The sequence below is a fragment of the Nocardiopsis sp. FR4 genome, assembly GCF_009830945.1.
GTDB lineage: Bacteria > Actinomycetota > Actinomycetes > Streptosporangiales > Streptosporangiaceae > Nocardiopsis.
The window spans coordinates 1-56814 of record NZ_ML776455.1; the positions used below are offsets into that span (position 1 = coordinate 1).

General features: G+C 69.1%; 55 protein-coding genes and 1 pseudogene (1 of these 56 only partly in view). 33 read left to right on the forward strand and 23 right to left on the reverse strand.

The genetic code is table 11. The annotated features are described in order from the left end of the window. Positions 1 to 220 precede the first annotated feature (220 nt). Complete coding sequence (locus FYW95_RS02230; RefSeq protein ID WP_159941351.1) at positions 221 to 796, forward strand: CGNR zinc finger domain-containing protein; 576 nt, start codon at positions 221 to 223, stop codon at positions 794 to 796. Positions 797 to 1052: 256 nt separating this feature from the next. Here FYW95_RS02230 and FYW95_RS02235 read toward each other — a convergent pair whose 3' ends face one another. After that, positions 1053 to 2477, reverse strand: a complete 1425-nt coding sequence (locus FYW95_RS02235; protein ID WP_159941547.1) for a non-reducing end alpha-L-arabinofuranosidase family hydrolase — start codon at positions 2475 to 2477, stop codon at positions 1053 to 1055. 678 nt (positions 2478 to 3155) lie between these two features. Here FYW95_RS02235 and FYW95_RS02240 point away from each other — a divergent pair. Beyond that, positions 3156 to 3566: a VOC family protein gene (locus FYW95_RS02240; protein ID WP_159941352.1), complete on the forward strand. Its 411-nt coding sequence runs from the start codon at positions 3156 to 3158 to the stop codon at positions 3564 to 3566. A gap of 363 nt (positions 3567 to 3929) precedes the next feature. Here FYW95_RS02240 and FYW95_RS02245 read toward each other — a convergent pair whose 3' ends face one another. The 3 genes from FYW95_RS02245 to FYW95_RS02255 all read right to left on the reverse strand — a co-directional run bounded on the left by FYW95_RS02245 (position 3930) and on the right by FYW95_RS02255 (position 6877). After that, positions 3930 to 5168 carry a flavin-dependent oxidoreductase gene (locus tag FYW95_RS02245; protein WP_160049916.1) on the reverse strand — a complete coding sequence of 413 codons (1239 nt, stop codon included), beginning with the start codon at positions 5166 to 5168 and terminating at the stop codon, positions 3930 to 3932. A 256-nt stretch (positions 5169 to 5424) separates the two neighbouring features. After that, positions 5425 to 5751 carry an antibiotic biosynthesis monooxygenase family protein gene (locus FYW95_RS02250; protein ID WP_159941354.1) on the reverse strand — a complete coding sequence of 109 codons (327 nt, stop codon included), beginning with the start codon at positions 5749 to 5751 and terminating at the stop codon, positions 5425 to 5427. A 730-nt stretch (positions 5752 to 6481) separates the two neighbouring features. After that, on the reverse strand, positions 6482 to 6877 hold the full coding sequence (locus FYW95_RS02255; RefSeq protein WP_159941355.1) for a VOC family protein: 396 nt from the start codon (positions 6875 to 6877) through the stop codon (positions 6482 to 6484). A gap of 710 nt (positions 6878 to 7587) precedes the next feature. On the opposite strand from FYW95_RS02255, the gene FYW95_RS02260 reads away from it, so the two are divergent. From FYW95_RS02260 to FYW95_RS02295, 8 genes are all read left to right on the forward strand, one after another. After that, entirely contained in the window at positions 7588 to 8700 is a 1113-nt protein-coding gene (locus FYW95_RS02260) for a ParB/RepB/Spo0J family partition protein (RefSeq protein ID WP_159941356.1), read from the forward strand. Between the two features lie 74 nt (positions 8701 to 8774). Continuing rightward, complete coding sequence (locus FYW95_RS02265) at positions 8775 to 9263, forward strand: PhzA/PhzB family protein (protein ID WP_159941357.1); 489 nt, start codon at positions 8775 to 8777, stop codon at positions 9261 to 9263. A 79-nt stretch (positions 9264 to 9342) separates the two neighbouring features. Further along, positions 9343 to 10509: a 3-deoxy-7-phosphoheptulonate synthase gene (locus tag FYW95_RS02270; RefSeq protein WP_159941358.1), complete on the forward strand. Its 1167-nt coding sequence runs from the start codon at positions 9343 to 9345 to the stop codon at positions 10507 to 10509. A 29-nt stretch (positions 10510 to 10538) separates the two neighbouring features. Further along, a complete protein-coding gene (locus FYW95_RS02275) occupies positions 10539 to 11162 on the forward strand; it encodes an isochorismatase family protein (RefSeq protein ID WP_159941359.1) in 624 nt (207 codons plus the stop codon). Continuing rightward, entirely contained in the window at positions 11159 to 13084 is a 1926-nt protein-coding gene (locus tag FYW95_RS02280; RefSeq protein WP_159941360.1) for an anthranilate synthase family protein, read from the forward strand. Before FYW95_RS02275 ends, FYW95_RS02280 begins: the two co-directional genes overlap by 4 nt. Next, on the forward strand, positions 13081 to 13947 hold the full coding sequence (locus tag FYW95_RS02285) for a PhzF family phenazine biosynthesis protein (RefSeq protein WP_159941361.1): 867 nt from the start codon (positions 13081 to 13083) through the stop codon (positions 13945 to 13947). Before FYW95_RS02280 ends, FYW95_RS02285 begins: the two co-directional genes overlap by 4 nt. 18 nt (positions 13948 to 13965) lie before the next feature. Continuing rightward, positions 13966 to 14601, forward strand: coding sequence for a phenazine biosynthesis FMN-dependent oxidase PhzG (gene phzG / locus FYW95_RS02290; RefSeq protein WP_159941362.1), 636 nt, complete (start codon positions 13966 to 13968; stop codon positions 14599 to 14601). A gap of 123 nt (positions 14602 to 14724) precedes the next feature. After that, positions 14725 to 16341, forward strand: coding sequence for a flavin-containing monooxygenase (locus FYW95_RS02295; RefSeq protein WP_236567665.1), 1617 nt, complete (start codon positions 14725 to 14727; stop codon positions 16339 to 16341). 66 nt (positions 16342 to 16407) lie between these two features. Here FYW95_RS02295 and FYW95_RS02300 read toward each other — a convergent pair whose 3' ends face one another. Together FYW95_RS02300 and FYW95_RS02305 are read right to left on the reverse strand one after the other, a co-directional pair. Continuing rightward, complete coding sequence (locus FYW95_RS02300) at positions 16408 to 17157, reverse strand: FMN-dependent NADH-azoreductase (RefSeq protein ID WP_159941364.1); 750 nt, start codon at positions 17155 to 17157, stop codon at positions 16408 to 16410. A 193-nt stretch (positions 17158 to 17350) separates the two neighbouring features. After that, positions 17351 to 18244 (reverse strand): sigma-70 family RNA polymerase sigma factor, encoded by an 894-nt coding sequence (locus FYW95_RS02305; protein WP_159941365.1) that lies wholly within the window; start codon positions 18242 to 18244, stop codon positions 17351 to 17353. A 644-nt stretch (positions 18245 to 18888) separates the two neighbouring features. Between FYW95_RS02305 and FYW95_RS02310 the strand changes: the two genes are divergently transcribed. Continuing rightward, positions 18889 to 19299, forward strand: a complete 411-nt coding sequence (locus tag FYW95_RS02310) for a VOC family protein (protein ID WP_159941352.1) — start codon at positions 18889 to 18891, stop codon at positions 19297 to 19299. A gap of 91 nt (positions 19300 to 19390) precedes the next feature. Beyond that, positions 19391 to 19855 (forward strand): helix-turn-helix transcriptional regulator, encoded by a 465-nt coding sequence (locus FYW95_RS02315; protein WP_160049917.1) that lies wholly within the window; start codon positions 19391 to 19393, stop codon positions 19853 to 19855. 64 nt (positions 19856 to 19919) lie between these two features. Here the strand turns inward: FYW95_RS02315 and FYW95_RS28800 are convergent, their stop codons facing one another. Next, positions 19920 to 20186, reverse strand: coding sequence for a hypothetical protein (locus FYW95_RS28800; RefSeq protein ID WP_201294659.1), 267 nt, complete (start codon positions 20184 to 20186; stop codon positions 19920 to 19922). Positions 20187 to 20713: 527 nt separating this feature from the next. Between FYW95_RS28800 and FYW95_RS02320 the strand changes: the two genes are divergently transcribed. Together FYW95_RS02320 and FYW95_RS02325 are read left to right on the forward strand one after the other, a co-directional pair. Next, entirely contained in the window at positions 20714 to 21037 is a 324-nt protein-coding gene (locus FYW95_RS02320; RefSeq protein WP_370462361.1) for a pyridoxamine 5'-phosphate oxidase family protein, read from the forward strand. A 141-nt stretch (positions 21038 to 21178) separates the two neighbouring features. After that, complete coding sequence (locus tag FYW95_RS02325) at positions 21179 to 21541, forward strand: DUF1330 domain-containing protein (protein ID WP_159941368.1); 363 nt, start codon at positions 21179 to 21181, stop codon at positions 21539 to 21541. Between the two features lie 47 nt (positions 21542 to 21588). Here the strand turns inward: FYW95_RS02325 and FYW95_RS02330 are convergent. From FYW95_RS02330 to FYW95_RS02345, 4 genes and pseudogenes are all read right to left on the reverse strand, one after another. Beyond that, positions 21589 to 22065, reverse strand: a pseudogene (locus tag FYW95_RS02330) (ATP-binding protein). 66 nt (positions 22066 to 22131) lie between these two features. Further along, a complete protein-coding gene (locus FYW95_RS02335; RefSeq protein ID WP_236567651.1) occupies positions 22132 to 22626 on the reverse strand; it encodes a hypothetical protein in 495 nt (164 codons plus the stop codon). 209 nt (positions 22627 to 22835) lie between these two features. Continuing rightward, positions 22836 to 23021, reverse strand: a complete 186-nt coding sequence (locus FYW95_RS02340; protein WP_159941370.1) for a DUF397 domain-containing protein — start codon at positions 23019 to 23021, stop codon at positions 22836 to 22838. Beyond that, on the reverse strand, positions 23008 to 23469 hold the full coding sequence (locus FYW95_RS02345) for a Scr1 family TA system antitoxin-like transcriptional regulator (RefSeq protein ID WP_159941371.1): 462 nt from the start codon (positions 23467 to 23469) through the stop codon (positions 23008 to 23010). Before FYW95_RS02345 ends, FYW95_RS02340 begins: the two co-directional genes overlap by 14 nt. 263 nt (positions 23470 to 23732) lie before the next feature. On the opposite strand from FYW95_RS02345, the gene FYW95_RS02350 reads away from it, so the two are divergent. Next, the gene (locus FYW95_RS02350) at positions 23733 to 24248 is read left to right on the forward strand and encodes an ATP-binding protein (RefSeq protein ID WP_160049919.1); all 516 of its coding nucleotides are present in this window, start codon (positions 23733 to 23735) and stop codon (positions 24246 to 24248) included. Between the two features lie 125 nt (positions 24249 to 24373). Here FYW95_RS02350 and FYW95_RS02355 read toward each other — a convergent pair whose 3' ends face one another. Beyond that, positions 24374 to 24556, reverse strand: coding sequence for a hypothetical protein (locus tag FYW95_RS02355; protein WP_159941372.1), 183 nt, complete (start codon positions 24554 to 24556; stop codon positions 24374 to 24376). A gap of 328 nt (positions 24557 to 24884) precedes the next feature. Between FYW95_RS02355 and FYW95_RS02360 the strand changes: the two genes are divergently transcribed. Next, entirely contained in the window at positions 24885 to 26048 is a 1164-nt protein-coding gene (locus FYW95_RS02360; RefSeq protein ID WP_160049920.1) for a S1 family peptidase, read from the forward strand. A 105-nt stretch (positions 26049 to 26153) separates the two neighbouring features. On the opposite strand, the gene FYW95_RS02365 is transcribed toward FYW95_RS02360, so the two are convergent. The 5 genes from FYW95_RS02365 to FYW95_RS02385 all read right to left on the reverse strand — a co-directional run bounded on the left by FYW95_RS02365 (position 26154) and on the right by FYW95_RS02385 (position 31670). After that, entirely contained in the window at positions 26154 to 26627 is a 474-nt protein-coding gene (locus FYW95_RS02365; RefSeq protein WP_159941374.1) for a hypothetical protein, read from the reverse strand. A 200-nt stretch (positions 26628 to 26827) separates the two neighbouring features. After that, on the reverse strand, positions 26828 to 27712 hold the full coding sequence (locus FYW95_RS02370) for an immunity 49 family protein (protein ID WP_160049921.1): 885 nt from the start codon (positions 27710 to 27712) through the stop codon (positions 26828 to 26830). Continuing rightward, the gene (locus tag FYW95_RS02375) at positions 27709 to 30897 is read right to left on the reverse strand and encodes a hypothetical protein (RefSeq protein ID WP_236572042.1); all 3189 of its coding nucleotides are present in this window, start codon (positions 30895 to 30897) and stop codon (positions 27709 to 27711) included. The genes FYW95_RS02370 and FYW95_RS02375 overlap by 4 nt, the downstream gene beginning before the upstream one ends. 92 nt (positions 30898 to 30989) lie before the next feature. Continuing rightward, positions 30990 to 31358, reverse strand: a complete 369-nt coding sequence (locus FYW95_RS02380; protein WP_159941377.1) for a DUF6507 family protein — start codon at positions 31356 to 31358, stop codon at positions 30990 to 30992. A gap of 21 nt (positions 31359 to 31379) precedes the next feature. Next, positions 31380 to 31670 carry a hypothetical protein gene (locus tag FYW95_RS02385; protein WP_159941378.1) on the reverse strand — a complete coding sequence of 97 codons (291 nt, stop codon included), beginning with the start codon at positions 31668 to 31670 and terminating at the stop codon, positions 31380 to 31382. A gap of 180 nt (positions 31671 to 31850) precedes the next feature. Here FYW95_RS02385 and FYW95_RS02390 point away from each other — a divergent pair, with 180 nt between their 5' ends. From FYW95_RS02390 to FYW95_RS02470, 17 genes are all read left to right on the forward strand, one after another. Beyond that, positions 31851 to 32561, forward strand: a complete 711-nt coding sequence (locus FYW95_RS02390; protein ID WP_159941379.1) for a demethylmenaquinone methyltransferase — start codon at positions 31851 to 31853, stop codon at positions 32559 to 32561. A 396-nt stretch (positions 32562 to 32957) separates the two neighbouring features. Further along, positions 32958 to 34262, forward strand: coding sequence for a geranylgeranyl reductase family protein (locus FYW95_RS02395; RefSeq protein WP_159941380.1), 1305 nt, complete (start codon positions 32958 to 32960; stop codon positions 34260 to 34262). A 178-nt stretch (positions 34263 to 34440) separates the two neighbouring features. Continuing rightward, entirely contained in the window at positions 34441 to 34800 is a 360-nt protein-coding gene (locus FYW95_RS02400; RefSeq protein ID WP_159941381.1) for an NADH-quinone oxidoreductase subunit A, read from the forward strand. A gap of 52 nt (positions 34801 to 34852) precedes the next feature. Then, the gene (locus FYW95_RS02405; protein WP_159941382.1) at positions 34853 to 35398 is read left to right on the forward strand and encodes a NuoB/complex I 20 kDa subunit family protein; all 546 of its coding nucleotides are present in this window, start codon (positions 34853 to 34855) and stop codon (positions 35396 to 35398) included. A gap of 1 nt (position 35399) precedes the next feature. Then, a complete protein-coding gene (locus FYW95_RS02410) occupies positions 35400 to 36140 on the forward strand; it encodes an NADH-quinone oxidoreductase subunit C (protein ID WP_159941383.1) in 741 nt (246 codons plus the stop codon). Between the two features lie 46 nt (positions 36141 to 36186). Then, positions 36187 to 37482: an NADH-quinone oxidoreductase subunit D gene (locus FYW95_RS02415; protein ID WP_159941384.1), complete on the forward strand. Its 1296-nt coding sequence runs from the start codon at positions 36187 to 36189 to the stop codon at positions 37480 to 37482. Beyond that, positions 37479 to 38231 (forward strand): NADH-quinone oxidoreductase subunit NuoE, encoded by a 753-nt coding sequence (gene nuoE, locus FYW95_RS02420; protein WP_159941385.1) that lies wholly within the window; start codon positions 37479 to 37481, stop codon positions 38229 to 38231. The genes FYW95_RS02415 and nuoE overlap by 4 nt, the downstream gene beginning before the upstream one ends. Beyond that, positions 38228 to 39547 (forward strand): NADH-quinone oxidoreductase subunit NuoF, encoded by a 1320-nt coding sequence (nuoF, locus tag FYW95_RS02425; RefSeq protein WP_159941386.1) that lies wholly within the window; start codon positions 38228 to 38230, stop codon positions 39545 to 39547. Before nuoE ends, nuoF begins: the two co-directional genes overlap by 4 nt. Further along, on the forward strand, positions 39544 to 42123 hold the full coding sequence (locus FYW95_RS02430; protein ID WP_159941387.1) for an NADH-quinone oxidoreductase subunit G: 2580 nt from the start codon (positions 39544 to 39546) through the stop codon (positions 42121 to 42123). Before nuoF ends, FYW95_RS02430 begins: the two co-directional genes overlap by 4 nt. Beyond that, a complete protein-coding gene (gene nuoH / locus FYW95_RS02435) occupies positions 42120 to 43493 on the forward strand; it encodes an NADH-quinone oxidoreductase subunit NuoH (protein ID WP_159941388.1) in 1374 nt (457 codons plus the stop codon). The genes FYW95_RS02430 and nuoH overlap by 4 nt, the downstream gene beginning before the upstream one ends. Beyond that, positions 43486 to 44043: an NADH-quinone oxidoreductase subunit NuoI gene (gene nuoI / locus FYW95_RS02440; RefSeq protein WP_159941389.1), complete on the forward strand. Its 558-nt coding sequence runs from the start codon at positions 43486 to 43488 to the stop codon at positions 44041 to 44043. Before nuoH ends, nuoI begins: the two co-directional genes overlap by 8 nt. Continuing rightward, positions 44040 to 45053, forward strand: coding sequence for an NADH-quinone oxidoreductase subunit J (locus FYW95_RS02445; protein WP_159941390.1), 1014 nt, complete (start codon positions 44040 to 44042; stop codon positions 45051 to 45053). Before nuoI ends, FYW95_RS02445 begins: the two co-directional genes overlap by 4 nt. Then, positions 45041 to 45340 (forward strand): NADH-quinone oxidoreductase subunit NuoK, encoded by a 300-nt coding sequence (gene nuoK, locus FYW95_RS02450; RefSeq protein ID WP_159941391.1) that lies wholly within the window; start codon positions 45041 to 45043, stop codon positions 45338 to 45340. Before FYW95_RS02445 ends, nuoK begins: the two co-directional genes overlap by 13 nt. Positions 45341 to 45354: 14 nt before the next feature. Beyond that, positions 45355 to 47298, forward strand: coding sequence for an NADH-quinone oxidoreductase subunit L (gene nuoL / locus FYW95_RS02455; RefSeq protein ID WP_159941549.1), 1944 nt, complete (start codon positions 45355 to 45357; stop codon positions 47296 to 47298). Between the two features lie 4 nt (positions 47299 to 47302). Then, positions 47303 to 48964 (forward strand): NADH-quinone oxidoreductase subunit M, encoded by a 1662-nt coding sequence (locus tag FYW95_RS02460; RefSeq protein ID WP_159941392.1) that lies wholly within the window; start codon positions 47303 to 47305, stop codon positions 48962 to 48964. Between the two features lie 8 nt (positions 48965 to 48972). Further along, complete coding sequence (gene nuoN / locus FYW95_RS02465; protein WP_159941550.1) at positions 48973 to 50622, forward strand: NADH-quinone oxidoreductase subunit NuoN; 1650 nt, start codon at positions 48973 to 48975, stop codon at positions 50620 to 50622. Between the two features lie 178 nt (positions 50623 to 50800). After that, on the forward strand, positions 50801 to 51805 hold the full coding sequence (locus FYW95_RS02470) for a polyprenyl synthetase family protein (protein WP_159941393.1): 1005 nt from the start codon (positions 50801 to 50803) through the stop codon (positions 51803 to 51805). Positions 51806 to 51996: 191 nt separating this feature from the next. On the opposite strand, the gene FYW95_RS02475 is transcribed toward FYW95_RS02470, so the two are convergent. The 6 genes from FYW95_RS02475 to FYW95_RS02500 all read right to left on the reverse strand — a co-directional run. Beyond that, on the reverse strand, positions 51997 to 52431 hold the full coding sequence (locus FYW95_RS02475; RefSeq protein ID WP_159941394.1) for a pentapeptide repeat-containing protein: 435 nt from the start codon (positions 52429 to 52431) through the stop codon (positions 51997 to 51999). Positions 52432 to 52569: 138 nt separating this feature from the next. Continuing rightward, entirely contained in the window at positions 52570 to 53412 is an 843-nt protein-coding gene (locus tag FYW95_RS02480; RefSeq protein ID WP_159941395.1) for a hypothetical protein, read from the reverse strand. Further along, complete coding sequence (locus tag FYW95_RS28690; protein WP_160049923.1) at positions 53412 to 55829, reverse strand: hypothetical protein; 2418 nt, start codon at positions 55827 to 55829, stop codon at positions 53412 to 53414. Before FYW95_RS28690 ends, FYW95_RS02480 begins: the two co-directional genes overlap by 1 nt. Beyond that, positions 55826 to 56200 carry a DUF6507 family protein gene (locus FYW95_RS02490; RefSeq protein WP_159941398.1) on the reverse strand — a complete coding sequence of 125 codons (375 nt, stop codon included), beginning with the start codon at positions 56198 to 56200 and terminating at the stop codon, positions 55826 to 55828. Before FYW95_RS02490 ends, FYW95_RS28690 begins: the two co-directional genes overlap by 4 nt. Next, on the reverse strand, positions 56197 to 56508 hold the full coding sequence (locus tag FYW95_RS02495) for a hypothetical protein (RefSeq protein ID WP_159941399.1): 312 nt from the start codon (positions 56506 to 56508) through the stop codon (positions 56197 to 56199). Before FYW95_RS02495 ends, FYW95_RS02490 begins: the two co-directional genes overlap by 4 nt. 205 nt (positions 56509 to 56713) lie before the next feature. Continuing rightward, positions 56714 to 56814: the 3' end of a DUF6177 family protein gene (locus tag FYW95_RS02500; protein ID WP_160049924.1), read on the reverse strand. Its footprint extends 1333 nt past the window's final position; 101 of the gene's 1434 nt are visible here — the last part of the coding sequence; the start codon falls outside the window, past its right edge; it ends in the stop codon at positions 56714 to 56716.

Here is a 56814-nt window from a genome sequence, read left to right on the forward strand (position 1 = left end):
GTGGGGGCCGGGGGCGGCGAGGTGGACCGTCTCGGCCTCCGGCAGCCGCGCCGCGGCCAGCCGCGCGCGCAGGTCGTCGAGGTCGGTGTCACTCGCGTGGGCGTCGAATGCCAGCACGTCGCCGGTCGGACGGGGCATGGGACCTCCTGGTCATAGCGGAACCGTCTAAGACGGTTCTAGCAAGCCTTCATGCCTGTGCGCAACCCGCTAAGGTGGTTCCATGCGTGCTGAGTTCCCTGACTTCCGCCTCGGCAACGTGCTGGCGACCAGCTTCACGGCGACTCTGACGGAGCGTCGGGGCGACGCCGTGGAGCGCATTCCGACGCCGCAGCGGCTTCTCGACTGGCTGGCTGTGAACGGCCTCGCCGTGGACTCCTGTACTCCTGCCCAGCTCGGCCTCGCCCGGGAGCTGAGGGAGTCGATTCACGCCGCCGCGACGGCGGCCGCACTCCAGGACGCTCTCCCCGCGTCCGCTGTCCACGTCATCAATGAGCGCAGCATCCAGGGGCGGGCCGCGGCTGTCCTGACGCCCGGGGGGGAGCGGCGGTGGCGGCTCAGCTCGGCCTCCCGCGTGGAGGACGCCCTCAGCGTGATCGCCGCCGACGCGGTCAGCATCATCGCGGGCGAACGCGACGGAAAACTGGCCCTGTGCGCGTCACCGACCTGCCAGGCCGCCTTCTTCGACACCAGCCAGAGCCGCACCCGCAGATGGTGCGACATGAACACGTGCGGAAATCGTCAGAAGAAAGCGCGCTTCAACGCCAAACGGCGCAAGAACCCCGGGTCTGCGGAGTGAGCCCTCTCCCGCCTCGGCGGTCCCGGGGCCGCCTTTCCCACCGGCCCCGTGAGGCCGGGATCCGCCGGACCGGGAGTTTCGGACCGATGGGTTTCGGTCCGCGCGCGGGGGCGCGCTCCCGGTCCGGCGGGCAGGCTGAACGGATCCGTCACCTGGCGCCGCGCGGGGGCGACGACGGCGCCGCCCCCTCTCGCGCGGACAGGCGCCCTGCGTCACCGCCGGCCGTGAGCTGGGCACCGCGATCCGGGACCCCCTGTCAGCGCCGCAGCGTCAGCAGACCGGGCCGGTAGGGCAGGAGGCCGTAGTCGCCGCCGGAGTCGGGGGAGCGCCCCTGGTAGAGGAACCGCAGATCGCAGGCGTTGACGGTCATGGTCTGATCGGGATTGGTGCGGATCAGCTCGCCGTGGCTGATGTCGTTGGTCCAGGTGGCGCCGCTGTTGACCCGGCCGGCGAAGGGGTTGCCCTCGGTGGCGGCCTGCGGTGTCCACGTGCCGTCCAGGCTGGTGGCCGTGAACGAGCGGAAGTAGCGGTGCCCCTGCGCGCCGATCGCCTCGACGAGCATGAGGTACCGGTTCTCGCCCTGGAGCCTGTAGACCTGAACCGCTTCGAACAGGTTGCTCGTGGAGTCGCTCATGATGATCGTCGACGAGGATCCGAAGCTGCCCGGGAAGTCGCCGATGGGCATACGGGCCCGGTAGATCCGGCCGTTGTCCCCGGCGAAGAACAGGTACATGTGCGTGCTGTCGCCGATGAGCGCCTGGTCGATGGGCCCCGTGCCGGAGTCGGCGATGCTTCCGGAGAAGAGCGTCCGCGCCGGCGACCAGCTGTTCACGTCGGCGGGGTTGGTCGATGTCCGGTAGGAGAAGGCGGGTCCGGCCCACTGGTAGGCGAGTACCCAGACGTCCCGGGGTGCGAAGTAGAAGAGCGTCGGTGCGACGGCGGAGAAGGGCATCGGGTTCTGGCTGGCCGAGCCCATACCGGACCAGTCCGAGAAGAGGCCGAAGTTCATCGACCCCCATGACGTTCCGGTGTCATGGGTCGTCGCGTAGACGAGGTGCTGGCCGTTGTAGGGGGCGTGGGTGAAGTCCTTGAGCGAGACCCATCCCGGCCTCGGCTGCGCCAGCGGCCCGGTCGACGTCCAGGCGTACGTCGACGGAAGGGCGCACGTGTCGCCCGGCCCCGTGCCGTCGACGCGGACGAGTCGCCACTGCTGGTTGTCACCGCCCCAGTCGTCGTACTGCACGACGTCGGCACCGTCGGCGGTCGAGGCGCCCTGCACCTCCACGGCCTTGCCGCTGTGCCGGTTGACCAGTCGGACGTGGCCGCCGGGCGAGTCCGCCAACCGGAACTGCTGGTTGGCCTGGTTGTGGTCGGTCCACTGGACGATGCTGGCGCCGTTGGCGGTCGACCAGTTGTAGACGTCCAGCACCTTGCCCGAGATCCGTGACCGCAGCCGGTAGTAACCGTTGCCGGAGTCGACGAACTGCCACTGCTGCTGGTACTGGTCGTTCCGGGTCCACTGGGTGATCCGCGCCCCGTCGTTGGTGGCGTGGTTGTACACGTCCAGCGCCTTGCCGCTGCCGCGGTTCACCAGCACGTACCACGCGTCGGTGTCGACCGTCGCCGCCGCGGCGGGAGCCGGTGCCGTCACGGCACCGGTACCGCCGACCACCACGGCCATCAGACCGGCGATGACGATCCTCAGTAACCACCCTCGCGGCCTCGGGGGCGGCGCGATCGGAGACCTGTTCGACATGGACATGGTCCTTCCTCAGGGGCCTGGGGCCGCACGGTCCTCCCGGGAGGGGATACATCGCGGGTCCTGGGCCTGCGCTCGGAAATGTTAGCGTTAACATTTTTCCGGATGATCTGGCGCATGCCTGAAATGGGATCCGATGCGGCAGACCTGCCCGAAAACCGGGGGCGTCGTTGCCCTTGCCGTTGAATGTGAGTGATGACACTCCGGAAGTCAAGCAGCAATTTTCAGAAATACTCTGGAATGGCCGAAGTTCGCCAGCTGTTGGCGGAACGAATTGCCTGGTCGGGCCGCTGGCACGGGAAATCCGTGCATGGGCCCGCAGGACTCCGCGCGCCCAGTCGACCCGCTGGACCTCACCGTCGGCCCCGCCCCGGCGAGCCGGCTACGCGGGCTCAGGGCACCTCCCCAGGGGCCCGGAGAACGTTCGGGACCGGGCCGCGCGAGGAGCTCCGTGAGGCCGGACAGGGCGGGGGCAGGCCCCACGGAGACGGTTGGGAGGTGTCCCGCGCGGCGATGGCGGTGGTCAAGGCGTTGACAGATGGCCGGGGGTGGTCAGGAATCGAGAAGCGCGGTTTGGCGGTCCGGTTCTAGATTGACGCTATGGACATCACCATTCACACCAGTTACCTGCCTCACCAGGACCCGGAGGCCTCCCTGGCCTTCTACCGGGACATCCTCGGCTTCGAGGTGCGCAACGACGTCGGCCAGGGCAAGATGCGCTGGATCACGGTCGGCCCGGCCGGCCAGCCCGGCACGTCCATCCTGCTCGCGCCCCCGGACGCCGACCCCGGGATCACCGAGGAGGAGCGCCGCGCCATCGCCGAGATGATGGCCAAGGGCACCTACGGCTGGATCCTGCTGGCCACCCCGGACCTGGACGGCACCTTCGACAAGGTCCAGGCCACGGGCGCCGAGGTCGTCCAGGAGCCGACCCAGCAGCCCTACGGCATCCGCGACTGCGCCTTCCGCGATCCGGCGGGGAACATGGTCCGCATCCAGGAGGTGCGCTGAGCCGCCCGGACCCTTCCCTTCCCACCAGTGAGCACCCTGCGGCCGGCATGCCCCGGGTGCTCGCCCGCATCCGAGAGCAGGGAGTCTCCCCATGTGCCACGACCGTCCCGTCCAGGGCGTGTGGGGTCGGGGGCGCGGGCTTCTCGCTCACCACGCGCGTGTGGTCGGCGGGCGGCGCGGCCGGTGCCGCCCGCCGCTGCCCCGGCGGGCATCAGGAGGAACGCGCCCACGAGGGCGAGGAACGGACGGGTGGAATTCACAGAGGACTCTCCTTGGTCGTACGGCCGGGGCCGGGGCCTGGGTCGGTCGACTGCTTTATCTCAGAGAGTGGAACTGTGAATTCAAATAGTGGTTATGTGCTGTTCAGGAGGCGGTTCCCGAGGGCTCCGGTTCCTCCGTGGAGGAGTCCGACTCGACTGTGGCGCGATAGCTGGCGGTCACTCTTCGCAGGAGGGACGACTTGGCCTCCCTGGTCCGTCCGGACATCGTGCGCTCGGAGTGGTCCATCTCCCGGTTGGCGTGGATGATTGCGCTGGTGGCCGGACGCCGGATGTCCTCGTACCTTCGCAACGCGGCCTCCATGCTGTTCCCCCGCTTGCTGACCTCGGAGGCGAGGGTCACGGCATCGATGATCGCCTGCGAGGCGCCGTTGGCGCCGATGGGGTACATGAGGTGCGCGGCGTCCCCCAGCAGGGTCACCCGGCCTTCTCCCCAGTGGTCCAGGGGGTCGCGGTCGACCATCGGGTACTGGAGGATGCGCTCACTCCGGGAGAGGAAGTCGGTGACCCTGATCCAGCCGAAGTCCCAGTGCTCGTAGTAGGGCCGCAGGTCCTCGAGACGCCCCACGCTGTTCCAGCCCGCGTCGACCGGCAAGCCAGGGGAGGGCACCAGGCACACCCAGTTGAGGAGGGCCCTGCCCTGTGCCGCGTGGCGGTTGGAGACGGGATAGGCCACGAGGCGGCTGGAGTGCTCGTCGTTGGCGACGATCATGGTGCGGCCGTCGAGGAATCCGTCGAGTTCGGTCAGGCCTCGCCACATCTGGACCCCCCCACCGGACAGTTCCATCCGGTCGGGGTGGAGTTGGGTGCGAACCTGTGAGTGCAGCCCGTCCGCGCCGACCAGTGCCGCCCCGGTAACGGACACGCTGTGGCCCGAGGAGTCGTTCCGGGCCAGGACGCGGACGCCGGAGGAGTCGTGCTCGAAGGACTCCAGGCGTATCCCCGGGCGGACCGAGTCCGGACCGAGGCGATCCCGGACGGCCTGCAGAAGCAGCATCTGGAGCTCACCCCGGTGGATAGAGTACTGGGGGTACGCGTGACCCGCGGCCCTGCCCCGGGGCTCCGTCCAGAGGGTGTTTCCGGTGTGGTCGAGGTAGAGGTGCTCACGGGTGGCGATACCCGTGGCGGCGAGGGCGTCACCGAGTCCGAGAGAGGTCAGTTCGGCGATCGCGGCGGGCTGGACGTTGATCCCCACCCCGAGCGGCCGGATCTCCTCGGCCGCCTCCAGGACTGTGGCGCCCAGTCCCCGGGCGTGCAAGGCCAGGGCCGCTGTCAGCCCTCCGATCCCCGCACCTGCGATTACGATGTCAGCGTCACTGGTCATGGCGATCCTTCGGACTCCCTCTGTAACTGGACTTCGTTCCCCTCCCGGGCGCGAACACCATGGAGGGGCGTCGTCGGTGGAACCGGATACAGCACGCCGGAGGCGGTGCCGGGGGGACGGGCCGGGTGCCGGGAAATTGCGTGGCACACGCATGGGAGCGGGTCCGACCCTGAGGAAGACCACCAGTCGTATCCGACTGTTCACTGATCGCCCCGGAAGGTCAGCCCGCTCCCAGCGGAACCTTGGACGCTGCCGGTCAGGCGTGGTGCACGGACACCACGGAGTACATGCTCGGCGCTGCGGTGGCCAGCGCGGCAGCCTTCTTGGCGTAGGCCTGGGCCTCGGGATCTGCCATCGTGGCCTGGACGTCCTCGGGGCTGTTCCACTGCGCGTAATTGATGACCCGGGTTCCGTCCTTGCTGGCAAGGATGTTGACCGACACGAAGCCGGGGCGGTTCCGGATGATCTTTTCGGTGCCCTCGTTCAGGACGTCGACAAGCTGCTGCTGCTTCTCCTTGTCAACCTCGAAGACGTTGACAAGGGTGGTGAGCCCGTCGTTTGCCCGAATAATGGTTTCGCTCATGTCCCGGATGTTAGCAGAATCCTCTGGTGTGAACCAGGGATTCAGGATCCCGGACTGCTCCGCATAGAAGGAAGTCTTATCTTGCTTTTGGGCATGTGGGCATGGAAAAGGAACAGAAGGCGATTCCTGTAGTTTTCGGAGTTCTCCCGCCTCGCGTGTGAGGCAGGCGCCCTCTGGTGTTGGCTGAAGTGTGGTCCACATCTCTCAGTGCGAAGCCACGTCACTATCTTCCTATGTGTGTGCTCCCCCTCTGCTCGGTCGGGGTGCGTAAGCGGAGTGTGTTGTCGTTCTGACCTCTCTGATGCTTTCCGATGATGTTTTCTCCGCATCACCAGCGAAGGCGATGCCGACTGTCGGGGACAGCTCTGGTCCACTGGGCGCTGTCGGTGGCTCTGGCACCTTCAAGCAAGGGAAAATCCCTGGTGGAAGCAGCATCGCCCATGCTGGACCGGGCGGGGGCGATGAGTGCTCCCACCCTGGGGCGAAGGGCTTGTCCAGGGTTCGCGGAAAGCCTGCGCGTCCTGTCACAAGGTTTTTGTCAAAGCTGAAGAGCAGTCCTGTGAAAGACCTGGTAAGGCTGCGGGTGTGCAACTGTGGAAAATGCTCAGTTAAACTGATCCGGCCCGGTGGGCGAGGCCCGGTGCGGCTTGCTACAAGGTATGTCCATCGACGTCACCGAGTTGGCCTGTTGCTTCCGAGGGCGGTCGGTCGGCGCCGGCGCCCCATGTTCTTACCGGCCACCTTCCACCAAGCCGTAGGTGTTGCCGTCGTCGCCAGCGATCTGTGCCCATCGGTTTCCCTGTCGCCAGCTTGTCTCCTGGGGCTCCACCAGGATTCGAACGCCTTTCCTGCGAAGATCCTCGCAAGTGGCGTCGAGATCGTCGCAGTTAAACCATCCGTGAGTCATCCTCCCAGTCGTCGAACGCAGTTTCTCCAGAGTCTCTGAGTCGACCAGGGCGAGTGCGACGCTGGTTTGTGATCCTCGCAGGTGGACCTCTATCCAGCGCTGACCTTCTCCGTAGGGGACATCGATATCCAGTTCGAAACCGAGCTTTTTCACCAGGAATTCCAGCGTTTTCTGCTGGTCACTCGTGCAGAGTACGGAGAGCCGTGGATGAGTGAGCATCGGTGTCCTCTCGTCAAGCGCTCGGGGACCGGATCCGCGGATGAGGCGGAGCTACGGGAGCCCCAGCCGGGAGCACGGGCTGGTTCCCCTGGGTCCGTGGCGTCCGCGTGTCCAGTGAGATGGAACGGTCCCGGTTCTCCCGCCGCGAAGTCGGGCATCTCCTCCCCCTTGGGTGCGGTCGCTCGGTCGCCTCACTACTGATGACGTATGGCGCGGGCGGAAGGTGACCGGTGCGCCAGAGGAACCCTGAGAGCGCCCGGCGCTCCATGGTTCTCCGGAGGCGGCGGCGCCCGCGGGCCGTGAACACCGACGCCGTGTCCGCCGGGTCCGGCGGGGAGTCAAGGACGGTGGGCGGACGGGCCCGGGCGGAGAAGGGATCCGGGTACCGCAATCCAGTTGCTCAGAGAATGTGGTCACTCACGGATAGTGTTTTTTCGTGCGTTAACCAAGTCCTTGCACCGTCACATGCACCTGCTCGTGCGAGGTGGGCCGGCCCAGGTCAGGACGAGTTTGCGGGTTTCCTTCGCAGGCGGGGCGAGTGGAGTCTCACCAGGCTTCGCTGACCTCCAATAGATGCCTTTTCCATCTGTCACCTGCATGATCACGGCAAAGGACAGGGCGAGGTGATGGCTTCCGCTCTGGCCGCAAGTGGACAGCTTTGTGCTGGCGCGGATGCGAGTCACAACCTAGGCTGAGCCCCGGTTGTGATCATGAGGAGTCCAGCCCGCTCGAAGCCCTTCACGAAGGGAAATTTCACTGTGCCTACCCAAACCGTGGCGGCCCTCCCTGTCCTGGGGAAGGGCCAGCGAAAGACTGGGGATCTCCTTCCCGATGCGTCGAAGATAATCCGGGGTCTACCCGATGAAATGATTCCCATCAAGGATCTGGCGCCTTCGATCACACCCCGAGAGCGAGCTGAGAATTCAGCCCATGTCCACTTGCTGGCCGAACTGGACGGGGAGGTCGACCCCATCCTGGTGCACCGTCCCACTATGCGTGTGATCGACGGTGCGCACCGGGTCCGCGCGGCCATGCTGAGGGGGCGGACGGAGATCGCGGCCCGTTTCTTCGAAGGCAGCGACGAGGATGCGTTCGTCTTAGCGGTACAGCTCAACGTGGGACACGGGCTCCCGCTGACGCTCAACGAACGCAGGGCCGCCGCACGGCGCATCGTCCTGTCCCATCCGCACTGGTCGGACCGGGCCATCGCGAAGCGTACAGGGCTCAACCCCAAGACGGTGGGCAGGATCCGCGACCAGAGCGACGTGGAGACCGTGGCCGAGGGCAGGCGAGTCGGAAGCGACGGTAAGAGTAGACCCGTCAGCAGCGTCGAGGCGCGCCGCAGCGCTGCGGCGCTGCTCTTGGCCAACCCGAAGATCTCACTGCGTGAGGTTTCCAGGAAGAGCGGTCTGTCAGTGGGCACGGTCCGGGACGTCCGTAAGCGCGTTGACCAGGGGCAGGATCCTGTACCGGAAAGGCTGCGCCGTCAGGGCGGCAAGGGCGCGGTCATCCCGGCTGCCGCGGTGTCGGCCCTGCGGAGTACGGGGAGGGTCTCGCAGGTCAGCGAGCGCACGGACGCGGGCAACGCCGGCGAGCTGGTACGCAAGCTCGCGCGGGATCCCTCGCTGCGGGCCACGGAGGCCGGTCGAGTCCTGCTTCGCATGCTGATGGTCACGGAGGTCGATCGAGATCAGTGGGAGGAGATCCTCAGAACGATTCCAGGGCACTGCGCTCCCCTGGTGCGCTCGGTCGTCCTCCAGCGCGCGCAGCACATGCGGGAGCTGGCGTACATGGTCGAGGCGGAGGCGGACGGCCGCGACTGAGGACGGTGCGGCCGGGTCGCGGACCCGGTGACGCACTCAGATCATCACCGAAAAAGGAAGAAAGATATCTCGTCATGCCCAAAAACACGCCCCTTTCTCCCGACGCCAGTGAAAGTGAAGTCCGTGAGTACAACCGCCGGATCGTGAAACAGTATATGGAGACCAGGGGGCAGGACCGTCTGAAGCGCCACCTGCTCTTCGCGGAGGACGGTGTGGGAGGTCTCTGGACCAATGACACCGGAAAGCCTATCGCCATTCGTGGACGCAATCGGCTGGGCGAGCACGCCGTGTGGTCGCTCAAGTGTTTCCCCGACTGGGTCTGGACTAATGTCAAGATCTTTGACACGCAGGATCCCAATTTTTTCTGGGTGGAATGCGACGGGGAGGGGTTGATTCGATTCGAGGGTTATCCCGAGGGTCGCTATGAGAACCATTTCATCCATTCTTTCCTCTTTGAGGGAGGGGAAATCATCCAGCAGCGCGAGTTCATGAACCCGTTTGAGCAGTTGCGGGCGCTCGGTATTCCTGTGCCCACCATCAGGCGTGCGGGAATCCCGACATGACATTGTTTGTTGGTCTTTCCGGGAATGTGGTTCCGGCTCGCCGAACGCACGTAACAGATGGAGATCCGTGGATAATGTGATGACCGGTATAAAGGTCAGAACAGCGTTGCAACAGCCTGAGTGGAGTGACCCCTCCCAGGTCGAACGCGTCGGCGAGGTCCTGGCCTCCCGACCCGCACTGGTCAGGGCGGAGGACGTACTCTCCCTGCGATCGCTTCTCGCCGAGGTCGCCTTGGGTAAGTACCTCGTCCTTCAGGGGGGAGACTGCGCGGAGGACCCCGAAGAGTCCACGTACATGCACGTCAGCACCAAGGCCGCCATGCTGGACGTGTTGGCCGGCGCCTTCAAGATGATCACGCACAAGCCGGTGCTGCGTGTGGGGCGTATCGGCGGCCAGTACGCCAAGCCCCGTTCCAGCCCCACCGAGGAGGTCGACGGCGTCACGCTCCCTGCGTTCCGCGGGCACCTAGTGAACGGGCCCGAGCCGACGCCGGTGAGCAGGAGGCCCGACCCTCTGCGTATCCTCACCGCCTACATGGCGGCTGGAGACGTGATGGAGCACCTTGGCTGGCGGGGCTCGTTCAGCCGGCCCTTGAGCGAACCTCCGGTATGGACCAGCCACGAGGCCCTGCTCCTGGACTACGAGCTGCCCATGCTGCGGTATGACGGGGGCGAGGGCGGTAAGCCGATCCTCGGCTCCACGCACTGGCCTTGGATCGGGGAGAGGACACGTCAGGTCGACGGGGCCCATGTCGCCCTGCTCGCCGAGGTCGCCAACCCCGTGGCCTGCAAAGTGGGGCCGAAGATGACGGAGAGTGAACTTCTCGCCCTCTGTGAGCGCCTCGACCCCCGGCGAGAGCCGGGACGGCTGACCCTGATCGCCCGTATGGGAGCCGAGTTCGCTGCGGAGCGGCTACCCCGCCTGGTGGAGGTCGTCCGTGCCGCGGAACACCCCGTGGTCTGGCTGTGCGATCCCATGCACGGGAACACGATCCGCACCCCTGACGGCCACAAGACCCGTGTCGTGGAGACGCTTAAGCAGGAGGTCCGTGAGTTCGTGTGGGCCGTCGAGTCCGAGGGCGGGGTCGCCGGGGGCCTGCACCTGGAAACGACCCCGGACGACGTCACGGAGTGCGCGGAGGACAGGAGCGAACTCGCCCAGGTGGGAGAGCGGTACACGACCCTGTGCGATCCCAGGCTCACCATATGGCAGGCGGTCTCGGTGATCTCGGCCTGGAGTGAGTGACCCGCAGAAACCGATCAGAAAGGACTGCTGTGACCGGTATCCCCGTCATCGAGCCGTACTCATTCCCCTCCGCCGGCGACCTTCCCCGCAACACCGCCCCGTGGGTGCCGGACCCGTCCCGCGCGGTCCTGCTTATCCATGACATGCAGCGCTTCTTCCTCAAGCCCTTTCCGGAGGAGGTGCGAGGACCGTTGGTGGCCAATGTCGCGCTCTTACGCGAGCGCAGCGACGAACTCGGTGTTCCCGTGGGTTACACGGCTCAGCCGGGCAGCATGGACGAGACGCAGAGAGGGCTGCTCAAGGACTTCTGGGGCCCTGGTATGCGCAGGGCGCCCGCCGATCGGCTTGTGGTCGACGAACTGGAACCCGCCCCGGACGACTGGATGTTCACCAAGCTGAGATACAGCGCGTTCCACAAGTCCAACCTCCTCGACAGGATACGGGAGGCCGGGCGCGACCAGCTCATCGTCTGCGGGGTGTACGCGCACGTCGGCGTGCTGATGACGGCGGTCGACGCGTTCTCCCACGACATCCAGACCTTCCTAGTCTGTGACGCCATCGCCGACTTCGACGCCGGCTACCACCGGATGGCCGTCGAGTACGCCGCCGAGCGTTGCGCAGTGGTCCTCCCAACCAAGGAGGTGTTCTCGTGACCGTGCCGGAGGCAGAAGGGACGATCGCCGGAGGAGCACCAGACCTTCTCGAAGCGGTGTTGGGGCCGGATCAGCCCCCCTTCGCCCTGCTCCTGCGTTCGGGCCGGGGCGGCCCCAGAAAACTGGACGTGCTGGTCGGTGAGGTCTTCGAGGTGGCGGAGACGGCGGACATCCCTCTGCCCGAACCGGCTTCGCCGGAGCCGGGGGCCTCGGGAAGGGTGCACCACGACGTGCTGGCGCTCATCCCGTACCAGCAGATCCGGGAGCGGGGATTCGCGTCCACCGAGGATGGGACGCCGCTCACAGTGATGCGTGTGACCGCACAGGAAGAGATACCGGCCGCACCAGCCTTGGAGCGCATCCCCGATACGCCGGTCACCCTGAGCGGGGGACACTTCGACACCAGTGACGAGGACTACGCGGAGACGGTCCGCAGGGTCGTCAAGGAGGTCATCGGGGAGGGCGAGGGCGCGAACTTCGTGATTAAACGCTCCTTCGTCGCCGACATCGGGGACTACACTCCATGGGCCGCCCTGTCGATCTTCCGCCGGTTGACCGAGGTCGAGGTGGGCGCCTACTGGACCTTCGTCGTCCACACCGGATCCAGGACCCTCGTAGGAGCCACGCCAGAGCGGCACGTCACCCTGGACGAGGGTCGGACGACGATGAACCCGATCAGCGGGACCTACCGCTATCCGTCCTCGGGGCCCTCACTGACGGAGATCATGGATTTCCTCGCCAATGAGAAGGAGTCCGACGAGCTCTACATGGTCCTGGACGAAGAGCTCAAGATGATGACGCGGATCTGTGAGCCCGGAGTGCGCGTGGCGGGGCCGTACCTCAAGCAGATGGCACGCCTGGCCCACACCGAATACATCATCGAGGGCGACACCGTCCAGGACGTCCGGCACATCCTCCGTGAGACGATGTTCGCCCCGACGGTCACTGGCAGCCCGCTAGAGAACGCCTGTCGTGTGATCCAGACATACGAGCCGAGGGGCCGGGGCTACTACAGCGGGGTGGCCGCCCTCATCGGACGTGACGCCTCGGGCCACAGGACGCTCGACTCCTCCATACTCATCCGTACCGCGGAGATCGACCGCGGCGGCAGGATGTCCATCGGTGTCGGCTCCACGCTCGTACGCCACTCCGACCCGTACTCGGAGGTCGAGGAGACCCGGGTCAAGGCCGCAGGACTGCTCGCAGCCCTGGGAAGCGAAGCCACCGGTCGACTCGACACGCATCCGGACGTACGCGACGCCCTGCGCGACCGCAACACCACCATCGCGGACTTCTGGCTGGCCGGGAGGCGGGACAAGCAGAAGCCCGCCGTGCCGGGCCTGTCCGGGTGCAGGACACTGGTCATCGACGCCGAGGACACCTTCACCTCGATGCTCGACCACCAGTTACGCGACATGGGCATGTCGGTCGAGGTCAGGCGCCACGACGAACTCCCCGGCCTCGACGACTACGACTTCGTGGTGCTCGGCCCCGGCCCCGGGGACCCGCGCAGCACGAGCCACCCCAAGATGATCCGTATCCGGGACGCGGTGGAGGCCCTGCTGTCTGAGCGCCGCCCCTTCCTCGCGGTGTGCCTGAGCCACCAGATCCTGAGTTCGCGGCTCGGTCTGGAACTCCGTCGGCGCGACCTGCCCAACCAGGGAGTACAGAAGGAGATCGACCTCTTCGGCGACCGGCAGCGCGTGGGTTTCTACAACACTTTCGAGGCCTGGTCGGACACGGACACAGTCGAGGTCGTCGGCGTCGGCACGGTGCGGGTCTGCAAGGACCCGGTCTCGGACGAGGTCCACGCCCTGCACGGCCCCCACTTCTCGTCGCTGCAGTTCCACGCCGAATCCGTTCTCACACAGAACGGTCAGAGCATCATCAACTCGTTCATAAGAAGGGCGTTGCGCGCATGACGGCCCGTTCGAGTACAGCCGCGGAAGAGCATCCCTACGTCGTGGTCGACGCGTTCACCGAAACACCGTTGAGGGGAAACCCCGTCGCGGTCTTCTTCGAGGCCGGTGACCTGTCCTCCGCACGCATGCAGAGCATAGCCAAGGAGATGAACCTCTCGGAGGTGACGTTCGTGCTCCCGCCGAGACAGGGCGGGGACGCGCACATCCGCATCTTCACCCCGGTCAACGAACTGCCCTTCGCCGGACATCCGATCCTGGGAACGGCGATCGCCCTCGGCGACTCCTTCAAGGGCGACCGGCTTCGTCTGGAGACGAAGATGGGAACGGTCTCCCTGGAGTTGGAGCGGGTCGGGGGCAGGGTGGTCTCCGTGGAGATGGGACAGCCCATCCCGACCTGGGAGAAGTTCGACCGCTCCGGCGAACTGATCACGGCCCTGGGAATTCCCGAACCGGACCTGCCCGTGGAGATCTACGCCAACGGTCCCCGGCACGTCTTCGTCCACGTGAGCAGTATCCCGGCCCTGTCCGAGGTCACGCCCGACCACCGTGCCCTGGCCGCGTTCTCCGACATGGCGACCAACTGTTTCGCCGGTTCCGGCGCGCACTGGCGTAGCCGCATGTTCTCCCCGGCCTACGGCGTGGTCGAGGACGCGGCCACGGGGTCCGCGGCGGGACCGCTCGCCATCCACCTCGCGCGTCACGGGCTGGCCGAGTTCGGCCAGTGGATCGACATCCACCAGGGGGTGGAGATGGGACGACACTCCCTGATGCGGGCCCGGGCCAGAAGCGTCCACGGCGAGGTGACGGAAGTCAAGGTCAAGGGGGCGGGCGTCACCGTCGCCAGCGGAACCATCTACGTCTAGAGAGGCACGGGAACAGGAGTGAGCAGCAGATTCGAGACATTGACCGGTACCACCGACCACGAGTTCCCGGAATACGAGACCCCGCCGGACGAGCCTATGGGGCTGGTGCGGCAGTGGATCGCCTCAGCGAAGGAGGAGGGGGTCCGGGAACCGCTCTCGCTCGCGCTCGCCACGGCGGACGCCAAGGGGCGGGCCTCGAACCGGATGGTCGCCGTGGTCGACGTCTCCGACCGGGGATTGGTGTTCACCACTCACAGCAGCAGCCAGAAAGGCAGGGAGATCGACGAGACCCGCTGGGCCTCCGGGCTGTTGTACTGGAGGGAAACCGCCCAGCAGCTCATTCTGTCGGGCCCGGTATCCCTTCTGCCCGAGACCGAGTCGGACGGGCTGTGGGCCGCGCGGCCACCCCAACTGCATCCCATGACCACCGTCTCCAGGCAGAGCGATCCTCTGGACGACGCCGAATCGCTCCTAGCCCAGGCTCAGCGGCTGTCGGAGTCCGGCACTCCGCTCCCCAGGCCGACGCGCTTCGTCGGCTACCGCCTGGAACCGGACACGGTCGAGTTCTGGTCAGCGGCCCCCACCAGGATGCACCGGCGGCTGCGCTACGACCGCGTCTCCGACGGGTGGACCGCCGTGAGGCTCCAGCCCTGAGCCGGACTCCAGCCCCCGGCCCCTCAACACTCCTGACAGTGCCGTGCCCCCGTGCACCCCGGCGGTTTTCCGCAGCCGACCACCCCTTATCCCCATAGCACAAGGAATCGTTCAGTGAACAACATGAAGAACGCCGACCTCGACGCGATCATCATCGGAGCCGGGTTCGCTGGTATCTACGCACTGCACAAGCTCCGGGACGAGCTCGGCCTCTCCGTACGAGCCTTCGACAAGGCTGGCGGCATCGGAGGCACGTGGTACTGGAACCGCTATCCGGGAGCTATGTCGGACAGTGAGGGCTTCATCTACCAGTACTCGTTTGACCGGGAACTGCTCCGGGAGTGGACGTGGAAGAAGCGCTACCTCTCCCAGGCGGAAATCCTCGGCTACCTCGGTGCGGTCGTCGAGAAGTACGATCTGGCGAAGGACATCCAGCTCAACACCGCGGTGGAGGCGCTGGCCTACGACGAGGACAGCGGCCTGTGGGACGTTACCACCGGTGACGGCCAGTTCCTGACCGCCCGTTACGTCGTCACGGCACTCGGCCCCCTGTCCACATCGCACTTCCCGGACTTCAAGGGCCGCGACAGCTTCGAGGGCCGTATGGTCCACACCGGTTCCTGGCCCGAGGACCTGCGGATCGAGGGCAAGCGTGTGGGGGTCATCGGCACCGGCTCCACCGGAACCCAGTTCATCTGTGCGGCCTCCAAGGTCACGGAGCAGCTCACCGTGTTCCAGAGGACCGCGCAGTACAACGTCCCCTCCGGGAACAAGGCGCTGGACGAGGAGTACTTCACCCAGCTGCGAAGCGACTACGACCGGATCTGGGAGCAGGCCAAGGCGTCGCGCGTGGCCTGCGGGTTCGAGGAGAGCGGGACACCCGCGATGAGCGTCTCGGAGGAGGAGCGCCAGCGTGTGTTCCAGGAGAACTGGGACCGGGGTAACGGGTTCCGCTTCATGTTCGGCACCTTCTCCGACATCATCTTCGACCCGAGGGCGAACGAGGCCGCGGCGGAGTTCATCAAGTCGAAGATCCGCGAGATCGTGAAGGACCCCGAGACCGCCCGCAAGCTCCAGCCCACGGACTACTACGCCAAGCGTCCCATCTGCAACGAGGACTACTACGAGAGTTACAACCGGGACAACGTCACCCTGGTGAGCCTGAAAGAGAACCCCATCCGGGAGATCACCCCCAGGGGCGTGGTCACTGAGGACGGGGTCGAGCACGAACTGGACGTCCTGGTCTTCGCGACAGGCTTCGAAGCCGTCGAGGGTAGTTACCGGCAGATGGACATCCGGGGCCGCGGCGGCGTCTCCCTGGACGAGCACTGGGGCGAGGCACCTTCGAGCTACCTTGGCATGAGTGTCTCCGGATTCCCCAACCTCTTCATGGTCTACGGGCCCAACAGCGTCTTCAGCAACCTGCCCACGGCCATCGAGACCCAGGTCGAATGGATCTCCGACACGGTCGGGATGGCGGAGGAGCGCGGGCTGGCCTCCGTCGAGGCCACTCGGGAGGCAGAGGAGGACTGGACCACCCTGTGTGCGGAGATCGCGGGCCGCTCCCTCTTCCCGAAGGTCAAGTCCTGGATCTTCGGAGCCAACATTCCGGGGAGGAAACAGAGGGTGCTCTTCTACTTCGCGGGCTTGGGAAACTACCGACAGAAGCTGAGCGACGTGGTCGAGGCCGACTACGAGGGCTTCAAGCTGGAGGGCAGGACGTCGGCGGTGTCCGTCTGACCGCCGCAGGAGCATGGTGCGGTGCGCCCCGGCCGGGGAAAGACCCGGGCGGGGCGCACCCCCCACTCAGTGCGAGACGGTCTCATACCCTGCCAGCCGCAGGGGCAGGGCGGTCAGCGCCGTTTCGGCCTCGGTGAGGGAGCGGGCGGCTAGGTCCTGAAAACGTGCCAGTTCCGGAACGTCCGCGGCCCTGGTCATCTCGGCGTGTACGAAATGCAAGTCGCGGTCGGCGATGCCCAGGCCCTCGAAGTACGACCGCAGGTAGGGCGTCTGGAAATCATATGCCTCCTTGGGCGTACCCGGCCCGTAGGCGCCGCCCCGGGCTGTGACCACCACCACCTTCGTCCCCTGTAGCAGGGAGGATCCACTGTCGGGATCCTTGAACACCCCCGGGAAGGTGATGCGGTCGATCCACGCCTTGAGTGAGGCGGGAACCGTGAAATTGTACATCGGGACACCGATCAGGACGGTGCTGGCGTGCAGGACCTCGTCGGCCAGCGGGAAGGTCAGCTCCCACTCCCATTCCTCGGACGGGTCCTCGGCGAGGGAGGCCACGGCGGCCGGAGGCAGCGCACCGTAGCGCTCCACGCGCTGGGCGAAGGAGCAGTACTTGGAGGTGATCATCGGCACGGGCTCAGTGGCCAGGTTCCGGTACCTGTACCCCCCGTCAGGGTGCAGCCGACGCCACTCCCGTGCGAACAGCCCGGTCAGATGCCTGCTCACAGAGTCCCGGGAGTGGCTGGAGTCCAGGTGCAGCAGGGACGTCACCGGTTCCGCGCCCCTCTCCGGACGCTCCCGCCGCGGTCCGTCGATCATGGTTCCCCCCAGAAAACGATCGCTGAACGTTCCTAACTCCTATGACGGAGAGCGACGGGACAAGGTGACCGACGCGCGGACCGGGACCCGGCGGACCGCTCGGGCCGGCCGCTTCGCACAGCGCCGTGCGGTCGGGGCGCGCGGTCGGGGACCTGGGAACCCGTCCCGGTAGCCTGCGGTCCTGTGGCTCGTGTCACACCGGGATGGCGTCGAGTACGGAGAGTTGGAGTTCGTGCAGGCGTTCCGGGTCCGCGGTGATGTCGATCTCGCTGACGCGGCCGTCCCGGACCGTGATCTCCAGTACGTACAGGAGGCGTCCCGCAGGTGCGACGACGGCGCCTGGCGAGCCGTTGATCAGCACGGGCCGGGCGAAACGCGCACGCCGGATGTTGCCAGTCGTCTCCTCCGCGACGTGCTGTGCTCCGCGCAGCACCTTCGGCTCTCCCGCTCGCAGCGCGTACGTGTCCGCCCGCCGTACGACGTCGGGTGCGAGTACCTCCAGGAGGCCTTCGAGGTCGCCCGCGCGGGACGCGCCGAGGAAGGCGTCCACGACCTCGCGCTGTCGGGCGAAGTCCGGCCTGGTAACGGTGGTCGATCCCTGTACCCGGTGGCGTGCGCGGCTTGCCATCTTCTTCGCCGCGGCCGGGGTGCGCTCGACGATCTGCGCGATCTCGGAGAAGGGCACCGCGAACAGGTCGTGCAGCACGAAGGCGACGCGCTCGGCGGGGCTGAGCCTGTCTAGGACGACGAGCAGGGCCAGGCCGACGGAGTCCGCGAGTACCGCTTCCCCTTCCGGGTCCGGGCCGCCGGCCTGCGGAGCGAACTGCTCGATCTCGCTGATGTCAGCGGTTTCCTCACGATTGGCCTTGCGACGGCGCAGCATGTCGAGGCAGACCCGGCCAGTGATCGTCGTCAGCCATCCCGTCGGATTGCTCAACTCTCTGAAGTCGCTGCGGCATGCCCGCAACCAGGTCTCCTGCAACGCGTCGTCCGCCTCGGACGCGGATCCGAGCATCCGGAAGGCAACACCGCGCAGGTGCTTGCGAGAACGTTCGAAATGCTCCGCCAGTTCAATCTGGCTATCCATTGGCCGCCTTTCTTGTTTCCATGTCCGTCATGCGTTTGGGCTGGAGATGTTTTCTTATTTGTGGAGGCCTCGTGGATTTGAATAACAACTGGATTTGTGTGCAAAAATTACTTTTGCGGGTTTGGGGTATGTTTCGGCGGCATTGTCCTGAGACGAACCAGACTGGAGCCGTGGGGGAGCGGAAGCGGTGGTCAGTAGCTATGTCTGTGGCCTGGCGAACTGCGAAAACCGGGGTCATGGCGACTCGCGTTCCAATGCTTCCCTGGGGTTGACCTCATCATCATAAAGGGGTGAGATGCGGCCCCCCATAGGGGGCGACACTATCCGTGTCCATGCACTACAGGCAGTTTGCCGGGCGCCGTGCGCCGGGTTTCTTCCCATGGTGTTGAGTCCGCACCCCGACTGGCCACCAGGTGCGCTCTCGTGAGGCGGCCGCCTCCGCTGTACCGGGCCGGGACGCCTTTTCAGCGGCGGCCCGGACGGACCCCGCTCCGGGATCGGGGTGTCCGCACCGGAGAGCCGTGTCCGAGTGGGACCCCGTCACGGGCGGAAACGACGGCGGGGTGTGACCGCTGGCCGTCGGTGGCCGGGGGTGGTCAGGAATCGAGAAGCGCGGTTTGGCGGTCCGGTTCTAGATTGACGCTATGGACATCACCATTCACACCAGTTACCTGCCTCACCAGGACCCGGAGGCCTCCCTGGCCTTCTACCGGGACATCCTCGGCTTCGAGGTGCGCAACGACGTCGGCCAGGGCAAGATGCGCTGGATCACGGTCGGCCCGGCCGGCCAGCCCGGCACGTCCATCCTGCTCGCGCCCCCGGACGCCGACCCCGGGATCACCGAGGAGGAGCGCCGCGCCATCGCCGAGATGATGGCCAAGGGCACCTACGGCTGGATCCTGCTGGCCACCCCGGACCTGGACGGCACCTTCGACAAGGTCCAGGCCACGGGCGCCGAGGTCGTCCAGGAGCCGACCCAGCAGCCCTACGGCATCCGCGACTGCGCCTTCCGCGATCCGGCGGGGAACATGGTCCGCATCCAGGAGGTGCGCTGAGCCGCCCGGACCCTTCCCTTCCCACCAGTGAGCACCCTGCGGCCGGCATGCCCCGGGTGCTCGCCCGCATCCGAGAGCAGGGAGTCTCCCCATGTGCCATCCCTCCTGGGGACGTGCTCGCGCCGAGGCGCAGCACCTGGAGGACCTCGCCCGGCTGCGCCGCGTCCGGGACAGGATCGACCGCGAGTACGCGCAACCGCTGAACGTCGAGGCGCTCGCACTCGGCGTGCACATGTCCGCCGGGCACCTGAGCCGCCAGTTCCGCAAGGCCTACGGCGAGTCGCCCTACTCGTACCTGATGACGCGGCGCATCGAGCGCGCCGCGGCCCTGCTGCGTCGCGGCGACCTCAGCGTCACCGAGGTCTGCTTCGCGGTCGGCTGCTCGTCCCTGGGCACCTTCAGCACCCGCTTCAGCGAGCTGTTCGGCATGTCGCCCAGCGCCTACCGGGACCAGGAGGCGAATGTCGCTGAGGGCCTGCCGCAGTGCGTGGCCAAACAGGTCACGCGACCGGTCAGGAATCGAGAAGCGCCGGTCAGGGGGCCGGAACTAGCGTGACGGACATGGCATTCATCGAATCCGTCACCCTCGGGGTGGACGACCCCACGGCCGCTGACCGCTTCTACACCGCCGCCTTCGGCCCGGACACTCGGGTGGGGCTGCGGGCCTCGCAGGAGCCGACGACCGGCTTCCGCGGGTTCACGCTGTCGCTCATCGTGTCCCAGCCCTCCACCGTCAGGAGTCTCATCGACTCCGCCGTCGAGGCCGGTGCCACGCTGTTGAAGCCCGCCACGAAGTCCTTCTGGGGCCACGGCGGTGTCGTGCGGGCCCCGGACGGCACGATCTGGAAGGTCACGACCTCGGCGAAGAAGGACACCGGCCCCGACACCCGGCGGATCGACGACGTCGTGCTCCTGCTCGGGGTCGGGGACGTGGCCGCGAGCAAGCGGTTCTACGCCGACCGGGGCCTGGCCGCGGCCAAGAGCGTCGGCCGCATGTACGTCGAGTTCGACACGGGGGACAGCCCCGTCAAGCTGGGGCTGTACCGGCGCCGGGCCCTCGCCAAGGACGCCGGGGTCTCCCCCGAGGGCACCGGGTCGCACCGGCTCGTGTTCGGCGGCGCCGCCGGGCCCTTCACCGACCCGGACGGCTTCGCCTGGGAGGCCGCGCCGGTGGCCGGTCAGCGACACCGCGGTGCGTGCTGCCCGGCCCGGCGAACCGGGAAACCGCCGCGAACACGCCCTCCCCGGAGGAGGGCCCGCCACGAACGGACCGGAGAGAGCATGACGGACGCACCCCCGCGCGGGCTCGCGGAGAGGCTGCGGGACACCCGCGCGAGGCTGGAGGGCGACATCGACCTCTGGCTGGCGTCGTCGGACTCCCCGGGCGGGGCCCCACCTGGTCCCGCTCTCCTACCTGTGGGACGGGACCGCGTTCCTCGTCTCCACGGCCCGCGCCTCGGTCACCGGCCGCAACCTGCTTGCGGACGGCCGGGTGCGGCTCAGCCTCGGGCCGACCCTCGACGTGGTCATGGTCGACGGCACCGCCGAACCGGTGGACGCCGCCGACCTGGGGCAGGAGACGGGCGACGCGTTCGCGGCCAGGACCGGCTTCGACCCGCGCGAGATCGACGAGCCCTACCAGTACTTCCTGATCAGGCCGCAGCGCGTCCAGGCCTGGCGGGAGGTCAACGAGATGCGGGAGCGCGACCTCATGCGCGACGGCCGTTGGCTCGGCTGACCGGCGCGCTCGCGGCGGCGACACCCGTGGCGAGGAACGGCACACGGAAGGTCGCGCAAAAGATACCGACCGGGCGGTATGCAAGACGGGGGTGTCCTCCCTAGACTGCTGTCCCCGGAAGACCGACGGCAAGGAGCACCGATGGCAGTCGAACCCTCAGGCGCCTATCTCGAACGACTGATGGACGAGGACCGGGGCGGTCCCGTCGTCATGCTCAACCTGCTGCGGTTCGCCCCGGGCGGCCGGGCCTCGTACGCCGAGTACTCGCGGCAGGCCAGGCACTTCCTCAAGAAGTACGGCGCCGAGCTCGTCTACGCCGGGGACGGGTCGACCCCGCTCGTCGCCGAGCAGGGGCAGGACTGGGACGCCGTGCTCCTCGTGCGCTATCCGAGCAGGGAGGTGTTCAGCCGGATGGTCACCGACCCCGAGTACCGGGCGATCACCCACCTGCGCACCGAGGCCCTGAGCGAGGCCGTACTCCAGCCCACGACCCCCTGGGAGTAGTCCCGTGGCCCGGGGTGGACGGGTGCTTCCCGTCCACCCCGGGACGGTCAGCCGGCGAAGGCGTGGGCCCGCAGGGCGGGCGGAACGGCGGCGGGGTCGACGCTGAGTTCGGCCCACACGTGGGTGCCCAGGTCCGCCCAGGGCGCGCAGCGGTGGTGGCCCCAGCGCGGACGGGTTCTCCACCATGAGCAGGCCGCGCTGGCCCCCTCCGCCCAGTCCCACTCGTCGGTGGTGCGCTGGTGGGGGATCCGCGGGACGCCGCCCCCGCCGCCGGAGTCGGTCAGCCCCGCGCGCAGGGTGGCGGGGCCGGGCAGGGACAGTGCCCGCAGCACCTCGCCTCCCGGCTTTCCGAAGTCGGTGTACTTGACGCAGTTCGCGAACAGCTCGCTGGCGACCAGGGTGAGCGTGTCGACCAGGTCGGGGTCGGAGCCGCGCAGGTTGCGGGCGAGGTCGGCGCGGACCCGGGCGAGCTGGGACAGGCGGCCGGGGTAGAGGCGGTGCTCCCAGCGGACGAGGGCGCTCATGCCGGAACCCCCCGCCGCTGGCGCTGCCCGAGCCAGGCGCGGGTGAGCGAGGCCAATTCGTCGCACTCACCGGGAGCGGAGGGCGCGGGGCGCGGGGCCCCGGACCGCGCCGAAGCGGGGCGCGGGGCCGGACGGGGTGTTCCCCTGGGGGTCCTCCCTCCACTGGAGGACGATGGCGGCGGCGCGTTCCTGGACCTGGGCGAAGGCGCGGCGTACCTCGTCGGGTTCGGCTTCGTGGCTGATCCGGGGCCGGGGCGGGCGGGGCGGCCGGGCTTCGGCGGCGCGCAGGTGTTCGTGGGCGGCGAGGTGGGGGCGCACCAGGGCGATCTCGTCCGCGTGGATCTGCTCGCCCGGGAATGCGAGGCGTGGTGCCGGAGCGGCGGGGCTCGCGGGAATCCGGTCGGTCTGCTCGGGAGGGGGAGGCGGGGGAGCGTAGCGGCGCACGCGCGAGGAGCGTCGACGGCGACCGCTGGTGGTGGAGTGGCGACCGTCGGGGGACGTGAGCAGAGCGGTGAAGGGGTTCAGGACACGCCTGAGAGGGGCAGCGCTAAACTGGCGCATGCTGGCAATTCCTTTGGTTCAAGGGTTGACGTTGCTGGCCAAGGCCCCGGGCGGTTTCAGCCGTCGCGGGGTCATTCGTTGGGTTGTGTGTTCGGAACAGAGAGTAGGGGATGGCGGAGATGGGGTGGAGCCATACTGGAAAGTAATGTGGGTTCGGGAAAGAAAAACGGCCACCTGGAATACCAGGTGGCCGTTGTTTTGTCCCGTTTTCAGAGGGTGGGGAGGATGACGCAGTTCAGGAACGAGGTCCAGGCTCCTGGTGTGTAGTCGATGTGTCCGAGTGCGCGGTTCTGGGTGTCGCGGACGAGTACGGCCTCGCCCTCGGCTACCTCGACGCAGCGGCCTTCGGCACCGCTGTAGCTGCTTGTATGCCGGTGAGGTTCACGCTTGCTCATCGAGTTCTTCCTTGACCTTCCTGCTCAGCTCCCGGCTCGCACGGGGCGACAGCGCTTCCGCCTGGAGAACGCCGAAAAGCATCGCGCGGTGTTGTATCTGCATCATGTCATCCATGAGCGCTTCGCCCTTCATGTGCTCGGCTGAGGCGACCATGGGCTTGTCGGGGAAGGTGTAGGCACAGAACGGACCGGAGCCCCCGGGATGGCATTCGGCGTCGGCGGGGACCACCGTGGCCTCCCGCTCCAACTGCCCCACCTCGGTGTACCAGGGCGGTAGTGAATCGGGAGTGTTCGCCGAGTTCCACGCCTGCTTCATCGCACCGGAGGAGCCGAACAACTCGTCCAGTTCCGAAGCCCGGTCCGAGGGCAGCCTGCGGCTCCCCCGCTCCCAGGCCGACACCGTGGACTGCACCACCCGCATCTCCTGTGCCACCTGAGCCTGCGCCATCCCGCTGTTCCTGCGACAGCTGCTGACTTCTGCCCCAGACGCCGCGGCCTGGGGCGGACCCTACGACTCATTACGACTCCCATTTCCGGGTTATCGCCAGCACGACCCATGCAAGTCCAGGGCACGACGCGATAGGGCGGGAAACGACGAAACGTGACCCTTCGGTGATAACCCTGGCGAGCTCGAATGGCTGACCCCATGGTGGTGCCACGGGCCACCCGTGCCGTGGCTTTCCGGGAAGGGATCACAAGGTGGGGTCATTGATGCGCATAAACCTCAATAAAATTCACAATAACGGCGTACCTGAGCCGCTTCCCGGACGGGTCGCCGATCCCGACACCCGGGCGCCGATCGTGCTGGGCCGGGCGCCGCACCAATGCCTCAACCACGCGCTGAAGCTCCCCGGGCGGCCCGAACAGGCGGCGGTGCTGCGCAGGAGCCTGGCGGCCGTACTCCCGGGCTACGCGACCGATCCCGGCCTGGCCCTGGCCAGCGAGCTGTTCAACAACGCCGTCGCGCACACGCGCAGCGGGGAGGAGGGCGGCGAGGTCATCGTCGCCGTGAACCGGCTGCCCGGCCGGGTGCGGGTCAAGGTCGTCGACCAGGGACCGCGCGCCCCGGAGGGCACCTCACCGCACCTGCACCCGCTCGAACCCGGGCGGGAGGGCGGGCTGGGCCTGCGCCTGGTGGCCGCCGAGGCGAGCCGCTGGGGCACCCACCACGACGGGGGCCGGACCACGGTGTGGTTCGAGGTGGAGCGCTCGGCGACGCGGGTGTGAGGGGGCGGTGGGCTGGACCTACTCGGACGACCTGGCGCACTACGAGGCCGCGCGGGAGCTCGGCAGGCGGTGCGGGCGTCTGTGGCTGGTGATGTGGAGTCCCCGATGCGCGCCTACGCGGCCTTCTACCTGGGGCCCGAGGCCGTGCCCTGGCAGGGCGCTCCGACACCGGAGCGGCTGGTGGACCGGCTGGGGGAGGTGGAGCGGGAGGTGGCCGGTGCCGGTGGCGGGTTCTGGAGCTGCCCGGTGGCCGGGTGCGGGTGGTCCTCGCGCAACCCGATGGGCCACCCGTGTCCGCATTCGGTCATGCCGCCCCCTTGCCCCTCCCCTCCGGGAGTGCTCCCATGTCATCACTCACAGTGATGAATCCAGGTCACATGGTGATCCGGTTCGGCCGCCACCGCCGCGGGGCGGGTACGCGACCACGAACGCCCACAGGCCGCTGGACGCCGGAGAGCGCTCACCCCCCTTACACCGAACGTTTCGCGCGCCTAATGTGGCGTGCGCTTGGCGGAAGTTTGACAGCGATGGACGCCGCGCCCACGAAGCACGGCGTCGCCAGCCCGGTCGCCCACAGCAGCGGGTGCCGGTCCTTTCTCCCTCTCCCCCCCCGACCGACCAGGAGACCAGGGAAACATGCGAACCTCCCCCGTCCTGTCCGCTCTCGGCGCGGGCACCCTCGCCTTCGGGCTCGCCATCGCGGCCGCTCCAGGAGCCCTCGCCGCCGACCCAGAGCGCACCACTCCAGCCGTCGACACCCCCGCGACCGCGGACAGCCTCCTGGCCGCCATGGAGCGCGATCTCGGCCTGTCCCCGCACGGGGCCGGGGAACTCCTGAAGGCACAGGAGGAGGCATTCGGCCTCGGCCGGGCCGCAGCCCGGGCCGCGGGCGACGCCTACGGCGGTTCCGTGTTCGACACCGACACCCAAGAGCTGACAGTGCTCGTCACCGACCCCGCCGCCGCGGCGGCCGTCGAGGCGGTCGGCGCCGTCCCCCGTGTCGTCGACCACGGCGCGGAGGGCCTCGACGCCGTCGTGGCGGAACTGAACGAGGCCGCGGAGGCCGCACCGTCCGACGCCACCGGCTGGTACACCGACGCCGAGTCCGACACCGTCGTCATCGAGGTCATGGAGGGAGGCGACGCCGACGCCCTCATCGACGCCGCCGGGATCGACGCCTCGGCGGTCACCGTCACCGAGGTCTCCGAAAGGCCCGAACTCCTCAACGAGATCGCCGGAGGCCTGCCCTACTACGCGTCGTCAGGCCGGCGCTGCTCGATGGGCTTCACCGCCTTCGACAGCTTCGACCGCGTCGGTTTCGTGACCGCGGGCCACTGCGGCACGGTGGGGACCACGGTGACGTTCGGCTCCGGTGGGACCGGCCGCTTCGACTACTCCTCCTCCGGTTCCGACGGCGCATTCGTGCGCGCCACGAGCATCGTGCGCGCCTACCCCGGTATCTACCGCCACTCCGAGGGCGACTACGTGGCCGTGCGCGGTTCGTCCGAGGCTCCGATCGGGGCGTCGGTGTGCCGCTCCGGCTTCACCACCGGCTGGCGCTGCGGCACGATCCAGGCCAAGAACCAGACGGTGCTCTATCCGCAGGGCATGGTCCGCGGGCTGACCCGGACCAACGTCTGCTCCGAGCCCGGCGACTCCGGCGGACCCTTCATCACCTCGGACCAGGCTCAGGGCGTCACCTCAGGCGGCTCCGGCAACTGTGCCTCCGGCGGGACGACCTTCTTCCAGCCCCTCAACCCGCTGCTGAGAGCCTGGAACCTGCGTCTGGCGACGGTCTGACGCCCTCCGGAGCGACCTCAACCAGGCGGCCCCGGTCCCAGGCCCGGGCCGCCGCGCAAGCCCCTCCCCGCGGGACCCCCGTGGTCCGTCACCCGCCTCAGCGGCTTACTCCATGGCCCGGCCCTCGGCCTCCTCCCGGAGCTTCTCGCGCAGCCAGTCGGGGACGTACTCCTCGTCGCGGGGGAAGTACGTGAGGTCGTTGGTGAAGCCGAAGGCGGTGGGGAAGGTGATACCGGGGTCCTCGTCGTAGTTGTAGGTGACATTGAACTGCCCGGGCGGGGTGATGACGTACTCGAAGGAGAACCAGGTGCCCTTGCCCTCCTGGTACATCCCCGCCCTCAGGTCGTCCTCGATGAGGCCGGTCCCTGACGGCGGGGACTCCCTCCGTGTGGTGCCGTCCTCGAACTCCGCGATGAGCTCGCTGGTTCCGTGCTCGATGACGGTCCGCACCCTGTAGGTCAGCCGCCTCCACCCCTCAGGAGCCTCGTCGAGGATCTGGGTGCCGATCCGGACGAGGATCCGCTGTTGCTCCTCGGGGCTCATCTTGCCTTTCTCGGCGTAGGCATGGGGGCTGAGCATGGCACTCCAGATTCCGTGGTCCTTGCTTGCGCGCGAGAGTGGCAGCGAGGTCCGTCAGAAGGCCTGTCCTTCCACGGGTGGTCCGGCCGCACGCCTGTCGGATACGGCCCGCGTCCGGAGCACGAAGGGAACGGCAGCGGCCGGTGGTTCCGACCGCTGCCGTTCGCCGTGTGGTGAGTCCTCGGGAGGTCCTACGGGTTTCAGACGGGGAACTCGCCGTACCAGGACCTCTTCACGAGGTGCTTGGGCAGGTACTCCGACTCCACGTCCAGGGAGAAGCCCGGAGTGCGTTCGGCCTTGTCGTAGGCCAGGCAGGCGAAGGCCAGCAGAGCCAGCGGAACGATGCCGCTCACCCTGTTCTGGTCCTCCTGGCTGGTGTGGTAGCGCTTGTAGCACTCCAGGGCGTAGACGAGGGCCTCGTTGAACTTGGCCGAGTCCCCCAACAGGAGCTGGCGGAAGACCTCCATCTTCGGGAACACCAGCAGGTCCAGGGCCCCTCCTCCGAAGGCGCCCCCGCGGGGATCGGACAGCTCCATGGCCCGGCGCAGCTCGGAGGCAAGGTCGTCGGTGCCGTTGACGAAGGCCTGGAGGGCGGCGACCCAGTGGTACAGGTAGTCGTTGTACTCCACCTGGGCGTTCCGGGCCGCCTCACGCATACGCTCCACGGGTACCCGGCACAGGGCCTGGGCCCGTTCGTTGTCCCGGCAGACGGCGGCGAGGAAGAACGCTTTTTCCCAGGTAGCGGGGTCAGCGCAGTTCAGCATGCCTGGCGAGGTGAGCTTGCGGAACTCATGGCCGATCCGGTACTCGACCTCGGTGCCCTGCTCGACCTCGGAGAGGGCGAAGACCGCGTTGTGGAACTGCATGGCGATCGTCCATGCCTCCCAGGTCTCCACCTTCGCGGCCTCAGGGTCCAGCAGTAGAGCCATCTCCGCGGCCCCGTAGACGGGTGAGAGGTCCAGGTCCATGTTCGAGCAGTCCTGCTCCAGTCCTTGGACCAGTTCGTCGCGGTACTGGTTCTCGGAATCGAGGAAATCCTGGTCGACCCCGTGGTCTATCGCGGCTCGGGAGACATGGATGGTCATGAAGCTGCCTTTTCTGACAGGTCGAAGATGCGGTGGTCGTAGCCGTTGGCGGTGGACTCCCCGGTCCACTCCCTGCTGCCGTCCTCGTGTTTCTTGTAGTTGTCGACGGGGTTGCCTTTGAAGACCGAGTAGACCACCCGGCCCTGCTTGAGCTTTGCCCGGATCTTTCGGGCGAGAGCGCGTTCCTCGGTGTTCCCGGGCTTCCTGCCACGCTCCTCCATCGCCTTGAGGATGTCCTCCAGGTAGGCGCGCGTCCCCTGGCTGACCCTGCGGGGTTCACCGCCGTCCGGCTTGACGGTGCGCTCACCGAGCTCGGTCTTGGTGCTGCTCTTGGCCTCGACGATGACGATATCGCCATCCTCGGTCCGGTAGATCTGGTCGAACTGGTCGTTGCCGTTCTTCGGAGCGAACGGTGAGGGCTTGATCTCGGTGGCGCCCTCCAGGTTCGGTGCCAGCTCCTCCAACCTGGGCTTGCCGTCCTCGTAGACCGTCTTGCCGTTCTCGTCGACCACGTGCTTCATGACCGGGTTGCCGTCATTGTCCCGGATGACGCTGCCGTCGAACTCGAACCGGGCGGCGATCCTGGCCGTGTCCTCGCCGAAGTCCTCGCTGATCCCGGTGGAGTAGGTCTGGGCCGCCTTGTAGGTCTTCCTGGCCTCCTCGACCTCGGGGTGGTTGTCCCCGTTCTCCTTGTACTCGCCGTACTTCCTCTCCATCTCCTTGAAGTCGTCCCAGGCGGACCGGGCGGCGTCGATGGCCACACGCCGGTCGTGCGCCAAATTGTCCAGCCCGCCCAGCTCCTCCCGGAGCCTCTCGCGCCGCTCGATCTCCAGCCGCTGCTCCGGCGTGAGGTCGCCCCTCCGCTCCGGCATGAAGCCGGGGTCGTCCAGCCGCAGCTCGGTCTTCTCCCCCAGGTACCGGGGCTGCTCGGCGGGCTCCAACGGGACCCAGTCGCCGTTGTCGGCACGGCTGATCTGCGGCAGCTCCCACTCGTCGGGGCCGATCACCGTGTCAGCGCGCTTCCGGTGGCCGTTGTTCTCCTTGTAGTACTCCTTGTAGAAGTCGTTGTACTCTCGGCCGTCCTGGTCCTCGTTGATCAGCCGCCGCACGTCGTCGCGGAACGCCTGCTGGTTGGCGGGGTTGTCCTTGTCCCCCCAGGTGTGGTTCTTGAACTCCTCCAGGTTGGTCGGGCTCGCCGGACGCCCGCCCCCGGTGCCGCCCGCGCTGCCCCGATCGCCGCTCCGGCCGTCGGCCCCCGCGCCGGCGTCGCCGTCGAACAGGGGGGAGCCCGGCCCGCCCGGTCGGCCGCCGCCCTCGCCACCCGAGCCGGTGGTTCCGCCGTCGCCGGAGGAGGACTCGCTCGGGACGTGCCCGTCGCCGCGCGAGTCGCCGGTGCCGTCCAGGGGGCCGCTCCCGCTGCCGCCGTCGCTGTTCATGACGGGGGAGCCGCGGTCCTCCATCCGCACGTCGCGGGAGTCGAACTGGTCGCCCACGACGTCCTCGAACCGGCTGTCCAGGTCGCTGTCGAGAACGCCGCGGTCCCCGACGACCTGGTCGGTGCGGCCGCGCGGGGCCTCGGCCTCTGCGGTGAGCGTGTCGCCGTCCCCGGTGGGGACCCGGGCGTACTCGGGCTCCAGGCCGTCGGGCCGGTCGGCCTCGATGCCGTTGCCCTCCCAGGAGCCCTGCGCGCCGTTCGGGTCGGTCTTGGCCCGGCGGTCGGTCTCCTCGATCTCGTCCTGGTGCCGCTGGGTGACCTCGCGGTCGAAGGCGGCGTTGTCCGGGTTCTCGACGATCTCCAGGAACCGGTCGGCGTCGGACAGGTTCTGGGCGGTGGGGTCCACCCGCGGGCGGTCGTCGGAGTCCCCGCCGGTGACCCGGCGGGCGTCGGTCGCGGCGGGGGAGCCGTTGGTGTCGGCGGCGTTCTGCTCGTTCATCCGTTCCAGCAGCGTCCGCATCTCGTCGAGCTGCGCGGGACTGTAGGAGCCGTCCGTGAGACGGTTCAGGTCGATGCCCAGGTCCGCGAGCGAGCCGCCGCCGAAGCGCGGCAGGTTGGGCAGGTTGATCTGGCTCAGGTCCGGCAGGTTGACGTCCGGGGTGCTGGACCCGCCGCCCATCCGGTTGAGCATCGCCGAACCGCGCCAGGCCATCAGCGGCACGCCGACCACGGCGCCCACGCCGGTGGCGGTCAGCAGGGCGCCGCCCACGGTGGCGCCGATGTTGAGCAGGGCGGTGCCGATCACGTAGCCGGGCCGGTCGCCCCACTCCTCCCAGGGCACCACCGCGTGCGCGGCGTCCTTCCAGGCCGATCCGACGCTGTCCCAGCCCGCCCAGCCCCAGCTCTCGTTCTCGGAGTCGTACATGCCCACGAGTGAGGCCAGGGACTGGAGGTTGCCCTCGTGGTACTCCCACATGGCGTCGCCCCAGGACATCTGGAACCAGCCCTCGGAGCTGTACATGCCGGTGATCCCGCCGACGTCCTCGGCGATGCCCACGGTGAAGTCCTTGACCGCCGAGCCCGCGTCGACCCACCAGCCGTGGTCGGTCTCGATGGAGCCGCCCCAGGCCATGTCCACGTCGCCCAGGTAGCCGTCGTACCCGTGCTCGTACACGCCCCGCGAACTGGCGCCGTCGCCGTCACCGGAGACGAACCGGGTGCGGCCCGGGATGTCGGCGTTGATCGCGTTGGCGCACTCGATCTCGGCCAGCTCGTACTCGCGGCGCAGCGCGTCCGCGCGGTCCAGCAGGGCCTGGTGCTCCTCGACCTTCGGGCTCTCGTTGCCCCAGAAGCGGTCCCAGGCGTTGTCCGCCTTGCGCCAGTCGTCGTTGCTGGTGTCGATGGAGTTGAGGAAGGCGTAGGAGTCGCTCTTGAGCGTGGTCCACTTGGCCTTGATGTCCCGGACCGCCTCGGCGAAGTTCTCCAGGGCGGTGGCCGCCTTGCCGAAGGAGGTCTCCACGCTCTGACCGTCGGTGGCCACCGGGTCGACGACGGAGTAGAGGGTGTCGGCCTCGGGGGCGGAGTAGCAGCTGGTGAGCCCGGCCCAGGCGCTCTTGATGTCGCTGCCGAGCCCGGCCACCGTCTCGCCCTCGCGTCGCAGGTCGCGGGCCTGCCGCTCCAGGGTCGCGGGGCTCGCCGTGGGGATCGGGAAGTTCGCGGGGTTGATCAGGCCGCCCGTGGGCGTGCACATCTCGGTCACGGGGGTGTCTCCATCTGAGGGAACCGGCGGGTGGGGGCGGAGGGACCTCCGGGGTCGGGGGAGGGAAGGGGCCTACACGGGCCCTACATGGGCGCGTGGGGCCCGTACGGCCGGGGCTCGGGCTCGGGGATGACGCCCGCGTTCTCCTGCGCCTCGGCCGCCATCTCCAGGTTGCCGTTGACATAGGCGGTCGTGGCCTCGCTGGCACCGGTGACGGCGCTGACGGTCAGCCCGGCCATGTCGCCCATGAGGCCGAAGTTGTGCGTGGCGAACTCGCCCAGCGCCATGCTGACGGGGGCGCTGTTCGCCTCCTCGCTGATCGCGGTGAGCAGGGATTCGGTCGAGGTCATGGCGCCGACGAGCCCGTCGGAGCCGCCTTCCTCACCGATGTACCCGGCGACGTTGGTCAGCACGGCGCCGACCTCGCCGGGCTGGATGTTCCACTTGGACACGCGGGGCTCTCCTCTCGGGGGTCAGGGGGCGCCGGGCCGGGAGAAGGCTCCGGCGCGGAAGCTCGTGGGCGGCGGGGGCGCGGCCGGGGCCTCGTCGAGTTCCCGGCGCTGGGCGATCTGGATGTGCTCGTTCAACCGGTTGAGGGAGGCGCCGAGGGTGGCGAGGTCGTCCCGGAGGCGGGCGCGCGTCCGCGCGGAGGCGCGGGCCAGCCCCGGGTCCACGCCGCGGGGGAGCGGCTCGGCCTCCTCGGTCCCCCGCCCGTCGTCGACGATGGCCTGTTCCTCGTCCGGATCCACCAGCTCGAACTTCACACGGTCCCCCTTCCGGAACGCACCCTCGAACCATGGGACGCCCGATCCCCCGGCGGGGTTCGGCCTTCACCGTTGTGACCGACCCATTTTGCCTCGCGCACGCGGCTTTTCCCAGCCGTATGGCCGCGAACGGCCTGCGGCCGGGTACGGGCGCGCGGAGCGCCCCCTTAGTCTTGTGCCATGACCCGCGCCAAGCTCGACAAGAAGCCCCAGGACGTCGCGGCGATGTTCGACGGCATCGCCGACAACTACGACCTCGTCAACGACGTCATCTCACTGGGCCAGGACCGCCTGTGGCGCAAGGCCGTGGTCAACGCGGTCGAGGCCTACAGCGGCGAACTCGTCCTGGACCTGGCCGCGGGCACCGGAACCTCCTCGGAGTCCTTCGTGAGGAAGGGCGCCCGCGTGGTGGCCTGCGACTTCTCCCTCGGGATGCTGCGCGCCGGGGTGCGCAGGCGCGGCGGCGCCAACCGGGGCGGGGTGACCTTCGTGGCGGGTGACGCCCTGCACCTGCCCTTCGCGGACGAGACCTTCGACGCGGTCACCATCTCCTTCGGCCTGCGCAACGTGCACGACATGGACCGGGCGCTGCGCGAGCTGCGCCGGGTGACCAAGGTCGGCGGACGCCTGGTCATCTGCGAGTTCAGCCACATCCCGGTGGAGTTCGTCGACCGGCTCTACGCCACCTACCTCATGGGCGCCCTCCCGAAGATCGCGGGCGCCTTCTCCGGGCGCGGCGAGTCCTACGACTACCTGTCGGAGTCGATCCTGGCCTGGCCCCGCCAGCCCGAGCTGGCCCGGCACCTGCAGGACGCGGGCTGGTCGCGGGTGGCCTGGCGCAACCTGTCCGCCGGAATCGTCGCCCTGCACCGCGGTTTCCGGGACGCCTAGCGCATAGCGGATAAGAACCGCGTAACCCGAGGGGGATCCGCCCCCTCGGGTTTTTTGTGTTGCTTGTGAGGCGGATGGGGTGTCGGTAAGAACCCTGAACTGGCCCTTTGGGGGAAGTGGCTGGTTTCGGGGTCGAGTGGCGCCCTCTGCGGCCCTCCATCCCCTTCGGTGTGGGGCCGTCTGGATACCCCCCTGGGACTCGCCACGCGGTACGGGAGGGTCTAGACTGCGGAAAAGTGCTTGTGAAGTGCTTCACAAGACTACGAGGTACAAGACACATAACCCTATGTCGGACATAACGGACGCCTAGCGGCATCCATCTCCCCCCGTGCGCGGGTCGAACCCCGCAGACAGGCCCGCCACGGTGCACCCGCGCGAGCAGTCGAGGACCCACCCGTGAGCGAGACAGCCACCTCCTCTCCCCGAGGCCGGGAGCGGACCGAGTACGACGCCGACGTCATCGTGGTCGGCGCCGGTCCCTCCGGTTCCACCACCGCCTACTACCTCGCCCAGGCCGGACTGGACGTCCTGCTGCTGGAGAAGACCTCCTTCCCCCGGGAGAAGGTCTGCGGCGACGGACTCACCCCCAGGGCGGTGAAACAGCTCACGGCGATGGGCGTCACCTTCGAGGACCAGGGCTGGATCAGGAACCACGGCCTGCGCATCGTCGGCGCGGGCGTGCGCCTGGAACTGCCCTGGCCCGACCTGGCCGCCTACCCCGGTTTCGGCCTCGTGCGCACCCGCTACGACTTCGACCAGATCCTGGTCAACCGGGCGGTCGCCGCCGGGGCCAAGCTCCTGGAGCGCACCAACGTCACCGGCCCGGTCCTGGACGAGCGCAGCAACCGCATCGTCGGGGTCCACGCGAGGGACGCCGACCGCGAACCCGTCACCTTCCGGGCGCCGCTGGTCGTGGCCGCCGACGGCAACTCCTCGCGGCTGTCCGTGGCCATGGGCATCCGCAAGCGCGACGACCGCCCCATGGGCGTGGCCGTGCGCACCTACTTCGAGAGCCCCCGGCACGAGGACGACTACCTGGAGTCCTGGCTGGAGCTGTGGGACCGCAGCGGCGACAGGGAGGTCCTCCTGCCCGGCTACGGCTGGGTCTTCGGCGTCGGCGACGGCACCAGCAACGTGGGCCTGGGCATCCTCAACTCCACCGCCTCCTTCCAGGACGTGGACTACCGCAAGCTCCTGCGCCGCTGGACCGAGTCCATGCCGAAGGAGTGGGGCTTCACCGAGGAGAACCAGAGGGGCGCCATCCGCGGCGCCGCCCTGCCCATGGGCTTCAACCGGGTGCCGCACTACTCCCGCGGCCTCATGCTCGTCGGCGACGCGGGCGGCATGGTCAACCCCTTCAACGGCGAGGGCATCGCCTACGCCATGGAGGCGGGCAACATCGCCGCCGACGTCATCGTCCAGGCGCACGGCAGACCCACCCAGCAGACCCGCGAGCGGACCCTGCTGAGCTACCCCGACGTGCTCGCCCAGACCTACGGCGGCTACTACACGCTCGGACGCTACTTCGTGAAGGCCATCGGCCAGCCCGAGTTCATGAAGTACGCCACCAGGTACGGCCTGCGCCAGCGCACCCTCATGAAGTTCGCGCTGAAGATGCTGGCCAACCTCACCGAGCCCACCCGGGGGGACGCGATGGACCGGGTCATCAACGGCCTGTCCCGCATCGCACCCGCGGCCTAGAACGCGCCCCGCACCCCGGCGGGCGAGGCCGGGGCGCCGGGGCACCGCCGGGTCCCCGCGCCCGGCCCCAGACAGGAGACACGGGACGAGCCAGAGATGAGCCCGCACAAGTGAAAGCAATCACAAGCGCTCCCGGCACGCCGCGCGGGCGTGCCGACCAGCCAGGAGGAGGGTGACCGTGGAGCTGTACACACCGATCTTCGTGCTCGGCGGCATCGGCGCCGCGTTCGTCGTGGTCTCGATGCTCGCCGGCGCCCTCCTGGGCCCCAAGCGCTACAACCGCGCCAAGATGCAGGCCTACGAGTGCGGCATCGAGCCCACGCCGCAGCCCGCGGGCGGCGGCCGATTCACCGTCAAGTACTACATGACGGCCATGATGTTCATCATCTTCGACATCGAGATCATCTTCCTCATCCCCTGGGCCGTGCACTTCGACGCCCTGGGCTGGTTCGGACTGGTCGCGATCGTCCTCTTCCTGGTGAACGTCTCCATCGCCTACGCCTACGAGTGGCGCCGCGGAGGCCTCGAATGGGACTGACCCGCGCCCTCACCCCGACCCCGCAGCCCAGCCCGGAGGAGGTCCGCGACTGATGGGACTCGAAGAGAAACTGCCCAGCGGCATCCTGCTCACCACCGTCGAGCAGGTCGTGGGCATGGCCCGCAAGAGCTCCATGTGGCCCGCCACGTTCGGCCTGGCCTGCTGCGCCATCGAGATGATGTCGGTCGGCGGCCCGCACTACGACCTGGCCCGGTTCGGCATGGAGAAGTTCGGCGCCACCCCCCGCCAGGCCGACCTGATGATCGTGGCCGGACGCGTCAGCCAGAAGATGGCCCCCGTCCTGCGCCAGATCTACGACCAGATGCCCGAGCCCAAGTGGGTCATCGCCATGGGCGTGTGCGCCTCCAGCGGCGGCATGTTCAACAACTACGCCATCGTCCAGGGCGTGGACCACATCGTCCCGGTCGACATGTACCTGCCCGGCTGCCCGCCGCGGCCGGAGATGCTCCTGGACGCCGTGCTCAAGCTGCACGACAAGGTGCAGAACACCAAGCTCGGCGCCCACCGCGAGCAGGAGATCACCGAGACCGAGGAGCGCATGCTCCGCCGTTCGCTGCCCCTGGTGAGCAAGGACTGACATGAGCACCGACGACGAACGCGCACGCGACGAGGAAGCCGCGAACCTGCCCGACAAGCTCGGCCGCGAACGCCTGGCCGCGCCGATCCGGCGGACCGGGATGTTCGGGACCCGGACCACCGGGGACACCTCCGGCTTCGGCGGACTGAGGGTGCGGGGGAGCGCTCCCGTGGCCAGCTCGCGCCCCTTCACCGACCCCGACGACCCGCGCACCGCCGACTTCGACCGGGTGGCCGACGCCCTGGAGGCCGCCCTCGGCGACGACGCCGGAGCGGTCGAGCGGGTGGAGGTGGCCCACGGCGAACTCACCTTCCACGTGCGCCGCGAGGCCCTGGTCGAGCTGGCGCGCGTGCTGCGCGACGACCCGGCCCTGCGCTACGAGCTGTGCACGGGCGTGGCGGGGGTGCACTTCCCCGACGACGCCGGGCGGGAGCTGCACGCGGTCTACCACTTCCGCTCCATCGCCCACAACAGCCAGATCCGGGTGTCCACCACCTGTCCCGACGCCGACCCGCACGTGCCCTCGATCGTCTCGGTCTACCCGACCAACGACTGGCACGAGCGCGAGGCCTGGGACTTCTTCGGGATCGTCTTCGACGGCCACCCCGCGCTCACCCGGATCCAGATGCCCGACGACTGGCACGGCCACCCCCAGCGCAAGGACTACCCGCTGGGCGGCATCCCGGTCGAGTACCGGGGCGCCACCGTGCCCCCGCCGGACGAGCGGAGGTCCTACACGTGACCCGCCAGACCACCCCATCCGACTCCGCCACGAAGGGAGGCCCCGCATGACCGTCACCGAGGACTACATCGACGCCTCCGGCGGGGACTGGGACGACGTCATCGAGAAGGCCCAGGCCACCAGCGCCGAACGCCTCGTCGTCAACATGGGACCCCAGCACCCCTCCACGCACGGCGTGCTCCGGCTGATCCTCACCCTGGACGGTGAGACCTGCACCGAGGCGCGCGTCGGTATCGGCTACCTGCACACCGGTATCGAGAAGAACATGGAGTACCGGACGTGGACGCAGGGCACCACGTTCGTCACCCGCATGGACTACCTCACGCCGCTCTTCAACGAGGCGGCGTACTGCCTGGCGGTCGAGCGGCTGCTCGGCATCGAGGGCCGCGTCCCCGAGCGGGCCAACGTCATCCGCGTGATGATGATGGAGCTCAACCGGATGGCCTCGCACTTCGTGGCGATGGCCACCTTCGGCATGGAGCTGGGCGCGACCACGGTCATGACCAACGGCTTCCGCGAGCGCGAGATGATCCTGGACATCTTCGAGCTCGTCACCGGCCTGCGGATGAACCACGCCTACATCCGGCCCGGCGGCGTGGCCCAGGACCTGCCGCCCGGCGCGGTCGGCAAGGTCCGCGAGCTGCTCAGGGAGATGCCCAAGCGCATCCGCATCATGCGCAAGCTCCTGGACGAGAACCCCGTCTACCTCGCCCGTACCAAGGACGTGGCCTACCTCAACCTGCCCGGCTGCATGGCGCTCGGCGTCACCGGGCCGCTGCTGCGCGCCTCGGGCCTGGCCTGGGACCTGCGCAAGGCCCAGCCCTACTGCGGATACGAGGGCTACGAGTTCGACGTCCCCGTCTCCGACGGCGGCGACGTCTACGCCCGCTACCGGGTGCGCATCGCCGAGATGGAGGAGAGCCTCAAGATCATCGAGCAGTGCCTGGACAAGCTCCAGCCCGGCCCGGTGATGATCCAGGACGCCAAGATCGGCTGGCCCGCCAAGCTGGCGCTGGGCCCGGACGGGCTGGGCAACTCGCCCGACCACATCGCGCACATCATGAGCGGCTCCATGGAGGCGCTCATCCACCACTTCAAGCTGGTCACCGAGGGCTTCCGGGTACCCGCTGGCCAGGCCTACGCGGCCGTCGAGAGCGCCAAGGGCGAGCTGGGCTGCTACGCGGTCAGCGACGGGGGCACCCGTCCGCACCGCGTGCACTTCCGCGACCCCTCCTTCACCCACCTCCAGGCCGTCGCCGCCATGTGCGAGGGCGGCACGGTGGCGGACGTCATCGCGGCCGTGGCCAGTATCGACCCCGTGATGGGAGGCGTGGACCGGTGAGCGACCACGAGACCACCGAGACCGCCGGGGCGGAGGAGCCGCGCGAGGCGTTTCCCGCCGAGGTGACCGCCCGGCTGGAGCCGGACGCCAAGGAGATCATCAGCCGCTACCCCCGGCCCCGCTCGGCGCTGCTGCCGCTGCTGCACCTGGTGCAGTCCGAGGAGGGCTACGTCAGCAAGGCCGGGATGCGCTTCTGCGCCGACCAGCTCGACCTCACCCTCGCCGAGGTCAACGCGGTCGCCACGTTCTACACCATGTACCGCCGCCGACCCGGCGGTGACTACCAGGTGGGCGTGTGCACCAACACCCTGTGCGCGGTCATGGGCGGCGACGAGATCTTCCAGTCCCTCAAGGAGCACCTGGGGGTCGGCAACAACGAGACCACCGAGGACGGCAAGGTCACGCTGGAGCACGTCGAGTGCAACGCGGCCTGCGACTTCGCGCCCGTCGTGATGGTCAACTGGGAGTTCTTCGACAACCAGACCCCCCAGAGCGCCCGGGAACTGGTCGACGGCCTGCGGCTGGGCGAGGACGTCGCCCCCACCCGCGGCCCCGCGAGCCTGTGCACCTGGAAGCAGGCCTCGCGCGTGCTGGCCGGGTTCGAGGACGGCCGCGCGGGCGAGGGCGTGCAGGCCGCCGCCCCCTCCCTGGCCGGGCTCCGGCTCGCCCGGGAACGGGGCTGGACCGCCCCCGACCCGGCGAACCTTCCGCCGAAGCCTTCCGAGCAGGGTGAGGAGGACGCCAAGTGACCGCCCTGACCCCGATCCTGTCCGAGAACTGGGACCGCCCCGACTCCTTCACCCTGGAGGGCTACCGCGACGGCGGCGGCTACGGGGCGCTGCGCACCGCGCTGGGCATGGAACCCGACGCCATCGTGGACCTGGTCAAGAAGTCCGGCCTGCGCGGCCGCGGCGGCGCCGGGTTCCCCACCGGGATGAAGTGGGGGTTCCTGCCCCCCGACAACCCCAACCCGCGCTACCTCGTGGTCAACGCCGACGAGTCCGAGCCGGGCACCTGCAAGGACATCCCGCTCATGCTCGCCAACCCGCACGCGCTGGTGGAGGGGGTGGTGATCGCCTCCTACGCGATCAAATCCCACCAGGCCTTCATCTACGTGCGCGGCGAGGTCCTGCACGTCATCCGCCGCCTGCGACGGGCCGTGGCCGAGGCCTACGAGGCCGGGCTGCTCGGCAAGGACATCCTCGGCAGCGGGTACGACCTGGACCTGGTCGTCCACGCCGGGGCGGGCGCCTACATCTGCGGCGAGGAGACCGCCCTGCTGGACTCCCTGGAGGGCTACCGCGGCCAGCCCCGGCTCAAGCCGCCCTTCCCCGCCGTGGCCGGGCTCTACGCCTCGCCCACCGTGGTGAACAACGTCGAGTCCATCGCCAGCGTCCCCAGCATCGTCGCCAACGGCGCCGAGTGGTTCACCTCCATGGGCACCGAGAAGTCCGCCGGGTTCGGCTTCTTCTCCCTGTCCGGGCACGTGGCCAACCCCGGCCAGTACGAGGCGCCGCTCGGGATCACCCTGCGCGAACTCCTCGACATGGCCGGCGGGATCCGCCCCGGGCACCAGCTCAAGTTCTGGACCCCCGGCGGCTCCTCCACGCCGATCTTCACCGAGGAGCACCTGGACACCCCGCTCGACTTCGAGTCGGTGGGCGCCGCCGGATCCATGCTCGGCACCCGCGCCCTCCAGATCTTCGACGAGACCACGTGCGTGGTGCGCGCCGTCGGCCGCTGGATCGCCTTCTACGCCCACGAGTCCTGCGGCAAGTGCACGCCCTGCCGCGAGGGCAACTTCTGGATGGTCCAGGTGCTGGAGCGCCTGGAGCGCGGCGAGGGCACCGAGGCCGACCTCGACAAGCTCCTGGACATCTGCGACAACCTGCTCGGCCGCTCCTTCTGCGCCCTAGGCGACGGCGCGACCAGCCCGGTCACGTCCTCCATCAAGTACTTCCGCCAGGAGTACATCGACCACGTGGAGAGGGGCGGCTGCCCCTTCGACCACGCCAGGGCCACCCTCTGGGGCGACCAGACGACCACGACGGGAGGACAGCAGTGACCGTCACCTCCAACTCCTCCGGCGGAGCGGCCCCGGCGCCGCCCCCCGAGGACCTCGTCACCGTCACCATCGACGGGTTCCAGATCCAGGTCCCCAAGGGAACCCTGCTGATCCGGGCCGCGGAACTCCTGGGCATCCAGATCCCGCGCTTCTGCGACCACCCGCTCCTGGACCCGGTCGGGGCCTGCCGCCAGTGCCTGGTGGAGATCCCCGACATGGGCAACGGGCGCGGCATGCCCAAGCCGCAGGCCTCCTGCACCATCACCGTGATGGAGGGGATGGTGGTCAAGACCCAGCTCACCTCCCCGGTGGCGGAGAAGGCCCAGCGCGGGATCATGGAGTTCCTGCTCATCAACCACCCGCTGGACTGCCCGGTCTGCGACAAGGGAGGCGAGTGCCCCCTGCAGAACCAGGCCATGTCCAACGGGCAGGGCGAGACCCGCTTCGTCGAGGTCAAGCGGACCTTCCCCAAGCCGATCCCGCTGTCCACGCAGGTGCTGCTGGACCGCGAGCGCTGCATCCAGTGCGCCCGCTGCACCCGCTTCGCCGCGCAGATCGCGGGCGACCCGCTCATCGAACTGATGGAGCGCGGCGCCGACGAGCAGGTCGGCATCGCCGAGGGCGAGCCCTTCCAGTCCTACTTCTCCGGCAACACCGTCCAGATCTGCCCGGTCGGCGCGCTCACCGGCTCCGCCTACCGGTTCCGGTCGCGCCCCTTCGACCTGGTCTCCACGCCCAGCGTGTGCGAGCACTGCGCCGACGGGTGCGCCCAGCGCACCGACCACCGGCGCGGCAAGGTCATGCGCCGCCTGGCCGGGGACGACCCGCGGGTCAACGAGGAGTGGAACTGCGACAAGGGGCGGTGGGCCTTCAGCTACACCACCCAGCCCGACCGCCTGTCCCGCCCGCTCGTACGCGACGAGGAGTCCCGGGCCCTGGAGTTCGCCTCCTGGTCCGAGGCGCTCACCATCGCCGCCCGGGGCCTGTCGGCCGCACGCGGCCGGGTCGGCGTCCTGGTCGGCGGACGCCTCACCTACGAGGACGCCTACGCCTACGCCAAGTTCGCCCGCGTGGCCCTGGGCACCAACGACGTGGACGCCCGGGCCCGCGCGCACTCGGCCGAGGAGGCCGAGTTCCTGGCCGCGTACGTGGCCGGAACGCCGATCGGGGTGGACTTCACCGCCCTGGAGAAGGCACCCGCGGTCCTGCTGGCCGGGTTCGAACCCGAGGACGAGTCGCCGCTGGTCTTCCTGAGGCTGCGCAAGGGCGTGCGCAAGCGCGGCCTCAAGGTGTACTCGGTGGCCCCGCACGCCAGCCTCGGCCTGACCAAGACCCGGGGCACCCTGATCCGGTCGCTGCCCGGGGACGAGGGCCGCGTCCTCAACGCCCTGGACACCGAGAGCCCCGACACCGTGGCCGCCCTGAACGAGGAGGGCGCGGTCATCATGGTCGGCGAGCGCCTGGCCGCCGTGCCCGGCGCCCTGACCGCCGCCGCGGCCCTGGCCGAGCGCACCGGGGCCCGCCTGGTGTGGGTGCCGCGCCGCGCCGGTGAGCGCGGGGCCGTCGACGCCGGCGCGCTGCCGGGCCTGCTGCCCGGCGGGCGGCCGGTCACGGACGCCTCCGCCCGGGCCGAGGTGGCCCGCGCCTGGAACGTGGGCTCCCTGCCCGAGACCCCCGGACGCGACACCGCGCGGATCCTGGAGGCCGCCGCCAACGGCGAACTCGACGCGCTGCTCGTCGCCGGGGTGGAGCTGGACGACCTGCCCGACCCCGACGCCGCGCGCGCGGCCCTGGCCCGGGTCCCGTTCCTGGTCAGCCTCGAACTGCGCGCCAGCGACGTCACCGACCGCGCCGACGTGGTGCTGCCGGTGGCCGCCGTGGCCGAGAAGTCCGGCACCTTCGTCAACTGGGAGGGCCGCCACCGGCCCTTCGGCGACACGCTCCGGGTGCCCGGCGCCCTGTCCGACCTGCGGGTGCTCTCCGCGATCGCCGACCAGATGGACGTCCACCTGGGCCTGCCCGACGCCGCGTCGGCCTACGCCGAACTCATGGAACTGGGCCTGTGGGCGGGCGACCGCGCCCCCGGGCCCCGCACGCGCCCCGTCGAGGTGCCCCGGCCCGGACCCGGACAGGCCCTGCTGTCCACCTGGCGCCAGCTCCTGGGCACGGGCCGCATGGAGGACGGCGAGCCCTACCTCGCCGGGACCGCCCGGCAGGCCCGCGCCTACCTGTCCCAGGCCACGGCCGACGAGGTCGGCGTCCCCGACGGCGGAACGCTGAGCGTCACCGGCGCCAAGGGGTCCGTCTCCGTGCCCGTGATCGTCACCGACATCGCCGACCGGGTGGTGTGGCTGCCCGCCAACGCCGACGGCTGCGACGTCCCGCGCGACCTGGGCGGCGGAGCCGGGCAGACCGTGCTCCTGGCCGCGGCCGGGCCCACAGCCGGGGAGACCGCCGCCGGGCCCGCGGGCAACGGACACACCGGCCACGGACCCGGCGCGAACGGACACCCCGGGCCCACCAGCAACGGATCCGGCGGCAACGGATCCACCGGCACCAACGGGAGGCAGCAGTGACCCCCGCCCTCGTCCCAGGCGTGGCCACCACCCTGGCCTCCGAGGAGACGCTGAGCGCCTTCGGCCAGGACCCGTGGTGGATCACCACCATCAAGGCGCTGGCCATCTTCGTCTTCCTCATGCTCTGCGTGCTGATGATGATCATGGCCGACCGCAAGGTCATGGGCCGCATGCAGCAGCGCCACGGGCCCAACCGGATGGGCCCCTTCGGACTCCTGCAATCCCTCTTCGACGGCATCAAGCTCTCCCTCAAGGAGGACCTGATCCCGCGCGGGGTGGACCGCTTCGTCTACATCGCCGCGCCGATGATCGCGGCCGTGCCCGCCTTCATCGCGTTCTCGGTCATCCCGATCGGGCCCGAGGTGAACATGTTCGGGGTCATCACCCCGCTCCAGCTCACCGACCTGCCCATCGCGGCCCTGGTGGTCCTGGCCACCGCGGCCCTGGGGGTGTACGGGTTCGTCCTCGGCGGCTGGGCCTCCCAGTCGCCCTACGCCCTGCTCGGCGGCCTGCGCGCCTCCGCGCAGGTGATCAGCTACGAGATCGCGATGGGCCTGTCCTTCGTCGCGGTCTTCATCATGTCGGGCACCCTGACCACGTCCGGGATCGTCGAGTCCCAGCGCGGGCTGTGGTTCGCCGTGCTGCTCCTGCCGTCCTTCCTCATCTACCTGGTGACGATGATCGGCGAGACCAACCGGCTGCCCTTCGACCTGGCCGAGGGCGAGGGCGAGATCGTCGGCGGCTTCATGACCGAGTACGGGTCCATGAAGTTCACGATGTTCTTCCTCGCCGAGTACGTGAACATGTGCACGGTCGCCGCCGTGTCCGTCACGCTCTTCCTCGGCGGCTGGCTCGCCCCGCCCGGGATCGCCACCCTGATCCCCGGCGCCAACGAGGGCTGGCTGCCCGCCCTGTGGTGGCTGCTCAAGTTCGTCTGCGTGATGTTCCTGTTCATCTGGGCCCGGGGCAGCCTGCCCCGCGTGCGCTACGACCAGCTGATGCAGCTCGGGTGGAAGGTCCTCATCCCGGTCCAGCTGGTGTGGATCACCGCCGTGGCCGTGGTCCGCATGCTCGTGCTGGAGGAGGCCTCGCCCGCGGTCATCGCCCTGGTCGTGGCCGCCTTCACCGTCGCCACCGTGGCCGCCTTCTACGCCTGGCTGCGCCAGGCGCGCCGCGAGCGCGCCGCGGCGGCCCGCGAACGCGCCGAGAACGCCCGGCGCGCCCACAAGGACCCCGCCTTCGGCGGGTTCCCGGTGCCCCCGAGCACCGCCCCGCACTACGGCAGCAGCGTGCTCGCCGAACCGCCGCGGACGGCCCCGGCCGCCGCTGCCGACCGCAACCAGAAGGGTGAGGAGGTTACCGGTGCTTGAGTGGCTCAACCCCGTCAAGGGTTTCGGTGTCACCTTCCACACGATGTTCACGAAGGTGCCGACCGTCGAGTACCCGGAGGTCAAGCGCCCCACGGCGCCGCGCTTCCACGGACGCCACCAGCTGAACAGGTGGGCCGACGGCCTGGAGAAGTGCATCGGGTGCGAACTGTGCGCCTGGGCGTGCCCGGCCGACGCCATCTACGTGGAGGCCGGTGACAACACCGAGGAGGCCAGGTACTCGCCCGGCGAGCGCTTCGGCCGGGTGTACCAGATCAACTACCTGCGCTGCATCCTGTGCGGGCTGTGCGTGGAGGCCTGCCCCACGCGCGCCCTGACGATGACCAACGAGTACGAGCTGGCCGACGACAGCAGGCAGAGCCTGATCTGGACCAAGGAACAGCTGCTCGCCCCGCTCAGGGAGGGGATGGAGGCCCCGCCGCACCCCATGCGCCTGGGCGAGACCGAGCAGGACTACTACGCCACCGGACGCGGCCAGCACGGTTCGCAGGACGGGCACGAGGCGGACGAGACGGCGGAGGCGGTCCGTTGAACCCGCTCACCAGCATCCCCCGCAGCACACCGCTCGACGGCACCGCGCACCTGGCCGCCCCGATCGGCGGCGGCGAGGCGGCCGCGTTCTACGTCCTGGGCGCGGTGGTCCTCCTCGGCGCCCTGGGCGTGGTCTTCTCACGCAAGGCCGTGCACTCGGCCATGTCGATGGCGCTGACCATGGTCGGCCTGGCCGTCTTCTACGGGATCAACGCCGCGCCCTTCCTCATGGTCGTGCAGATCGTGGTCTACACCGGCGCCGTCCTCATGCTGTTCCTGTTCGTGCTGATGCTCATCGGCGTCAGCTCGGCCGACTCCCTCGTGGAGACGATCAGCGGACAGCGCCTGCTCACCGCCGTCGTCGCGCTGGCCTTCGCCGGCGCCCTGGCCACCGGCATCACCCGCATCGCGGTGGGCGACCCGGTCGGCCTGGGCGCGGGGGCCGCCGCGGCGGGCGGCACCATCCCGTGGATCGCGAACGAGCTGCTGCTGCGCTACGTGGTCGCCTTCGAGGCCACCGGCGCCCTGCTCATCACCGCGGTCCTGGGCGCCCTGGTGCTGGCGCACACCGCCCGCACCAAGAAGCGCCGCACCCAGCGGGAGATCTCCGAGGACCGCATCCGCGGCGACCACCCGACACCGCTGCCCGGACCGGGCACCTACGCCCGGCACAACGCGATCGACATGCCCGCGCTGCTGCCGGACGGCTCGGTCGCGCAGCTGTCCCTCAACCCGGTGCTCACCGCCCGCGACCCCGAGTACCAGTCCCGGGTGCCGATCGACGTGCGGGCCGTCCCGGCGCCCGAGCCCGGCGGGGCCTCGGACTCGGCCACCTCCAAGAAGGCCGAGCCGGTCGCCGACGACCGCGCCCGGCCCGCCGCCGAGACCGAGGGCGGACCGGTGGAGACCGGCACGCTGACCGGCGGCGCGGAGAAGGGCGGCGGCTCCGGGGCGGACGACTCCAACGGCAACGGCAACGGTCAGGAGGTCGAGTCCTCGTGGACCCGATGAACTACATCGTCCTCGCGGCGCTGCTGTTCACGATCGGCGCCGTCGGCGTGCTGCTCCGGCGCAACGCGATCATCGTCTTCATGTGCGTGGAGCTCATGCTCAACGCCTGCAACCTGGCGTTCGTCGCGTTCGCCCGGATGCACGGGGACATCGAGGGGCAGGTCATCGCCTTCTTCGTGATGGTCGTCGCCGCCGCCGAGGTGGTCGTGGGCCTCGCGATCATCATGCAGATCTTCCGAACCCGCAGGTCCGCGTCGCTCGATGACGCCAACCTGCTCAAGCACTAGAAGGCGACGTGGCTGTGACAACTCACGCGTACCTCGCCGCCGAACCCGCGGTGGCGACCGCGGCCGACAGCGCCGTGCTGTCGGGCGCCTGGCTGCTCATCGCCCTGCCGCTCGCGGGCGCGGCGGTCCTGCTGCTCGGCGGCAGGCGGACCGACAAGTGGGGGCACTGGCTGGCCACGGCCCTGCCCGTCGCCTCCTTCGCCTGGGCCGTCCTGGTCCTGTTCGACCTGCTCGGCCGGGCCTCCGACGCGCGCAGCGTCTCCGTCCCCGTCTACGAGTGGTTCTCCGTGGGCGGGTTCACCGCCGGGGCGGACCTGCTCGTGGACCCGCTCTCGATCAGCTTCGTCCTGCTCATCACCTTCGTGGGCTCGCTGATCCACATCTACTCCGTCGGCTACATGGCCCACGACCCGGGCAGGCGGCGCTTCTTCGCCTACCTCAACCTGTTCGTGGCCGCCATGCTCGTGCTGGTGCTCGCGGACAACTTCGTCCTGCTCTTCCTCGGCTGGGAGGGCGTGGGCCTGGCCTCCTACCTCCTCATCGGGTTCTGGCAGCACAAGAACTCGGCCGCGGTGGCCGCCAAGAAGGCTTTCATCATCAACCGCGTCGGCGACATGGGCCTGCTCATCGCGATCATGATCATGTTCGCGGTTCTGGGCGCGGTCAGCTTCAGCGAGGTGTTCGCCGCCGTCCCCGGCGCCTCCGACGGGGTGCTGCTGGCCGTCGGGCTCCTGCTGCTCCTGGGCGCCTGCGGCAAGTCCGCGCAGCTGCCGCTCCAGGCCTGGCTGCTCGACGCCATGGAGGGCCCGACCCCGGTGTCCGCGCTCATCCACGCGGCCACCATGGTCACCGCGGGCGTGTACCTCATCGTGCGCTCCGGCCCGATCTTCGAGGCCGCCCCCGTGGCCCAGACCGTCGTCACGGTCGTGGGCGCGGCCACCATGCTGGCGGGCGGGATCATCGCCTCGGCCAAGGACGACATCAAGAAGTCCCTGGCCGGGTCCACGATGAGCCAGATCGGCATGATGGTGCTGGCCGCCGGGCTGGGCCCGGTCGGCTACGTGGCCGCCATCGCCCACCTGGTCACCCACGGTTTCTTCAAGGCCGGGCTGTTCCTGGGCGCCGGATCGGTCATGCACGCCATGAACGACGGCGTGGACATGCGCCGCTACGGCGGACTGGCCAGGGTCATGCCCGTCACCTTCGCCACCTTCGGCCTGGGATACCTGGCCATCATCGGCTTCCCGCTGCTGTCGGGCTGGTGGACCAAGGAGAGCATCATCTCCGCGGCCTACGGCCTGGGCGGCACCCAGGGCATGGTGCTCGGCACGGCCGTGATCGCGGGCGCGGGGCTCACCGCCTTCTACATGTCGCGGATGGTCTTCATGACCTTCCTCGGCCAGAAGCGCTGGGAGGAGGGCGTGCACCCGCACGAGTCGCCGGTCAGCATGACCGCCCCCATGGTGGTGCTGGCGATCGGCTCGGTCGGACTCGGCGCCTTCCTCACCCTGGGCGACCGGTTCGCGGGCTTCCTCGCCCCGGCCACCGGGGCGCACCCGCACCACTTCGACGTGGTGCACGCCTTCACCGCGCCCTACGGCCTGGCCGCCCTGGGCGTGCTCGTGCTCGGCGTGGTCGCCGCCTGGGCGGTGTACCTGCGCAGGCCGGTGGCGGCCACCGCCCCCAGGGGCAACTTCGTCACCACCGCCGCCAGCCGCGAGCTGTACGGCAACGAGATCAACGAGGGGCTCGTCATGCGGCCCGGACAGGAGCTCACCCGCGCCCTGCTCATCCTCGAGGACAAGGTCATCGACGCGGCGGTCAACGGGCTGGGCACGGGGGTGCGCGACTCCTCCAGCGGTCTGGGCCGGGCCCAGACCGGGTTCGCCCGCACGTACGCGCTCACCATGCTCTTCGGCGCCGTCATCGTCGCCGCGACGCTGGCTGTGAGGTTGTAGACACATGATCCCCTGGCTCACTATCGCGATCGCGCTCCCCGCGGTCGGCGCGGCCCTGATCTGGGCGCTGCCGCGCACGGCGGCTCCGGCCGCCGCACGCACCGCCGCGGCCCGGGCCTCGGCCTCCGCATCCCCGGCGGGCGGCGGCACGGCGACCGCCGTGCGGCCCGCGGCCCCCGCCGCCACCGGCGGCGGGGCCTCGGCCCTGACCGCCAAGCGGCTCGCGCTGGGCTTCTCGCTCGGCACCCTGGCGGTGGTCGCGGCCATGGCGCTGCGGTTCGACACCTCCGCCGCCGGAGACCTCCAGTTCGAGGAGGTCCACCCCTGGATCCCGCGCTTCGGCGTCAACTACGCCGTGGGCGTGGACGGCATCGCCCTGGCGCTCATCCTGATGTCCGTCGTCCTGGTGCCGCTGGTGGTCCTGGCGGCCTGGAACGAACACGAGGACCGCCCCGACGGCGGGCGCGGCTACTTCGCGCTCATCCTCGCGCTGGAGGCGATGATGGTCGGCGTCTTCGCCGCCACCGACGTCTTCCTGTTCTACGTGTTCTTCGAGGCCATGCTCATCCCGGTCTACTTCATGATCGGGCGCTACGGGCGGGGCGACGACCGAGCCAGGGCCGCGGTCAAGTTCCTGCTGTACAGCCTGGCCGGCGGCCTCATCATGCTGGTCTCGGTGATCGGCGTCTACGTCCTGGGCGGCGGCTTCCTGTGGAGCGACCTGGCCGGTGAGGGCGGCGCCCTGGCCGCGGTCGACCCGGTCACCGCGCGCTGGCTCTTCCTCGGCTTCTTCATCGCCTTCGCGATCAAGGCGCCGATGTGGCCCGTGCACACCTGGCTGCCCTCGGCGGCGGGCGCCTCGCGCCCGGGCACCGCCGTGCTGCTGGTGGGCGTGCTGGACAAGGTCGGCACCTACGGCATGCTGCGCTACTGCCTGGAGCTGTTCCCCTCGGCGGTTTCGTGGTTCGTGTGGCCCGTGGTGGGACTGAGCCTGGTGAGCATCATCTACGGTGCGATCCTGGCCATCGGGCAGAACGACATGATGCGCCTGGTGGCGTACACGTCGGTGTCCCACTTCGGCTTCATCACCCTGGGCATCTTCGCCCTGACCGCGCAGGGGCAGGCCGGGGCCGCCCTGTACATGGTCAACCACGGCTTCGCCACCGGGGCACTGTTCCTGGTCGTGGGCTTCCTCATCGCCCGCCGGGGCACCTCGCTCATCACCGACTACGGGGGCGTGCAGAAGGTCGCGCCGAAGCTGGCCGGAGTGTTCCTGGTCGTCGGCCTGGCCGGTCTCGCGCTGCCGGGCCTGGCCCCCTTCGTCAGCGAGTTCCTGGTGTTCCTCGGGGTGTACGCCTTCAGCCCCCTCCCGGCGGTCATCGCCGCCGTGGGCGTGGTGCTGGCCGCGCTCTACATCCTGTGGATGTACCAGCGCACCATGAACGGCCCCACCAAGGAGGGGCTCACCGGGATGCGCGACCTGTCCGCGCGTGAGACGTGGGCGGTGGCCCCGTTGCTCGCACTCATCCTCGCGCTGGGCGTGTACCCGCAGCCCGCGCTGGACGTGATCAACCCCGCGGTCGAACGCACCGTCGGCATCGGTACGGCGGACGGCGCCAGTGAGGGCGCCGCGGGCGCCCAGGAAGAGGAAGGAAACGCGGAGTGATCCCCCACATGGACCTTCCCGTCATCACCGAGGCGCCGCCGCAGATGGACTGGTGGCTGCTCGCGCCGCTGCTCACGGTGTTCGCCGCCGGAGTGCTCGGCGTACTGCTGGAGGCCTTCGCGCCCAAGGAGCGGCGCCGGGGGATCCAGATCGTGCTCGCGGTGCTCGCGCTGCTGGCCACGTTCGTCCTGCTGGTGCTCCAGGTGGGAACCCTGCCCGCCGACGAGCCGGGCGTGACGGTCGCCGCCGGGGTGCTGGCGGTGGACCGGACAGTGATCTTCTTCCAGGGCACCATCACCGTGCTGGCGCTCATCAGCCTGCTGCTGATCTCCGAGCGCCGGGACGGACGCGACGCGTTCGCCGCGCAGGCCGCCACGGTTCCCGGCAGCGAGGAGGAGCGCGCGCACATCCTGGCGGGCTCCCAGCACACCGAGGTCTACCCGCTGGTGCTGTTCGCGGTGCTGGGGATGCTGATGTTCCCGGCCTCGAACGACTTCCTGACGATGTTCATCGCCCTGGAGGTCATGAGCCTGCCGCTGTACCTGCTGTGCGGGCTGGCCCGGCGACGCCGCCTGTTCTCGCAGGAGGCCGCGGTCAAGTACTTCCTGCTGGGCGCGTTCTCCTCGGCGTTCTTCCTGTTCGGCATCGCCATGGTCTACGGCTACGCCGGATCGGTGAACTTCGGTGAGATCCGCACGGCCGTCGAGGCGGGCGGGGCGGAGATCTTCCAGGGCGGCGACGGCGAGCCGCTGCTGCTCATGGGGATCGGCCTGGTGGCGGTCGGCCTGCTGTTCAAGGTCGGCGCGGTGCCCTTCCACAACTGGAAGCCGGACGTGTACCAGGGCGCGCCCACGCCCATCACGGCGCTGATGGCCTCGTGCACCCTGGTCGCCGCCTTCGGCGCCCTGCTGCGGGTGTTCTTCGTGCCCTTCGGCGGCTCCATCGAGGCCTGGCAGCCGATGCTGTGGGTCGTGGCGGTGCTCACCATGGTCGTGGCGGCCGTCATCGCGGTCACCCAGCGCGACGTCAAGCGGCTGCTGGCCTACTCCTCGGTCGTGCACGCCGGGTTCATCCTCACCGCCGTGGTGGCGGGCAGCACCGACGGGCTCGCGGGCGCCATGTTCTACCTGGCGGCCTACGGGTTCACGACGCTGGGCGCGTTCGCCGTGGTGACCCTGGTGCGGACCAAGGACGGCGGCCAGGAGCTGGGCGACCTGGAGCGGTGGGCCGGGCTGGGCCGCCGCTCGCCGGGGCTGGCCGGGGCGCTGGCCCTGTTCCTGCTGGCCTTCGCCGGTATCCCGCTGACCAGCGGGTTCATCGGCAAGTTCGCGGTGTTCGAGGCGGCCGTGGCCGCCGGGGCCGCCCCGCTGGTGGTGGTCGGCGTGCTGAGCAGCGCGGTGACCGCGTTCTTCTACGTGCGGATCATCGTCGTGATGTTCTTCCGGGACCCCGAGGGCGAGGGCCCCACGGTGGTGCGCGCGGGCGCGGCCACGGGCGGGGTCATCGCGATCGGGGTGGCGGCCACGCTGCTACTCGGCGTGTACCCGGGGCCGGTACTGGACAACCTGCTGCCGTCCTCGGAGACGGGGCCGGAACCGGTCGCGGTCATGGTGGACCAGGCAACGACCGAAACCGGCTCAGCCGCGGCTTCGGAGTGACCGGGAACACGGTCTGACCTGCGGTTGGGCACTCACGGTCCCCGTACCCGGGTGTGGCTTTGGCTCTTCATTCCGGGTCGGATACCGTGGCAAGTCGGATCATGTTCATGTGTTGGGTACGGGGTGGCCCCCTCACCGGGGGTCACCGCCGTACCCGTTCAACAGGTGGAGCTTTACGGTGAGCGGTGCTGTCCCGAGCGGGTTTCTCGCTCTGCCGAGAGTCGACGAGGCCCTCGCCCGGGAGATCCAGGAGAACCTGGAGAAGGTCGAGGACCTCCTGAGGGAGTCGGTGGCCTCCAGCGACCCCCTGCTGACCGAGGCCGCCACCCACCTGCTGGCGGCCGGGGGCAAGCGGTTCCGGGCCACCCTGGTCCTGCTGGCCGCCCACTTCGGCGACCCCACCGTGCCCGACCTCATCCCCGCCGCGGCCGTGGTCGAGCTCACACACGTGGCCACCCTCTACCACGACGACGTCATGGACGAGGCGGAGCTGCGCCGGGGCGAGCCGAGCGCCAACCAGCGCTGGGGCAACAGCATCGCCATCCTCACCGGCGACTACGTCTTCGCCCGCGCCTCGGAGATGCTCGCCGACCTGGGCACCGAGGCCGTGCGGCTCCAGGCGGTGACCTTCGGCCGCCTCGTGCAGGGGCAGGTCCTGGAGACCTCCGGCCCGCGCGAGGGAGTCGACCCGCTCGACCACTACCTCAAGGTGATCAGCGACAAGACGGCCTCGCTCATCGCCTCCTCCGCCGAGTTCGGCGGCATGTTCGGCAAGGTCGACCCCGAGACCATCGGCACGGTCACCCGGGCGTGCGAGGCGCTGGGGATGGCCTTCCAGCTGGCCGACGACCTGCTGGACGTGGCCAGCGAGAGCACCGACTCGGGCAAGACCCCGGGCACCGACCTGCGCGAGGGCGTGCTGACCCTGCCCATGTTCTACGCGCTGCGCTCCCAGGACCCGGCGGACGCGCGGCTCCTGTCGCTGCTGGGCCGCCCCCTGGACGACGCGGAGGCCGAGGAGGCCCTGGCCCTGCTGCGGGTGCACCCGGCGATGGCCGAGGCCGAGGCCACCCTGCGCGGCTGGGCCGACCGGGCGCGCGCGGAGCTGGCCACCCTGCCCCAGAGCCCCGCGCGGGGCGCCTTCGAGGCCCTGTGCGACTACGTCGTGGAGCGCTCGGGCTGACCCGCGACGCATACGTGTGAGGGGGCGCCGTCCGGCCGGGCGGCGCCCTTTCCGTGTCACATGGGGCCGGAGGTGTGCCGACGGGCCGCCTGACGGGCCTGGCAGGCCGCGCCTACACACCCGGTGCCCCGTTTCCGGCGAACCACGAGGTGGGTCCCTCACCACCGGTCGCCCGGGGCCTCTCGACGCCGTTACCGGCGGGACCGGCGGCCTCTCCCCGTCAGACCGGGACCCGCCAGGCGCGCGTCCCGAAGGTCGGTTCCCCGGCCGTCCGCCCAGTTGCCGAAGCGTGCTCCCCGCAGGTCCGCCTCCGCCAGGCGGTCGCCGCTCGTCCGCATTCCGCCAGCCTCGGCGCCGTCCAGCCCGGCACCGGCCAGTCCGGTCCTGTGGAGGTCGGCTCGGTCGAGCGTCACGTGTGAGAGGCCGGAGGTCCACAGGAAGGTCCAGCTGAGGTCCATGCCGGTGAGGTCGGCACCTCGGAAGTCGAGCACTCCGCCGATCTCGGCCTCCCCGTGTCTACTAGCCGCCAGCCAGGTGGCGTGTGCCCGGAGCGCGGTGACCGTGGTGGTGTCCACCGGCCAGACGCGGGGCCGGACCACGGAGGAGAGCCGATGGTCGCGTGTCACGGGTGCTCCCTCCACCACTTCCGTGGTCAGGAGCGAAATCCCAACTGAGATGTCAGCTTTCGGTGCTTCGCGAAGTTCGTTCAGCTCCCCGTCCGCTTTTCAGTGACCAATCCTCACTGTCCCTTATCGCGCCCATCCTTACCAAGGCAGCTTGGTCGGTCGGCGTTTCCAGTACCAGGGACGCTGTGTGAGCTCGCTGGCGGGAAACCCACATGCTTCCGCCAGTGCTCGGCCGCCGTCATCGACTGTCTCCTGTCTGTACAAGGAGTCCAGTTTGTCGAGCATTTCCAGGGCCGGGCTGCCCTCTGCCGTGGTTGCCACCTCTGCGAGTTGCTGGAGTCTATCGCGGAGAACAAGGTCCTCCTCGTACATTCTTTCCGGATACCAGGAGAACGGCGGCCACCCCGATGCCATACGGGCCGCCAGGCGTTCCCAGTTGACGGAGAGGCTGCGAAGCTTCTTGAGTTCGCCTTCTGCTCCCCGGGGGAGGTACGAGTCCACGATCGGCGTTGGGATCTGGACTTCCCTGATGACCTCCGGGAACCTGGAAACCCTGGAACCAGGAAGTTCCGGTACGGGGATCTCAACGTCTGTCACCTTGATAGCCCCCTCGGCTTCCTCGGGTTCCCGGATCCGTGCGTACTTCACCTCGCCCCGGGGTGTCGCGACCTTCCACAGGCTGGGGAATTTCTCCTTGGGTGGGAAGAGAACCACACTGCCGAGTGACCGGGATATTGCTCTGGCGAGATCTTCCTCCGTTGGCTGGATGTCCGGATCGCCATTCGTGTAGATGTCCAGGGCCCAGGACACGTCTCCCCTTCGGGGCGAGTAGTCACAGAAGACGCGGGCTTCCCAGTTTCGCGAATCAAATTCGTCTTCATGGGATATATCAACATCTGACAACGGAACAGAAAAGGACTCGGCAATCACTTCTCCGATGGCTGATGATTTCATATTTCCCTGTAGTAGGAGATTGTACATCAACCGTACTCCTCGTAGATCTTCCTTGCGCGCTCAACGGCATCTGGGTTGTTCTTGAACTTTGGGTTCTTCTCGAACATGACCCGTATTCTGTCAAAGTTTCCACCGGCTCGAAGTATTTGTTTCAGTGCATCGTACTCAATCCTGTTGAGGTTCAGGATGCCTTCCCCCGAGGCGGGGAACACGGTGCCGGAGGGCTCGATTCCGTAAGTCCTTCCGTTCACCTCGTACCGTTGTGTTTCGTGGTCGAAAGAAGCATCTCCTCTGGAGATGGACTCGATGTCGGAACGGACTTCCCCAATGAAGTCCGGCAGAATGAGGCTGTTTTCTGGTTTGACCTCTCCGCTTTTCACTCCACGGATAGTGTGTCGCGGATGGGGCTCCCGCAGCACCTTGCCTCTCGCGGGACCCTCAATGTCAGGTAGGGCTTGCCACTCTCTGCGCCCTGAGCCGCTGTTGCTATTTCGAGGTGCTTCCTGTGGTTGGTTGGACGGCTCGTCCTTCGCTTCGTCCGAACTGCTGTTGTGGGTGTCCTGCTCATCGGATCCGGGTTCTCCGTCCCGCGGAGGCAGTTCGTCGTCGCCTCCGTCATCTCCGCCGGCTACTGGCGGCTTCCTATCGTCACCGCCGCCTCCGGCGCTGTCGCCACCGGCAGCGGGTTCGGGCCTGCGCTCGGGTGTCTCGTCATCTCTGTGCTCAGAGGTACCCGCATCCGAGCCATCTGTTCTGTCAGCACTGGTCGACGTTCCCTCATCGGCACTCTCATCCTTGAGGGATGTGCGCCCATCGTCCGCGAGCGGGTTGGTGGCCGGGGCCGGCACGTCAGTGCCGCTCTCGGTGCTCGTCTGGTTGGTGGCGTTGTCCCCGGGACGGCTGTTACCTGAGTCCTGGGGACTCGGCTCGTGGCTGGGCGAGGGCGCGGCGGGCTCCGGGGAGGGGGAGCCTCCGCTCTGCCCGGAACCCTGGGGGGTCGGAGAGGGCTGGGGAGCGGGTGGGGGGTCGGGGGTGGGACTGGGGGAGGGGGTGCCCGGGCCGTCCGGCTTCTGGTTCAGGAGAGGGGAGTCGAAGCCGCCCAGGACGTCCCCGAAGCGCTCGGCGGTCGGGGTCGTCCCCTCCTCCACGACCTCCGACAGGGGCCTGCCCGAACCGGTTCCCGGACGGTTGTCGGACGCGTCCGGCCAGTCGCTCCCGGAGCCGAAGTCCTCGAGCAGGCGCGGACCGCCGTGGCCGTCCCCTCCCGTGCCCAGCCTGAGCAGACCCCCGCCGCCCTTGAGAACGCCGCCTCCGGGAAGCAGCAGCAGGGCCGTGTTGATGGTGGTGTGGGAGGTCACGTAGACGGGGTCGTTCTCCTCCTCGGACCAGCCGGTGTACCCCTCGACGAGGTCCCCGAGGAGGTTGGCCTCCGTGACGTTGCCCCACCACGTGCCCCAGCTCGCTCCCCCGTGGGCCTCGCTGCTCCGGGGATCGAAGAGCCACCCGTCCTGACCGTAGAGTCCGGCGTAGGCGAGCCCCTCCGTCGCCGTCTCGTACGCGGCGAGCTGACGGTTGAACTGTCTGTGGCCCGGGTTGGTCGCCCAACCGGTGTGGGGGTTCCAGTACCCCTGTTGGATGACCATCCCGGCCGCGGTGCCCCACACCAGGTCGACGGCGAGGGTGTCCCACGCCGCCTGTCCCACCCGGGAGCCGAAGTCGGCGTCGGCCGGGTCGAACTCCTCACCGGCCCACGCGGTGGCCGAGTTGGCGAGCCAGAAGGCCGTTCCCCTGGTGAGGTCCAGTTCCGGGAACTCGCCCTCGTGGGAGGAGGTCCCGTAGACCAGTTCCCGGTCGCTCCCGGTGGCGCTGTCGGGTGTCGCGAAGGCCTGGCCGCCGTACACGGCGGAGATCCTGTTGGCGCAGTCGACCTCGGCCGTGTTGAACTCGGACCAGGCCGCGTTGACCTCGCACTTGCAGCGCAGGTTCTCCTCGATGAGGGTGTCGTCGGTCTCCTCGTCCTCACCGCAGAACCACAGCTTCTTGCCGCTGTGCTCGTTCCAGAAGGACTGCGCCTCGATCCGGAGGGTGTTCAGCTTCCGGCGCGCGGTCTTGGCCGCCTCGGCCAGGTCCTCCAAGGCGGCGGCGACGGTGCCCAGGTCCGACTCTACGCCCTCCCCCCGGGTCACCACGGGGTCTATCGCGGCGAAGAGCTGTTCGCTCTCCGGCGCGGTGTAGTGGGCCTGGAGGCCCCGCCAGGTGGAGCGCATGTCCTCGGCCCCGCCCGCGAGCTCCTCCCCGCCGCTGCGGAGGGTCTCGGCCGCGAAGTTCAGGGACCAGGTGTCCGTCTCGGGGTAGGGGATCGTGTCGGGGGCCAGGAGCGTGAACGGGTTCAGGCCGACGCCGCTCGGGACTTCCGTGAGCTCGAAGCCTCCGGACTCGCTCACCTCGGGCCTCCCATGGTGAACGGCTCCTCGCCGCCTTCCAGGCCGAGGGCGGAGACGTCCCCGGCGGTCCTCTGCGCCTCGAGCGCCATCTCGTGCTGGCCGTCGTTGTAGGCGAGCGTGGCGTCACTGGCCCCCTGGAGGCAGGACAGGCTCTTGAGGAACATGCCGTCCGTCTCGCCGGTGTAGTGCTCGAAGAGGCCGGCCAGGGCGATCTCCACCGGCGGACTCTTGGCGTTGTCCAGCGCCATGTCGATCCCGTCCGCGGTGGAGTCGATGGTCTCCGCCAGCCCGCCGCCCTCGATGCCCAGTTGGTCGCTGAAGACCGTCAGGACCACCGAGACCCCGGCGACGTCGATGTTCCACGTGCTCATCGGGGCTCACCTCCCGCTTCGGGGGAGAACCGGTGGGGGTGGAAGACCGCCGCGGCCTTTGGTTCCACCGGGGTGTGCGCGGTCGCCGCGACACGCGCGGATGCGGCGGCCCTCAGCTCGGCCAGGGAGGACCGTGCGCCGCTGGCGGCCCGGTCCAGGCGGCGCCTGACGGGGAGGCGGGCGTCGGCGTCACCGGAGTGCTTCGGAGCGGCCACCGGGTTCGGGGCCGGGGAGGAGGGCTGCTCAGGGACGCCCTCTGCGGTGGGGGAGGCGTCCCCGTCGCCTGGTTCGACCAACTGGAACTTCACGCACGGCTCCTGTCTTCACCACGTCGGGATCGTCTGCCTGTGCCATAAGGAGGGATGAGCGAAGAGGGTTCGAGGTTGCTCCTGGTCCTGGTTGATTCGCTCCGCGTCACCGCATGCCCGTTTCCCTGAACTGGTGGCATGTGATCGAGGGAATCCATGAGTGTCGAACATCACATCTCTGTTCGTGGTGCGCTTCCCGGGCCCGCTAACCCCTCGCGGACGAGGCGAGGTAGTGCCACTGCGCCCTCGCCGCCTCGACGGCCCGCATGGGCTTCTCGGGGTCCGCCACGACCGGGTACCAGGCAG

Excerpts from the sequence above, each read along its gene's own strand:
- FYW95_RS02285 (WP_159941361.1), top strand. The coding sequence starts at position 13,081 with ATGACGGCCCGTTCGAGTACAGCCGCGGAAGAGCATCCCTACGTCGTG.
- FYW95_RS02305 (WP_159941365.1), bottom strand. The coding sequence starts at position 18,244 with ATGGATAGCCAGATTGAACTGGCGGAGCATTTCGAACGTTCTCGCAAG.
- FYW95_RS02300 (WP_159941364.1), bottom strand. The coding sequence starts at position 17,157 with ATGATCGACGGACCGCGGCGGGAGCGTCCGGAGAGGGGCGCGGAACCG.
- FYW95_RS02235 (WP_159941547.1), bottom strand. The coding sequence starts at position 2,477 with ATGGCCGTGGTGGTCGGCGGTACCGGTGCCGTGACGGCACCGGCTCCC.
- FYW95_RS02480 (WP_159941395.1), bottom strand. The coding sequence starts at position 53,412 with ATGTACAATCTCCTACTACAGGGAAATATGAAATCATCAGCCATCGGA.
- FYW95_RS02255 (WP_159941355.1), bottom strand. The coding sequence starts at position 6,877 with ATGCTCACTCATCCACGGCTCTCCGTACTCTGCACGAGTGACCAGCAG.
- nuoN (WP_159941550.1), top strand. The coding sequence starts at position 48,973 with ATGGACCTTCCCGTCATCACCGAGGCGCCGCCGCAGATGGACTGGTGG.
- FYW95_RS02340 (WP_159941370.1), bottom strand. The coding sequence starts at position 23,021 with ATGAGCAAGCGTGAACCTCACCGGCATACAAGCAGCTACAGCGGTGCC.
- FYW95_RS02345 (WP_159941371.1), bottom strand. The coding sequence starts at position 23,469 with ATGGCGCAGGCTCAGGTGGCACAGGAGATGCGGGTGGTGCAGTCCACG.
- FYW95_RS02265 (WP_159941357.1), top strand. The coding sequence starts at position 8,775 with ATGCCCAAAAACACGCCCCTTTCTCCCGACGCCAGTGAAAGTGAAGTC.
- FYW95_RS02350 (WP_160049919.1), top strand. The coding sequence starts at position 23,733 with ATGCGCATAAACCTCAATAAAATTCACAATAACGGCGTACCTGAGCCG.
- FYW95_RS02325 (WP_159941368.1), top strand. The coding sequence starts at position 21,179 with ATGGCAGTCGAACCCTCAGGCGCCTATCTCGAACGACTGATGGACGAG.
- FYW95_RS02355 (WP_159941372.1), bottom strand. The coding sequence starts at position 24,556 with ATGACCGAATGCGGACACGGGTGGCCCATCGGGTTGCGCGAGGACCAC.
- FYW95_RS02270 (WP_159941358.1), top strand. The coding sequence starts at position 9,343 with ATGACCGGTATAAAGGTCAGAACAGCGTTGCAACAGCCTGAGTGGAGT.
- FYW95_RS02335 (WP_236567651.1), bottom strand. The coding sequence starts at position 22,626 with ATGCGCCAGTTTAGCGCTGCCCCTCTCAGGCGTGTCCTGAACCCCTTC.
- FYW95_RS02360 (WP_160049920.1), top strand. The coding sequence starts at position 24,885 with ATGCGAACCTCCCCCGTCCTGTCCGCTCTCGGCGCGGGCACCCTCGCC.
- FYW95_RS02410 (WP_159941383.1), top strand. The coding sequence starts at position 35,400 with ATGAGCACCGACGACGAACGCGCACGCGACGAGGAAGCCGCGAACCTG.
- FYW95_RS02375 (WP_236572042.1), bottom strand. The coding sequence starts at position 30,897 with ATGTGCACGCCCACGGGCGGCCTGATCAACCCCGCGAACTTCCCGATC.
- FYW95_RS02295 (WP_236567665.1), top strand. The coding sequence starts at position 14,725 with ATGAAGAACGCCGACCTCGACGCGATCATCATCGGAGCCGGGTTCGCT.
- FYW95_RS02245 (WP_160049916.1), bottom strand. The coding sequence starts at position 5,168 with ATGACCAGTGACGCTGACATCGTAATCGCAGGTGCGGGGATCGGAGGG.
- FYW95_RS02310 (WP_159941352.1), top strand. The coding sequence starts at position 18,889 with ATGGACATCACCATTCACACCAGTTACCTGCCTCACCAGGACCCGGAG.
- FYW95_RS02460 (WP_159941392.1), top strand. The coding sequence starts at position 47,303 with ATGATCCCCTGGCTCACTATCGCGATCGCGCTCCCCGCGGTCGGCGCG.
- FYW95_RS02260 (WP_159941356.1), top strand. The coding sequence starts at position 7,588 with ATGAGGAGTCCAGCCCGCTCGAAGCCCTTCACGAAGGGAAATTTCACT.
- FYW95_RS02405 (WP_159941382.1), top strand. The coding sequence starts at position 34,853 with ATGGGACTCGAAGAGAAACTGCCCAGCGGCATCCTGCTCACCACCGTC.
- FYW95_RS02365 (WP_159941374.1), bottom strand. The coding sequence starts at position 26,627 with ATGCTCAGCCCCCATGCCTACGCCGAGAAAGGCAAGATGAGCCCCGAG.
- FYW95_RS02315 (WP_160049917.1), top strand. The coding sequence starts at position 19,391 with ATGTGCCATCCCTCCTGGGGACGTGCTCGCGCCGAGGCGCAGCACCTG.
- FYW95_RS02230 (WP_159941351.1), top strand. The coding sequence starts at position 221 with ATGCGTGCTGAGTTCCCTGACTTCCGCCTCGGCAACGTGCTGGCGACC.
- FYW95_RS02250 (WP_159941354.1), bottom strand. The coding sequence starts at position 5,751 with ATGAGCGAAACCATTATTCGGGCAAACGACGGGCTCACCACCCTTGTC.
- FYW95_RS02390 (WP_159941379.1), top strand. The coding sequence starts at position 31,851 with ATGACCCGCGCCAAGCTCGACAAGAAGCCCCAGGACGTCGCGGCGATG.
- FYW95_RS02370 (WP_160049921.1), bottom strand. The coding sequence starts at position 27,712 with ATGACCATCCATGTCTCCCGAGCCGCGATAGACCACGGGGTCGACCAG.
- FYW95_RS02490 (WP_159941398.1), bottom strand. The coding sequence starts at position 56,200 with ATGAGCACGTGGAACATCGACGTCGCCGGGGTCTCGGTGGTCCTGACG.
- FYW95_RS02240 (WP_159941352.1), top strand. The coding sequence starts at position 3,156 with ATGGACATCACCATTCACACCAGTTACCTGCCTCACCAGGACCCGGAG.
- FYW95_RS02415 (WP_159941384.1), top strand. The coding sequence starts at position 36,187 with ATGACCGTCACCGAGGACTACATCGACGCCTCCGGCGGGGACTGGGAC.